This is a genomic window from Synechocystis sp. FACHB-383 (assembly GCF_014698605.1).
GTDB lineage: Bacteria > Cyanobacteriota > Cyanobacteriia > Cyanobacteriales > Microcystaceae > Synechocystis > Synechocystis salina.
The window spans coordinates 57,672-115,342 of the sequence record NZ_JACJTJ010000013.1 but is presented as its reverse complement, the minus strand read 5'-3'; the positions used below and the strand labels follow the sequence as shown (position 1 = coordinate 115,342).

The window sequence follows — 57,671 nt, the reverse complement described above, 5'->3', positions numbered from 1 at the left end:
AATACTTCTAGGACCACTCCAGAGCCCCTTTGCGCCAAGCGTAGACCAGGGCAACCACCAAAATGGCAATGAAGATCAATGCTTCTACAAAGGCTAACAGGCCCAACTGATTAAAGGCAACGGCCCAGGGATAAAGAAACACCGTCTCCACATCGAAGACCACAAACACCAGGGCGAACATGTAGTAGCGGATGTTGAACTGAATCCAGGCTCCCCCAATGGGCTCCATACCGGATTCGTAGGTGGTTTGCCGTTCCGGGCCACCACTCCTGGGGCGGAGGAGTTTAGATGCAGTCAGGGCCAACACTGGCACCAGGGAGCAAATAAAGAGAAAGCCAAGAAAATATTCGTAACCGGTTAAAACAAACACAGGGCCAATGGTCTCCTCACGGCTAATGGTGGTCAGGGGGGTGTTCCAGCGGTGTTGCCCCACAAAGGGTTATACCTGGGTCAAGCTTACCGGACTTGTGGGCGATCGCCTGGGGGCATTTTGCCAATTTTCCTGATTATAGGACTCCAACCAGGACAGACCAAGGCCTGAACTATATGTTTAACCTATGTTTATTAATCGTTTGGGCAATAATCCAATTCTGAGGCGATCGACATTTCGGTGCCCGCTGTTTTGTAGAATGGAACCCTGGGCCATGGCCCGCCATGATTTTTTGTCATTCTTTCACTATGCCTCCATCCGCCCCAAATTCGACAGTGTTGCCCAGTGCTACCCCCGTCTGTCCCCAGAGTTCGGCCTGTCGTTGGCGTGGATTGATTGAAACCTATCGTCCCTATTTGCCAGTATCGGACCAAACTCCGGTGGTGACTCTGTTGGAGGGCAATACTCCCCTCATTCCCGCCCCGGCGATCGCCAAGCGTATTGGCAAAGATGTGCGGGTATTTGTCAAGTACGACGGTCTGAACCCCACTGGCAGTTTCAAAGACCGGGGCATGACCATGGCCATTTCCAAGGCCAAGGAAGCAGGGGCCAAAGCGGTAATTTGTGCTAGCACGGGTAACACTTCAGCGGCGGCGGCGGCCTATGCCAGGCGGGCAGGCTTGCGAGCTTTTGTGATCATTCCCGATGGCTATGTTGCCCTAGGAAAACTAGGTCAGGCTTTAATTTACGGGGCGGAAGTAATTGCCATTGACGGCAACTTTGATGATGCGTTGACTACGGTGCGGCAGTTGTCGGAACATTACCCCGTCACCCTGGTGAATTCCGTCAATCCCTACCGCTTGGAGGGTCAAAAAACCGCCGCTTTTGAAATTGTGGATGTACTGGGGCAGGCCCCCGATTGGCTCTGCATCCCCGTGGGCAATGCCGGTAACATCACCGCCTATTGGATGGGTTTTTGTCAATACAAAGAGCTGGGCAAAGGCGATCGCCTCCCCCGCATGATGGGCTTCCAAGCCGCCGGATCGGCCCCGTTCATTCAAGGCCAACCCGTTAGCCACCCCGAAACCCTAGCCACCGCCATTCGCATTGGTAATCCTGCCAACTGGGACAAAGCCTGGGCCGCGTCCAAAGCCAGCAATGGGGAATTTCACCCCGTCACCGATGGGGAAATTTTGGAAGCCTATCGCATCCTAGCCGCCGAGGAAGGGGTTTTCTGTGAGCCCGCCAGTGCCGCTTCCGTAGCTGGTTTGTTGAAACGTAAGGATCAAGTCCCCGCTGGGGCCACGGTGGTTTGTGTGCTGACGGGTAATGGTTTAAAAGATCCAGATTGTGCGGTCAATAACAGTGGCAATGAGGTTAAGGCTGGACTGAAGCCAGATTTAGATGTGGTTGCTAAGGCCATGGGCTTTTGAAAGGGAACTCTTGGGGAATTACCTCCCTTTCTAAGAGGGATTAATCAACAGTTAAATACCTTAAAAAATTCCCGTCCACCCTCACTATTCCCTGCTTTGGTAGAGAGGAAGTTTGGGAACGGTTGGGGGCATTAATTAAATTCACCACCTGTTCGATCTGGGCAAAATTGGCAGTCTTAGATTGGCAGTTTTGTAAAAACTGGCGAATAATGCGTCGTTGCAAAGCTAACGGTTGTTGACTGAGCCGACGGCGATCTAGACTTTTTTGATCCGATTGGATGAGGGTTTGATAAATTTCCTCACTAATTTGCTCCAAATAGGCAACTTCTGCCGTTAACAGTTCCACCGTTTGGGCTAAGTTTTGTTCCACTTGGGGATTAAAGTGTTTCTGGAGGTAGGGAATAAGTTCTCCCCGGATGCGATTACGGCGATAGGTTAATTTTTCATTCAGCACATCTTCCCACACCGATAATTTTTCTTGGCGGCAAAAATCCCCCGTTTCCTGACGGCTAATTTCCAATAGGGGACGAATTAACTTGATCTGAGTTTTTCCTGAGTGGAACTCGGCCAAATCCCTCACCCAGTTCATTGCCTGCAAACCGTCACTACCACTGCCCCGCACTAAGTTGAATAGCAACGTTTCTGCCCGATCACTCTGGGTGTGGCCCGTCACCAGCACTGGAAAATGTTCTTCAATGGCGATCGCCGTGAGGGCCTGGTAACGCCAATGGCGGGCCGCCGCTTCAGTCTGGGGTAAATTTTGGGCATCCCGTTGGAAATAGGGTAATTTATAACCTTGGGCGAGGCGCTGTACGTGATCCGCAATACCCCCATCAGTGGGCCAGCGGTGGTCACAGTGGGCTACGGCCAAATGCCACTGCCATTGTTTGGTTAAATCGTTAAGGAGATGCAGTAAACAGAGGGAGTCTTGTCCCCCCGATACCGCTATGAGGATGCGACTTGCTCTTAATTGGGGAAATCGCTGTTGCAAGCATTGATGGAGCCGACTATGCAGTAATGTCCAAACCATCTATTTTGTCTTTTATTTCAACTTTCCCAGGGTAATGCCAAATAATAACCCCAGAGCCAATAAGCTACTGAGTAGTCCCTTTTTTCGTCGTTGTAGTGATAATTTTTTTAATTTTGTAGGCAATTTACTGACCCCCAGTTGGGACAGTCGCCTGCTGGGAATTACACAGTTAGATATCCAAACCATTATCGACATTGGGGCTAACAAGGGACAATTTGCTGCAAAAATGCGCCGTTACTTCCCCCAAGCCCAAATTTTTGCTTTTGAGCCTCTGCCCCTGCCCTATCAACAACTCCGACAATGGGGCGATCGCCAGCAAAACCGGGTTCGTACTTTCAACTTGGCCCTCGGCGATCGGGTGGATCAACTAGAAATTAATAGTCATTTGCTTTTTACCGCTTCTTCGTCCCTCTTACCAACCACGGAGCTTTGCGAAAGTTTGTATCCCATGGTGCGGGAACAGGAAAAAATTATCGTCCGCCAATCAACCCTCGATGGGGAAATGGCACAATTTGAAAGAAAATTACTACAGGAATTATTGGTAAAAATCGACGTACAGGGTTACGAAGACCGAGTAATTCGGGGCGGAGAAAAAATATTGGGCCAAGCTAAGGCTTGTATTTTAGAAATTTCCCTGGATGGTTTGTATGAGGGGCAATGTCAATTTCGAGATATTTTCCCACTGTTGGACAATCTCGGACTACGGTATGCTGGCAATTTGGATCAAGTGGTCGCTGCGGATGGCCATGTACGCTATCTCAATGCCCTCTTTTTACGTCCTGATTAATAACTTTTAAACCCCACTTATGCGTGTTGAACCCTGTTGCCAAGCCCTATTAGCCCAACTTTTACCGGAAGTTGACCCCCAGCGCCAGGGAGTATGCATTGATGTCGGGGTAGGAACCTTTGCTTTTTATTGCCAAATTTTCGCTGAATTAGGCTTTACCAGTCTGGCGATCGAGCCTTTACCAGTGAAAGCGTTAAAAAAATTAGCGGAACATCCCAAGTTAACTCTTTTATCTGTTTGTTTGTCCGATCAAAATGGAGAACAAACTCTTTATGTTGGTAAATTTGCGGGCATTTTCAATAGCAATTTTAGTTCCCTTTCCCCCCAATGGTTTGGAGCTTCCAGGCAGGCTCGCCAGGTGAAAACCATCACCCTGCAAACTTTAATAAATCAACAACAAATTGAGCAAATAACTTGTCTAAAACTTGACATTGAAGGTTGGGAATGGACAGTTATGCAACAGCTAGAAGATTTAGCCGAAAAACTGCTACCTGCTGTGGTTATGTTTGAGTATGGCGGGGGAGTAAATCGTGGACAAAATCAAAAAGGCTGGGCCCCAGAATTTTTCCAAAATACATTAAACATTATGAAATTATTAAAAAACCTCGGTTACAGCCAGGGAATTTTGTTGGATTTCGCCCCAGACTGCAAAGAAATAGTTTTTGATCTTCATCAACTAGAAGTAACCGAGCTAGAAAAGCTTTTTCCTCCCGAAAGTGTTTACGGCAACGTGATTGTTTTCAAAGATTATCAAGCCAAAGAAAACCAGCTATCCCAGATCTGTCAACCCTTTTATCGAGTTAATTTGCTGGAACGGCTGGTAAATATCTTAGTTTCCCGATAGTAATTAGGGCTGAGCCTGAACAGGGAATCCTTTTTGCCTGAGGAATTCCGCCGTCGCCGCATCGGGGTTATAACGGAAGCCAAATTGAGCCTCCGTACTATCATGAATGATTTTGGGAGTCATAAGAATAATAACTTCCGAACGGTCTGTGGTGTCTGTGGACTGCCTAAACAATGCCCCAATCACCGGTAAATCTCCCAGAATTGGAACTTTACTTGTGGTAGAACGTTGGAGTTCCGAAATAATGCCAGACAGAATGAATGTCTGATCATCCCTCAGCCGAACTACACCGGAAGTAAGTTCCCTTTTGTTTATCAGTGTTATTTCGTTAACGGCACCAGCACCGCTGTCAAACCTTTCTGTGCCAGCAGGAGATGCGACGATTGGATTAACCCGCAACGTAATAAAGCCATTGTCATCAATTCGATCAACGATGACATTTAGGGTCAACCCAACATCTTCCAGAACTGGTGTGATAGTTCTGACTGCTGTATTTCCTTGGGTATCAACTTGAGTATCAACACTAGCAATAACAGACTCAGTTAACTTAACTTGAGCTGCTTCACCTTCTTGAACAATCAAAGTTGGGTCGGTGAGAATTTTGGCATTGCCACTACGTATTTGAGCGTCAATCTGTGCCTGGAATTTCTTCGGATACTGATAGAAAGAAGGCAAACCAAACTCGGGATAAGTAACTGTTAAAATTCCCTCTTCATCAACTTCTGCGATTGGAAAGTCGGTAACCCCGTTAAATAGTGGATTATTAGAAATAGCTCCCGATCCTGATGTAAAGAAATTAAGGGGAATTGTTCCTGTCCCAAGGGGAGTTTCAATATTGGTTATTCTATTAAGGTCAAAGAAAACATCTTCACCGGGACCGTTAAAAAATGGATTGACGATGGCAGGGGGGTTAGTAACTCGCCCTAAACTATTGTTAATGTCAATTTCCTGGACCGGAGCCGTATCACCAAAACGCATTATCCCCCTACCACTGTCTTGCACAAAGAAACTATCTCCTATACCAAAGGAAAAACTGCTGTCATAATCCTGAATATTATTAAGATTGATATCAATAATTTTGACGTTCACTGCAACTTGACGACGGCGAGCATCCATTTGCGTGATCATGGAGCTAGCCAATTCCACATTACGGGGTTCGCCCACCAAAGTTACAGTGTTCAGTCGTGGATCGGTACTAACTACCAACCCTTCCAGGATTAAAACTGAAGAGTCGTTGGCTGGTTTTTGAACAGTTAATGGAACTAGGGTAGGAGGCTGCTTAATTACCCTTGGCGGAGCGTTCTCGGCGAGTTGGACATCTTCTTGGCCCTCGAAGAGAATATTCACTTCAGCCCCTTGGGAAGCCAATGTACTGGCTACAGACTCAGCGCTGGCTTGATTCAACCGGATGGTGCGGGTAATAATATTTCGCGCAGAAGGCAACAGACTAGCCCCCGCAAAAATGGTGTTACCCCGACGACTAGCTTTGAGCCCTGATGCCATCAGAACGTAGTTAAAGACATCCTGAACACTTTCATTTTGAATATCCAGAGTGATAGTGGATTGAGCTTGGGGAGGAGCATCTTGTCCACCCGGAGGAGTACCAGGGGTGGGGGTACCTTCATTGTTCTGATTGTCTGTGAAAATCAGGTTCATACCGGCATAACGAGTCAACACCGCCAAAACTTCCCGGGCTGGGGCTTCTCGTAATACTAAACTCGGTACGTTAACCTGACCCCTTTGCCCAAGATCAATCATGTCGAAGGACGCATTGATATTGGAAATAGCCAAATCCCCCACCGGTGGGGGCACTGCCCTAGAACGGACAGGAGCCACGGGCACAGCGGGGGATAAAATACTGGGATTACCTACTCTCGCTCCTCCCTGGGGAGCACCACCCTGTTGTTGAATAATAATTTCCGGATTGGGAAACATGACTTGTCCACTGCCCGCTGGGGGAGGAGGCATAGGACGGCTGGGGGGCGCCATTTGAGCAACACTGGTCTGGTTCGGTTCTGGAAAGTTTAAGGCTAAGGGATCGGATAGGGCTTCCAACTCCTGCACTAGCAACTCAATATTCGTTAACTTTTGCCCTGGCTTGATAAGAGATTTGGTCTGGGTCAACTCCAATGATGGTGACCAAGAATCAATATCCCCTTTTTGCTTGAGGGACTGCTCCAAATTTCTTTCAAACTTTAGCCAATCTCGACTCGAGTCACTGGCGATCGCCGTTTCTAGATTTGCGCCAAATGTATCCGACTGGGGCAGGGTTTCCGCCTGGGCGGGGGCCATAGTCAGTAAACAGCAGGCTACCATTTCCGTCGTTAACCAAAACCGAAAATTTTTCACAGAATTGCTCCTCACACACCAATTAAAATCAATTATTGAATAATTATTCAAAAACCGTAAGACCGTTAGCGATAATTTATCAGTAAAATTGCCCACTAGGGAGCCGGAGGCGTTTCTCCTTCCGCTGGGGGTTGTCCCTCCTGGCCAGGTGGCGGCGGTGGGGGAGTCAGGGCCGCAATCTCCTCAGGGGTTAATGGCATAAACACCTCCAAAGTTAAATCTGTAGTTAGAGTATCCGACGCATCGGTCTGTACTTGCACGGTGTCCCCATCCCTGACCACATTGACTGGAAATTCTGGGTTGACCAAGCTAGTCCGCAAATTTTTCATTAAAATCAGCGGCTGAAGCCGTTCAATGTCCCTAATTAAGGCCAAGGTTTGGCTAAAGCCACCGGCCATGGAAATGGTATAGGTTTGCCGCTTCAGCCGATTATTGACGTTGGCCCCCAGACTATCATCAGCAATCACCACCGGCTCTCCCTGGGGCAAAAAACTCAATAACTTCATGTCCCTATCGACGAACAAAGTGTTGAAGTTATAGAGGATTGTGTTCAGATCTTCGCTATTGGCATAGAGTTCTAGCACCGTTGCTTTTCTCTGCTGGGCTTCTTGTAACTGTACCTCCGCATTAGCCAAACGACGCATCAAAATTTCCGGGGATTGCTGATCAACCTCGGCCTGCTTTGCCTGTTCATCTTGCTTAAGTTGTTGATACTCCCCCAAAGCTGGCATGAAAAAATTGAGCAACACATAGCCCATGGCCAGCAAGCCAAGAATCCCTAGGCTGATTCCACTTACCTGGGGAGTAAAAGTTATCCCAAATGCCGTCGGATAATTGCCCCCGGCGTCAAATTCTTCATCAATAATTGTCGTTGTTGACGAATACTCTTCACTGTAGCTAGTCATGACACCCCTCTAAAAACAAATTCAGTCGCAATTGTTGGTAATAAATTAAGGTTGCTAGTTTGACGGCTCCGGTGGAGGAGCATCCCCTGTCGGTTCCACAATCGGGGGAGGGGGGACATCCGGCACATCTGCTGGCCGATCCAATACCCCCTTGAGCTCTAAAAACTTAAACCGGGCCACTAAACCCGCCGCCCCATTTTTAATTAATGCTGTTATCAGGTCTTTGTCTGGGGTGTTAGTGATTTCCGTCTGGATGGTGTAGCTCACCCCCGCTGGAATCAAAACCGTAGAAGTGCCCTGGTCAACTTCTGGTTCCTCTGTGCCGCCCGTTTGGGCTGTTGTGCCTTCCCCGGTAATGGGTAAAGCTGCTGCATTGGCCGTCATTAACTGAGTTTTATTAGCCTGTAAAAACTTTGAACTCTGTAAAGTGAGGAGAAAATCATTTAGGGCGCCGTAGTTCCCGGCAAACCCGGACAGAGTCAAAACGTTTCCTTCCTGTTGGATACTTTGTAACTGTACTTCTTGGGGTAACTGATTAGTAATCTCCTGCAACAAAGCCGACCAAGGTTTAATTTGATTAAACACAGCGATTAAGCCGTCCGCATCCTGGTGGGCCGCCGCTGTTTTTGCTTGCACTTCCTGGATTTTCTGCTGTTCCCCCTGTAGTTGGGTCAACTCTGTTTCTAACTGTTGAATATTGGTCTGGGCGACACCCTTTTGCCAATTTATCAGCAGCACTCCCAACCCAGCTAAAGCAGGTAGTAATACCATCACCCCTGCCCCAATGTAAAGCGGCATTTGTTTCTGTAGATCGTCCCCCGCTAGGGTAATGCTGGTGGTTTGGGTGGATCGAACAACGTCAGAGTTGCGGTCCTTGAGAAAGTTGACGTCTAGGCTATACATGGGAGGGTTTCAGTGGAGTATGGCATCGAATAAAGAAGAGGAGTGAAGTAACTAACAAGTATGGGCAAGGCGAACAAGTCTAAGGAGCTAGGCTTCTCGGATACCCAATCCCAAAACCGTGGCCAGACTGGGACGTTCTACGTCAGAAAAGTTCTGATCAGTGTCGATCGCCAGGGCTTCAAAGGGGTCTACCTTGACAGTGGGAATACTTAAGCGTTGGGTGAAATACTCATCCAATTGGATCAAACCCCCACCGGGACCGGCCAAGAGCAACTGCACCAGTTCCAATTCCTCACTCTGGTTGAGGTAGAAGTTGATGGACCGCCGCAGCTCGTCGGTTAGTTCCCCCATGACCCGCATTAGGGCGTTCATACCGGGATTAACCGCTGTGCCTTGGGTGCTCATGGTGTCGAACTGGGTGACGGGAATGGTCATACCCTGCAAAATTTCTGGGTTGCGGGAAGGCGGCAAATTCATCGCCCGGGAAAGGGCATTCTGCATCTGGTAGGTGCCAATGGGAACTGTGCGGGAAAATTGGGGCACTCCATCCACAATGATGGCAATTTCCGTGCTGTCGAACTCAATATCCACCAGCACCGCCGCTTCCCGGGAACCAAACTGCCGCAACTGTTCCCGAATGGTTCTAATCAGGGCAAAACTATTGATTTCCAGCACATCTACCTGGAGCCCCGCCTGCTGAAAAGTATCTAGATAGGAATCGGTTACCTCCCGACGGGTGGCCACCAACAACACCTGCACCTTTTCAATGCCGTCTTCATCCTCGAACAAGCCTAGTTTTTGGTAATCCAAATCCACTTCTTCCCTGGGATAGGGCAAATACAGGGCCGCTTCGTGGTTCAGCACCATGTCGCGCAATTCATTTTCGTCCAACTCCGCCGGCACCGGCAGCATACGAATAATGGCCTCCCGCATGGGCACCGCCGTCGCCACCTGCTTGGTGTTAATGCTATGCTCGCCCAGCAGTTCCTGAATAATTTCCGCCAGGGCCGGAGAATCAACGATCTTCCCCTCCTCAAAAATTCCCTCCGGAATGGAAGCGTGGCCAAATTTCCTCAGTTTATAATTCTGACCCTGGGAAGTAAGTTGGGCAACATTAACCCTTTCGGGGGTAATTTCTAGCCCTACCCCGGAGGATTTACGGCTAAATAAGCTAGTGAGACGGCTAAACATGGGGGTTGCGGTAACCGCTGGCGATGATAAAACAAAATTATTAAGGAGTAAGGGTGGGAGGTGGAAAAAATCTATCAGTCTATGGTAATGTCCTGGCCAACACTGTCAATAACAAGCAACAAAGTGTTAACTCAGTCTCAACCAAAACTCCGCTGAGATCTGACCGGAGGCCAGTCAACAAAGTTTACAGTGCCTGGCCACGGATTTTAGCGGAAAAACCCGAGGCTTTGAACTGTTCTAACTGCAAAGGTAGGGGTTGTTGAGCGGGCACGTTGATACGCACCTCAAAGTTGCTTTTTCCTGGGGGAATTTCGGCAATGTTACCCAAGCGGGTGCGATTTTGCATGGCCGGTTCGTGGTTGGCATCGTAGATACGGCCAAAAACGTCGGCATCATACACTGTTTTCCCCGTCCGATTATTGGCAATGCCGGTTACTAAAAAGCAGTTGGCCGGATTGCTCGAACCACTGCCCACATTGCCTTCCGCTAGGTCTGCCGGACAGGGTTTGTAGTCAATTTCCGTCAGGGGTACTTCAGTCAAGGCCCAAGCGGGCATGGCGATCGCCAAGGAGAGACAGGCTATGGCCAGGATGACAAGAAAAGACCGCAGAGCAGTTAGAAACATAGATTCAGAGAAAAACGAGCGTTAATGCCTTAAAAGCCGGGGGCGGTGGGGGGCAGGGGAGGATTCCCAAAGCGGGTGTATTGAGACCAATCTTCCAACAGGGACTGGTTAAAGGGGTCTGGTAAATCCCTGGTATGGATCACGGTGCCCCTGGTTTGTTGCTCCAACGCATCTTGGTAAACAGCTTCCACCACTGCCGCGTCTTCAGCAATCATGTTGTCAAAGTAGGAGCCGGGCCAACTGCGCCAACCGAAAATTTTGTTAGCTTGTCCAGAAATACTGGTGAGGTCGTAAAAACGCCCTGTGGCATTGTAGGAAGCTCGGGTGAAAACATTCTCCAGGGTGTCCCCAGCAGCGATGGATGTTTCTTTTTCTTCCATAAACTGCCCCAACTGTTGCCGGGAGGCCAACATCCTGGCCTCCAACTGAGTTAGGCAAGCGCTCAAACCGGCGGCAAACTCGTTGCGGGTCAAAGCCCGATCGCCACGGAAAGTTCTATCAGGGTAACCAACAATACAACCGTAGTTATCGACTAAATTCCGCAGTGCTTCGTAGGCCCAATTGTTGGGGGACACGTCCCGAAACTGGTTAATGCTGGTGACCTGCCCCAAAAGCTCTGTATAGGCTTGGTAACTCTGGTCATAGTTGGCTTGGGCCGTTTCTTTGTCCGGGGCTGGGGCCGCCATACCAGGGACAATACTAACGGGGTTGGCGATCGCCGGAGCGGCCATTCCCCCCAGTAGCAATCCCCCCAGGGCCGCTAATAAACAAGATTTCATCGATCGGTTAATCATCACAGAACACTCCTCAACCAAAATGACCAACGGACTGGAAAATAAGCCGCAAAAGTTAATAAAATTTAATATTTCGTCAGCGTAACCGGAGGTGTGGGCGATCGCCTGCCAGTCAACACCAATCTAGACGGCGATACCTAATAAATGTAACCCAATTTCCCCCAGGCGTAACCTTTATCCACAATTTCTCCCCCTTTTCGTCCCCGGAGCAAAATTTATGGTTAAAACATCACCGATGGATGAGGGTGCGGAAGAAAAATTTAGGCAGGGCCAACATCCGCCGCCAGCGCCAGGGTTCTTGGTAGAGCCGATAAAACCACTCCAGGTTATAGCGACAGAAAAATTCCGGTGCCCTTTCCTTAGTACCAGACCACACATCAAAACTTCCCCCTACCCCAATCCAAATACCCTGGGGACAAAGGTGGCGGTGGTCCCGAATCCAATACTCCTGCCGAGGAACTCCCAAACCGACCAAAATTAGACAGGGCTGCTCCTGGGCCAGGGTTTGTTGCCAAGCTTTCTGCTCCGCTTCAGTTAAAAAGCCATGGTTTGCCAAAATTTTCAACCCTGGATATTCCCCTTGCCAACGTTGGGCCGCTAGCTCAGCAATGCCCGGTGCCCCTCCATAAAAGGCGATCGCCTGATTCCTCTTACTCCGGCCAATGTGACGCACCATCGCTTCCGCCAGTTCAATGCCAGGGCAACGGTTTTGCTCGATGCCTTCCAGTTTCAAATAAATGGTTACCCCAGCCCCGTCGGGAATAACCAGTTCCGCCCGCTGGATAACTTGCTGCACCGCCGCTTCTTTTTCGGCCAGCATCACCATTTCCGAGTTGAGGGTAACCACGTGGGCCCCTTGACCAAAGGCAAGGCAATTTTCCAGCCAATGGCCATAGTCATCGCACAGATGTACCGGTACGCCAAAAACAAACGCTTGTTGCAGTGTTAGCTCAGCAAAGTCGGTGGCCATAGGGAAAATTAGGTTGGGAAAAAGGGCCGGTTTAGATGATGCCCCTGGACTGTCACATGGGAAAAATCTGCCACCATTGGGGAGTTTGGCTGTGCAGAATTAGGAGGCAAATTGAGATTTCGTAGATGCCCGATACCCTCTAGGGTTGAATATCAAAGAGATGGTTGTTGGGCAAATTACTAATGGAACGCTGGAGTTGGTTCAAGGACTGGTTATAGCCAATAATTGCCTGCAAGAACCGTCCCCGGGCGTTGGCCAAATCCCGTTGGGCATTAATAACATCGGTTTGGGTCCCCACCCCAGCCTGGAAACGCAATCGGGCTAAACGGAGAGCTTCTTCAAAACGAATGACGTTGGTGCGGGTACTGCCAATATTTTCTTTATTGGAGATTAGGGTGTAGTAGGATTCCTCTACCTCCAAGCGAATTTGATTTCTCTGTTCAGCAAAGGTGGTTTTGGCAATGTCCATTTGGCGATCGGCCCGGCGGGCTTCAGCCAGTGCTCTTCCACCGTCAAAAAAGTTCCAGCGTACCCGGGCGGCAAAGGAATAACCATCCACTAACCCGGCACTGCTATCGAAATTGTTTTGGTAGGTGTAATTAGCCAGAAAATCCACCCTGGGTTTCATGGCCGCCAGAGCAATGTACCGGTCCTGTTCACTCACCTCAATTTGCACTAATTGCTGTTCTAATTCAGCTCGATTTTTGTAAGCTTGCACAATGCTTTCATCGAGGGGTAAGTTCCAATCCCCCGCTTCCACAATTTCATCAGCAGCGGTTAATTCCACCCGTTGCCCCACACTCAGTAGTTGGGCCAGGCGGCGGCGGGCATTGCGTTGATCGGCGATCGATCTGGTTAAAGCCTCATTAGCAGTGGCCAAATCCCCTTCCGCCCGTAACACATCAAAACGAGTCCCTAAACCAGCCTGTTCCAGAAGGCGGGCATCCCGTAAACTCTGGGAAGCATCCTCCACGGAAGCCTGGGCGATCGCCACCTGAGCATCGGCCCCTTGGAGAGCATAGTAACGATCCGTAGCTTCAAAGCGGGTTTGTTCCGCCACCACTTCCACTTGAAGGCGACTGTTTTGCACCAACTGCTCCGCCTTAGCAATTTGGGCACTCCTTTCCCCACCGGCATAGATACTGTAGGTCAAGTTAATATTACCCACCGCATTGGTGCTGGTTTCCGGGCGTAATTCTGGGGTGATGGTGGTGGTTTGATCCTGGTTGGCAATGAGGGCATTGTTGGCTTCGGCCGCCGCACTACTATCCCGACTAAAGGTGAAATCTGTATCTAAATTGGGGTAGAGGGCCGCCCGGGCAGCCATTAAACCAGCCTCTTGTTGCTCCAGGGATAGCTTGGCCTCCTGTAGCTGTTCATTGTTCCTAAGGGCCAAAGCAATAGCTTCGTCCAAGGTAATGGCCTGCCGTACCGTGGTATCCACCTCGTCGGGTTTGGTGGGAAACATGAGGGGATTACCAGAAGGATTCAAACGCTCATCGGGCATGGCGGGGGGCAACTCAGGCAAAGCGAACCCATTGGCGCTACTCTCCGTTCCTGTTTCCACAGATGGGAGGGGGGTCTCAGCGGGAGTAATAGTAGGACTTTGGGCCACGACGATCGTCCCCTGGCCGCCACTGAAGCCGGGCAAAAAGACACCGACGCTGGTGCTGAGTAGCAACAACAGAGTGGAAGAAGACCAAAATTTGAGCGGATGGATTGATTTCATTGGGAATGTGACCAGACAACTCAGCCGTAATCGCAAAAAGGGGAAACGCTGTTCGCTAAATAACTTACCGCATTGCCCTAAGAATTGTAACCAATGTTATTCGACACTGTAGGCTACGGCCCCCGATCGCCGGGGATCTCCAACCCCTTCCAGGGTCCCAGCGCTGGTGATGGCAACCCCATGGACTCCCCCAAAAAACATATTTTGTTCTGTCCAGAGGGTACTCTCGGTACCGTCGTCAAATTGCAGTTGGGCCAGAATGTCAGCCACAGGGGTTGGCTCCAAATCCAATTTGTGGGCCTCCCAATGGATACGTCCCTGCCCCACCGCTTCAGTTAACGGTAATTGGTAATCCAGGTGATGGCAGACCACCTGCAAAATGGCACTGCGAATGCGATTTGATCCCCCTGACCCCAAAACTAACTGGGGTTGTTCCTGATCCAAAAGCATAGTGGGGGCCATCATCGATGATAAACGTTGCCCCGGTTGCCATTGGTAAAATCCCTGGGGATTGAGGTCTTCTTCCCCCAACATATTGTTCAGCATAATGCCTGTGCCGGGAATAAAATGCCCCGAGCCCTCCCCATTGGAACTGGTTAAACTGGCGGCATTGCCTTCCCCGTCCAAAACACTAATGTGGGTGGTGCTACCCAATCTGTTTGAGAAGTTCGATTGCTCCAATTTGTAAACTAGGCGATCGCCGTCGAGAAATTTGGCCTCAATGTCCTGACAGTGGAGATTGCCATCCAGGTATTGCCGGCGAGCCCTGTTGCTCAGGGCCATTACCTGGCTAAAAAGTTGGATTTGTGCCGCACTACCCAACGGATATTGGCTTAGGTCGTACTTTTCGAGCAACTGCAAGGCAAAGGCAATCAGAATGCCCCCAGCACTGGGGGGAGGATTTGTTAACAATTGCCGTTGGCGATATTGGGTCCGCAGGGGGGGACGAATTGCCACTTGATAGTCAGCCCAGTCCTTGGCAGTTAAGGCACTGGCCTCCCCCAAAGATGCCAACACCCACTCGGTTAATTCTCCCCGGTAAAACCAATCCGGGCCGTAGCGGGCCAATTGTTCCAACACGTTCGCAAACTGGGGCAGATAGGCCTTTGCCCCTTGACGGAGAATTTTTCCTTGGGGGGCGTAAAATTGTCTGCCTTCCTCCTGTTGGGTCAGAATCGGCTCCAACAGATGATTGGTAAAATCATTGAAACGGTTGAGGGTAAACCCTTGGCGAGCATATTGCACCGCTGGTTCAATCAAGGCCTTGAAAGGTAAGCGCCCCAGTTTCCTGTGTACCGTAAACAGCCCCGTCACCATCCCCGGCACGGCAATCGCCCCTTTGCCAATGTGGAAAGTTTGCCAAGCTCCCCCAAAGTTGAGGGCTACGGGGTAGAAGTCCACTGCTTTTTCCCCCGGATTGACTAGGGGTGTTTGGCAAAAGAAGTCGAACAGGTAACTTTTCTTAGCCGCGGTCTGGGCCAACAAAAAACCCCCTCCCCCCAGGGAAGTTAAACCCGATTCCACCACACAGGCCGCCAACACCGAGGCGATCGCCGCATCGAAGGCATTGCCCCCCTCTTCCAGCATGCGTTTGCCCGCTTCCGCTGTTTGGGCATGGCCCGCCGCCACCACCCCAATGGTTTTATCCGCCATAGCAGTTTGAATAAAAATCGAAAATTAAACCTAAACCGCCGGGGCAGTTTTGGTTGTCAGGGGAATCACTTCCGCTTCATTACTTTCCCTGGCCACCCGTACCAGCAACCCCGCCAGCACCAAGCTTGATAGACAGGAGCTACCACCATAGCTAAAAAATGGCAGAGGCAAACCGGTGGTGGGTAGAGCGCCGCTGGCCACGCCAATATTGAGCAAAGACTGGCCCACTAGAAAAATTACCACCCCTAGTCCAATTAACCGCTTGACCCGATGGCGACAACGCATGGCTACCCGCAGTCCCATGGTGGCAAATAAGCCGAGAAAAAGCAGAAAAGCAACGCAACCCACCAGCCCAAATTCCTCCGCAAAGACCGCAAAAATGAAATCTGTGGTTTGTATGGGCAAATAAAATAATTTTTGCTGGGACATGCCAAATCCTCGACCTAAAATCCCCCCAGAGGCGATCGCGTATAAACTTTGTACCAGTTGATAGCCATCGCCCCTTGGATCGGCAAAGGGGTCCAGAAAAGAAGTCACCCGAGCCCGTTGATAATCCCGAATGGAGATACTGGTGACAGCGGTAGTTATCCCCAATAGAGCAGTGGAAATTAGATAACCCCAGGGAAGACCGGAGGCCAGGGCAATCAGCCATAACCCCATGCCACAAAGAGCGGTGGTGCTCAAGTTGGGCTGGAGCAAAATACTGCCCAGGGTCAGCCCGAAAATGCCCAACCAGATGAGTCGAGTTCGCCAGGGAAAACGATGCCAATTACCAAACAAATTAGCCGCCTGGAGCACTAAACAGGGCTTCATAAACTCCGACGGTTGGATCAAGATTGGCCCTAAACTAATCCAGCGACGGGCCCCATTCACTTCCACCCCTAAGCCGCTTTTAGTTAGAAAAATCAACAGTAAAACTACAACTAGAAACCAGGGCACTAGCTTGAGACAGACCTGTAGAGGCAGACGCACCAGAAAATTAAAAATATTTAGCCCCAGCCAGAGGTAGGCAATTTGCTTGAGGATAATGCTCAGACCCGTGCCACTGTTATCCAGACTTTCCGCATAGGAAGCAGAGAATAGCACCACCACCCCGATCGCCATCCAGGCGAAAAACAAAGTCCGCATCAAACGGGCTTCCCCCGACCATCGCAGTACTTCAGGGTCATAGAAGGGAAAAATGATTCGGATTAGATTGGCGGCGGTGATCATTGGGCTAGCGATTTTCGTAAAATTGTAACCGCCCCACCCCTAAATCCAAACCAACGGGGGCCGGCCCTGGGGGAAAAGCTTGCACCCGAAATTGATAAACCCCCTCCACCTGTGGGTTTTGCTCCGCCAGCAAAGCGATAGTGACGGTATTGCCGGGGGCAATGGGAGGATCAAATTGCACCACAATGGTTTGGGAGTCGCCACTGGTGGAAACGGCAGAACTTGACAAGTCGTTGCCCCGCTGGGAGGGCATGCCCAAAAATACTTCCGTTTGGCTTAAATCCAGGCTAATGGGAGAAGGATTGGGTTGTTGATGCAGTACCACTTTGCCGAGGGGCTCAATTTCCCCTGCAGGTAGACTAATACTAAAGAAATACCTGCTGTTGGGAATATTAACGCCGTTGAAGCTGGCATCCACATCGGCCAAACTGGGGGGAGTGCCGGTGAAAAAGGTGGCATTGGCGGGGAACGGATCCGTTTGTGCTTGGACAACGATCGCCGGGGAAAGAACTAACCCCATCCCCACTAGGGTGCCCAACAGCGAGTAGAAATTTTTCAGCATGGCCTATGGTCCTGACTCCTGATCAAAGATAAACGAATTGGCGATCGGTCTAGTTCCCAACCCAAGTTATTATACGAGGCAACGAATTGACAGTGACATTAGTGTTCCCTTTGGTCAGGATAGTTTAACGTGACTCACATTCTTGGCATTTCTGCTTACTACCACGACAGTGCGGCAGCTTTAGTAAAAGATGGCGTTATTGTGGCGGCGGTGCAGGAAGAACGATTTACCCGCAAAAAACACGATGCTGCTTTTCCTACCCAGGGCATCAACTACTGCCTTGCCGAAGGAGGAATTAGCCTCCAGGAAGTGGATTACATTGTTTTTTACGAAAAACCCTTGGTAACCTTTGAACGGTTATTGGAAACTTACTTGGCTTTTGCTCCTAGGGGACTCCGGTCTTTCATTGCGGCCATGTCCGCTTGGTTGCAGGAAAAACTTTATCTCAAGACTGTGTTGAAAAAAGCTCTGGCGGAACTGGGCGACTGCCAGACTAAAGATCTGCCGCCCTTGCTGTTTAACGAGCATCACCAATCCCACGCCGCCTCTGCCTTTTTTCCCAGCCCTTTCACCGAAGCCGCCGTGTTGTGTATGGATGGGGTAGGGGAATGGGCCACCACTTCCCTTTGGTCTGGCCACGGTAACCAGTTAACACCCCATTGGGAGATTCACTTTCCCCATTCCCTCGGTCTGCTTTACTCTGCTTTTACCTACTACACGGGCTTTAAGGTTAATTCCGGCGAGTATAAGCTCATGGGTTTGGCTCCCTACGGTGAACCCAAATATGTGGACCTAATTTTAGACAACTTATTAGATCTCAAGGCAGACGGAACCTTTCGTCTCAACATGGCCTATTTCAACTATGCCACCGGTCTAACCATGACCAATAAAAAGTTTGCCGACCTGTTTGGTGCGTCCCGGCGATCGCCAGAGAGTCCTTTAACCCAGCGGGAAATGGACATTGCCGCCTCCATTCAGGTGGTGACGGAGGAAGTGGTGCTGCGCCTCGGTAATACGGTGTACGAAGAACTCGGTTTAGAAAATCTTTGTTTAGCTGGGGGGGTCGCCCTCAACTGTGTGGCCAATGGTCGTTTACTGCGGGAAGGCAAATTTAAAAATATTTGGATTCAACCCGCCGCCGGGGATGCAGGGGGGGCAATCGGTTCTGCCCTTTCGGTGTGGTACCAATATTTGCAAAACGACAGGACGGCGCAACAGCCCGATGCCATGGCCGGTTCCTACCTAGGACCCCGTTTCAGTAACGAAGACATTGAAGCCTATCTCAATGACCTTGCCGTGGAAGCCGTATACGACTACTATCCCGATGGGGATTTATTCGACAAAGTGGCCCATATCCTCGCCGGAGGCAATGTGGTGGGGTGGTTCCAAGGGCGCATGGAATTTGGTCCCAGGGCTTTGGGGGGACGGTCGATCCTGGGGGATCCCCGCAATACCACCATGCAATCGGTGATGAATTTGAAAATTAAATACCGGGAATCTTTTCGACCCTTTGCCCCCTCGGTGTTGGCGGAAAAAGTAGGGGATTATTTTGTCTTGGACCAGCCCAGTCCCTACATGTTGATTGTGGCCGATGTGCAGGAAGAACTGCGTTTGCCGTTGACCCCAGAACAGGAGCAATTATTTGGCATCGAAAAGTTAAACATTCCCCGCTCCCAGCTCCCCGCCATTACCCACGTGGATAATTCTGCCCGTATTCAAACCGTCCACCTGGACATTAATCCCCGTTATTATCAGTTGCTGCAGGCATTTGAAGCGTTAACTGGCTGTGGGGTTCTGGTCAACACTTCTTTCAATGTGCGGGGAGAACCCATTGTTTGCACCCCAGAGGATGCCTACCGTTGCTTTATGCGGACGGAAATGGATTACTTAGTGTTGGAAAATTTCGTTTTAGCTAAAACGGCCCAGCCCCAACGGCCCCAAGACCAACAGTGGCAACATGAATTTGAGTTGGATTAATCCTTGAGCCTTGCCGTTCCAAAAAAAACAGCCGTAACTCCGAAAAGTTAAACGGCTGGATAAACTAACTAATGATTTTGGCCAACTTTAGAAGACCAACGCTTCGGCGATCGTTTTGTTATAGATGATTCGCCCTGGAGTCGTTTGAATGTACTGGGTGATGATTTCCCCGTCCGCTGCTTCCCGCACCTTCCGTTCCCGATAATATTTCATTACCGTGCCATCTCCCAATTCCTCGGTTTTTAGAACTTCCGTATCTGGTTTTTCCGTCACTACCTCTTCATCCAGGTGACGAATCCAAATTTGCGCGTGGAGGTCCACCTGGCCATGGTCGTAGGCCCGCAGAGCGTCTTCAATACCGGCAAAGTAACGTCCTGCTCCCTTCTGGGCGTTGGGATTTTCCGCTGTGAGGTAATAACAGCCCAGTACCATATCCTGGGAGGGCGCCACAATGGGCTTCCCGGTGGCAGGGGAAAGAACGTTGTGGCAGGCTAGCATTAATAGCCGGGCTTCACACTGGGCTTCCAGAGACAGGGGCACGTGTACCGCCATTTGGTCACCGTCGAAGTCAGCGTTAAAAGCGGGACACACTAGGGGATGGAGTTGGATTGCCCGTCCCTCCACCAAAATTGGTTCAAAGGCCTGAATACCCAAACGGTGTAGGGTGGGGGCCCGGTTGAGCATGACAGGGTGGCCGGTAATCACTTCTTCCAGCACGCTCCAGATTTGGGGGTCTCCCTTGAGAATTAATTTCTTGGCTGCTTTGATATTGTTGACAATGCCCAGTTTGATCAGACGGTGAATCACAAAGGGCTGGAAGAGCTCGATCGCCATTTCCCGGGGCAGCCCACATTGATAAATTTTGAGGTTGGGCCCCACCACAATAACGGAACGACCGGAGTAGTCGACCCGTTTACCCAAGAGGTTCTGACGGAAACGACCCTGCTTACCTTCAATGATGTCGGAGAGGGATTTAAGGGCTCGATTGTTGGCCCCTACCACCGTGCGACCCCGGCGGCCGTTATCAATGAGGGCATCCACCGCTTCCTGGAGCATCCGTTTTTCGTTACGGACAATAATTTCCGGGGCGAGGATTTCCTGCAAACGGGCCAGACGGTTATTACGGTTGATTACCCGCCGATAAAGATCGTTTAGGTCAGAGGTGGCAAACCGTCCCCCATCTAACTGCACCATGGGGCGGAGATCCGGTGGAATAACAGGAATCACATCCAGGGTCATCCATTCCGCTTGGGAGTGGGTAGCGATGAAATTATCAATTACCCGCAGACGTTTAATGAGCTTGGCCCGCTTTTGCCCTTTACTGGCCAGAATTTCTTCCCGTAGCTTTTCCGCCACTTCCTCCAGTTGCAATTCCGCCAATAGCCGTTGCACTGCTTCGGCACCAATGCCCACTTCGATGCCTTCTAGTTCCGAGTCTTCGGCATAAATTTGGTCTTCGATTTCCACCCACTGGTCTTCCGTCAACAGTTGTTTATACTGCAAATTGCTGGCGTTGCCAGGATCCAGTACCACGTAGGCGTTAAAGTAGACGATCTGCTCCACATCCCGCAGGGCCATGTCCAAAAGGATGCTGAGGTAGCTAGGAATGCCTTTGAGATACCAAACGTGGGTGACGGGGGCGGCCAATTTGATATAGCCCATGCGGTGACGCCGGACGCGGGATTCCGTTACTTCTACGCCGCAGCGTTCACAGACAATGCCCCGGTGCCGTACCCGTTTATATTTGCCACACCAGCATTCCCAATCTTTGGAAGGGCCAAAGATTTTTTCACAGAACAGACCGTCCATTTCCGGCTTTAAGGTCCGGTAGTTAATGGTTTCGGGTTTGGTCACTTCCCCCACTACGGTGCCGTTCGGTAGGGTGCGTTCTCCCCACTGACGGATCCTTTCGGGGGAGGCGATCGCAATTTTGACGTAATCAAACCGAGGTTCTGATTGGGCTTTCATGCTGGGCAAGGAACAAAAAATTTCAGACCCTTCATTGTACGATATTTATTGCCCCCTGGAAGGGGAACAGGATCAATCAATGGGGCTAATTTCCTAACTTGGAATAATTTTTCGGTTGGAGGACAGCGTTTTTGCCAAACTTTCTTGGGGGTAAACTAGGAACTCGGTCTGGTGAAAAAAGTCCGATCTGTTGTAATGTCTGGGGGAAGTGGAGGCCTCTAGGGGCACTGCCTGGCTTTTCGTCGGCCCAAGCCTTGGTTGAAAGGTGAAGATGTTTCAATATATCTAAAGCCGTCGCCAATTGTCGCTCAGCTATTTGCCAAACCAAATTTCTCCGTCCTTTTATTTGTTGCTATGAGTCTGACCATTGCCGATTATCAATCCTTTTTGCAGGAAATTGAACCCTTTGCTCAACTCCCTGCTCCGGCGATCGCCGAGATAGCGGCAAAATTGAGGCCGTTAAGGTTTCGCATGGGACAGATAATCCTGGCCCGGGGAAAGTTGGCCAATAATGTCTATTTTTTAGTCAGTGGCCAAGCAAGGTTGCTGGGTTATGACCCCGGCACTGGTTACCCTGCCACCATGGCTTTGCTCCAGAATGGGGCAGTGATCGGCGATAACAATGCCATTAGAAATGTCCCCTGTGAAACGGCGATCGCCTCAACGGAAACTATTTGTGCCAGCCTAACCAGGGACGAATTTTTGGCTTTGGTGGATAAATATCCAGAACTGGCCAGGGTTTATCGCCACCAGTGCGGTCGGGTGGAACTGTTCGATTTATTGGGAGAACAACTGCAGCGCACCGCCCAAGGCAATGTGGATTTGCGCCAGCTGACCCTAGAAATGTTGCCCCACAGCCAGGTGCATCAGTTGGAACCAGGCAGCCATAATCTGCCCAGCAACTTGCCCGATCCGGAGAAGCTCTGGTTGGTGAGTAGTGGGGAGTTGGAACAATGTCCCCGGGGTAGTGCCCTGCCGGCCTCAGATTCTCCCCTTGTGCTCAAGGCTCAAACACCCGTACGTCTAATTGGTATCCCTCCCTTGCCCCGGTTTTACCCTGGGGGTTCTGGACAGAAACACAATGGTGGTGGCAACGGCCATGGAGAAGTGCCCCTAGCGACAGTGACCCCCCTGGCCCCGGAGGATTCCCCCTGGGATGACATTCCCTATGCCGATCCTAACCAGTTGGGGGAGCCATTACCAGAGCCCACCGTGGTCAAATCTGGGCGCAAAAACTATCCCATTGTGCGGGGGCAGAATCCCACCGATGCCGGGGTAGCCTGCTTCCAGATGATTAGTCAATATTTCGGTATGCCTTTCCGCCGGGATATTATCCAACGGATTGTCACCGAAGAAATTAAGCGCAGTGAGGCCCTTTCATTACCTATTTGTGGGGCAATTATTGAATTGATGGGCTTGACTAGTCAGTTGGTGCGGATTCCCACCGGTGTTTTTGGGCAAATGCAGGTTCCTTTTCTGATCCGTTGGCAGGATAGCCTCGCCTTAGTGTACGAAGTTGGCGATCGGGAAGTGAAAATTGCCGTGCCGGAGCTGGGCCTAGTCAAACGCAACACCAGCGAGTTTCTTGAAACTTGGGGAGAAGAGGGACAAGGGGAGGTGCTGATGATGCACCCCTCCAAAGATACCCCGCAACAGAGGTTTGGTCTGAGTTGGTTTTGGCCGGCGTTGGTGAAATATCGCCACATTCTCCTGTTAGTGTTTGTGGCCTCCTTTTTTGTCCAATTATTTGGTCTAGCCAATCCCTTGATGATCCAAATCATCATCGACAAGGTGATTGTGCAAAACAGCAAAGATACTCTGCAGGTGTTGGGCATTGCGTTAGTGTCGATCGCCATTTTTGAGGCGCTTTTGAGCACCCTACGAACCTATTTGTTTGTAGACACCACCAATCGCATTGATATGAGTTTGGGGTCGGAAATCATTGACCACCTATTGCGCTTACCCCTGCGTTACTTTGAGAACCGCCCCGTGGGGGAAATTTCCACCAGGGTCAACGAACTGGAAAATATCCGCCAATTTTTAACCGGCACTGCCCTGACGGTGGTGCTGGACTCAGTGTTTTCTGTGGTCTATATCGTCGTCATGATTATCTATAGTCCCCTGCTGACGGCGGTGGCCCTGGGTATTGTGCCTATTTTTGTTGTTTTGACCCTGGTATTTTCTCCCCTGATCCGGAGGCAATTGCGGCTCAAGGCAGAAAGAAATGCCCAAACCCAGTCCTATCTGGTGGAGGTGATGTCCGGTATTCAGACCGTTAAAGCTCAAAACATTGAGTTGCGTTCCCGCTGGCAATGGCAGGACAAATATTCCCGTTACGTGGGGGCCGGCTTCAACACCGTTATTACCTCCACCTTAGCCAGCTCCTCCAGTCATTTTCTTAACCAGTTATCCGGTTTATTGGTGCTCTGGGTGGGGGCATCCCTAGTGCTGGACGGGGATTTAACCCTGGGTCAATTAATTGCTTTTCGGATCATTGCCGGCTACGTGACCTCCCCCATTCTGCGTTTGACCCAACTGTGGCAAAACTTCCAGGAAACCGCCCTGTCCCTGGAACGGTTGGCGGACATTGTTGATACGCCCCAAGAATCGGAGCGCGATCGCCAAAACATCCCTATGCCAGAAATTGCCGGCGAAGTGAAGTTTGAAAACGTCAGTTTCCGGTTTAAAAAACAGGGACCCCTGCAATTGAGTAATATCAATCTTTCCTTCGCCCCTGGCACCTTTGTGGCCCTAGTGGGGCAGAGTGGTGCTGGCAAAAGTACCCTGACCAAACTGCTCTCCCGATTGTACGAACCGGAAGGGGGGCGAATTTTGGTGGATGGCCTTGATATTGGCAAAGTAGAACTCTATTCCCTCCGTCGCCAGGTGGGGGTAGTGCCCCAGGAAACCTTGCTCTTTGAGGGTACGGTGCAGGAGAATATTGCCCTCACCAACCCCGATGCCAGCACAGAACAAATTATTGCCGCTGCCAAAGTGGCCTCTGCCCACGAGTTCATCATGACCTTACCCAACGGCTATAACACCAGGGTGGGGGAACGAGGCGCTACCCTGTCCGGGGGACAAAGACAACGGATTGCCATCGCCAGATCGGTATTACAACGCCCTCGTATTTTGGTGTTGGACGAAGCCACCAGCGCCCTGGACTACATCACCGAACAACAGGTTTGCATTAACTTGGGTGATGCTTTTAGGGAACACACGGTTTTCTTCATTACCCACCGCCTTAGTTCCGTCCGGAGTGCCGATGTAATCGTTATGATGGACCAAGGTTCCGTTGTGGAACAGGGTAGCCATGAAGAATTAATGGCCCTCAAGGGACGTTACTATTACCTCTACCAACAGCAGGGAGCCGGCAGTGACGATGTTTAATTCCCTGGCCTAAACCGTATGAATTTTTATTAACTAGCCAGACGGCCTTTCCCCATCGGTTTTAAAACTTTGTCTATACAATTAGCGTAAATAATTTCCTCGCCTAATCACTTCTTTGTCCATCATCTTTGGCGATCGCCTCTAGAACTATGAATAGCCCTATCCAAAAAAACGTCCCTCAACGGAACGGCCACAGCCCCAAAACCATGGATGCAGGCACCTTGGCCGACGTCAAGGAGAAAGAACAGGAGAAGGCCGCCAAAACCCCCGTCGCCCTTACGTCCAACTCATCCCTATTCCAACCGGAACAGGCCATTGTCATGCGTCAGTCCCCCATGTGGGCCCGAGGCATTGCCATTGCCATTATGGGGGTGACTGTTGTGGCTGTGACCTGGGCTTCCATTGCCACCATTGAACAGGTGGTGCCCGCCACGGGGCAATTAAAACCTATTGATAAGGTGAAAGATATCAATGCACCACTGAACGGGGTGGTGAAAGAAGTGTTGGTGGAAAATAACCGCAAGGTCAAAAAAGGTGAAGTGCTGGTGATTATGGATTCCAGCAGTACCCAGGCAGAATTGACCGCCGCCCAAAATGTGCGTGCCAAAATCCTCCAGGAAAACGCTTTCTACCGTACCCTCCTGCAAAACGGCTTGGAAGGCAGTGCCCTCCAGAGGGCCGTCACCCAACTTAACCTACCCTGGGAAGTTGTGGCCCTAGCTAATAATCGGGCGGAATTGATTAACGAGAATGAACTTTATCGCCAACAATTGGGGCTAAGAACCGCCAGTGGGGAAGGAAAACTCACTTCTGAACAGCTTTCCCGTCTGGAAATGGCCCGCTTTGAACTGGGCAGTCGCATGACCGCCGCCGAGTTAGAAATTCGCCAAATTCAGAAACAGTTGGAACAAGCCGGTTTGCAGTTGAGGGCAGAAAGAAGCCAATTGCGGGAAGACCAAAAAATCCTAGCTGGTTTATTGGGGCGCAACGAAGCGGCCCTCGCAGAAGCCGAGAAAAGCCTGGCCATTGAGGCGGGCATTGTGGACAGCATGACTCCTTTGCTGGAAGAGGGAGCCCTGGCACGGTTACAGGTGGAAAAACAACAACAGTCCCTCAACGACAGAACCCAACAGTTAATCGAGCAAAAGGTTAACACCGTGGTGGAAGTGGACCGCCAAAAACAACAAATTGAGTCCCGCCAAGCGGAAATTCAGCGGCTGGAAACGGAGCAATTGCGCCTCCAGTCCTTAATTTCCCAGGCCCAAGCCCGCCTAGCCAACACCAGTGCCGTCACTGATAAGGATATTTACGATCGCCTGGCGGATAATGATAAGCGGCTGGCGGAAATTAATACCCAGATCACCAAAATTATTGTTGATAACGACAAACGGCTCACCGAGTTAAACGGGCAGATTGAAAGGAACAAGGTCAACCTGGGCTATCAGGAAATTACCTCCCCGGTGGATGGGATAGTTTTCGATCTCAAAGCAACCCCTGGTTACGTTACCCCCCCCAACCAAACCGAACCTCTGCTGAAAATTATCCCCGCCGATAGTTTGATTGCCGAAGTAGACGTCACCAACAAGGACATTGGCTTCGTTCGTACTGGTATGCCCGCCGACGTGCGCATTGACTCCTTCCCCTACAGCGAATTTGGAGGGGTCGATGGGGTGGTGGAGTCTGTCGGTTCCGATGCTCTGCCCCCAGATCAAACTTATCAATATTATCGTTTCCCCGTCAGAATTAAACTGGATAGCCAGGAATTGGTTAGCCAGGGGCGAGAGATTCCCCTCCAATCGGGGATGTCCGTGACGGCCAACATTAAAGTCAGGGAAAAACGCACAGTGATGAGTATCTTCACCGAACTATTCACCAAGAAAATTGAAAGCCTGGAAACTGTCCGTTAATTTTCCTAGCTTTGTGCTCACCCATGGTCGCTGCCACAGTACCAAGAATTTGGCTACACTGATGGCAGTTCTTTTTCTCTAGCCACTATGGTCAAGCGACGCAAGCTAATTTCTTACACTGCTTTCAGTACGGCGATCGCCGTCATCACGGGTTGCTTTGGCGGTAACAGCAGTAACGGCCAGGGACAAACGGTCAATGTCGGTACCATGGCGGATCTCAAGGCCAAGGGGGAATTAAAAGGGAACACTCCTAAGGGACCGGTGACGGTGGTGCCCAATGGTAGTGGCGGCCAGATCAGTGCGGTCAATCCCACCTGCACCCACAATGGTTGTCAGGTGGAATGGAAGAAAGCTAACGGTAAATTTGTTTGCCCTTGCCACGGGGCGGAATTTGCTGCTACGGGTAAGGTGCTCAAGGGGCCCGCCACCAGGAATCTGCCTACCTACGCTACCCAGGTGAGCGGCAACAACGTTTTGGTCAAAGCTTAGGGTCTAGCCATGGTTTTCAAAGGCTAGGTTGGACAATTGGTGGGAGGAGAAAATTAATTATGGTGAAAATCCTGGGGGCGACGGTATTAGCCCTACTCAGTTGGGGCAACCCTGGGGAACCATTAGTTGGGCAGGAAGTGGCCTGGCAAGAAGCAAAGGTTTTTGCCGTACCAACCCAAGCGGACCCCGCCATCGACAAAATTGTTGATAATTACCTTGATCGCCTGGAATCCTTGGGTTATGACCGCCAGCGCCAGGGTATTTGGTTGCAGTCGGAGTGGGCCTATTTGGGCTATAACCAAGCCAATAATGCTTTTCCCGCCGCTTCTCTAACCAAAATTGCCACCAGCGTCGCCGCTTTAGCTACATGGCCACCGGATCATCGCTTTACCACCCGTTTTTATGCCGATGGCCCCATTACCGCTGGGGTTTTACAGGGTAATTTACTGATCGCCGGGGACCATGATCCTCTCTTCGTCTGGGAAGAGGCGATTGCCGTTGGCAATGCCCTCAACCGAGCAGGGATCCGAGAGGTGACTGGAGATTTGGTAGTGGTGGGCAATTTCGCCATGAACTTTGAAGCTGACCCTGCCGTAGCGGGAGCCTTATTCAAACAGGCAGTGGATGAAAGCCAATGGTCGGCCATAGTCAATAAAGCCTTTGGGGATCTTCCCTCGAATACTCCCCGGCCCCAGGTAAAAGTTGCTGGCACCATCCAGACCCAGGCCGTTTTACCTCCCAACCTAGAACCATTACTAGAGCACCAATCCCTCCCCCTGGCGGCCCTGCTCAAACAGATGAATATTTACAGCAATAACGACATGGCTGAGATGTTGGCCCAGGCCATGGGGGGAGCGGCGATCGTGGCCCAAACTACCTCCCGTTTGGGGGCAATTCCAGCGGCGGAAATTCAGTTGCAAAACGGCTCTGGCCTCGGAGTGGACAATCGGCTTTCCCCCAGGGCAGTGACAAAAATGTACCAAGTTTTAGCAGAGCAGCTCCAACCCCACGGCCTAGGCATTGACGATATTTTTCCTGTTATGGGGCGCGATCGCCAGGGAACATTGGAATGGCGTAGTATGCCCCAGGGATTAACGGTAAAAACCGGTACATTAAATACGGTCAGTGCCCTTGCCGGCATCATTCCCACCCAGGAGCGGGGCACTGTTTGGTTTGCCATTATCAATAATGGCCCCAACTTTGACCGTTTGCGGGTAGAGCAGGACCGACTGTTGCAACAAATCGCTGAGCATTGGCAGATATTGCCAGAGAACTTGAATCCCGGCCCCATGGATAAGGTTTTGCTGGGGGACCCGGCCCGTAACCTAACGCCCCAACCCTCTGAATCTTAGCCGTTGCAACCTAAGGGGATTGCTGCCGTTGTATCCTAGGCGTTGAAAATGCCCGGCTAGCTAATTTTGCTCCCTATGACCCCATCATCCTCCGTTTTCATTCCTGTAATTCTTGCCGGTGGCAAAGGAGAAAGGTTTTGGCCCCTCAGCCGTAAGCAACGGCCTAAACAATTTTTGTCCCTGGATGGTTCCGGGGTCAGTTTGCTACAGGCCACAGCCCAACGATTACTATCCTTGGCCGGGGGCTGGGAGAATTTATGGGTAATTACGGCGGCTCCCATTGCGGAGGGGGTTTTGGCCCAATTGCCTTCATTGCCCAAGGAAAATTGTCTAGTGGAACCGGAAGGAAAAGACACAGCCCCCGCTGTGGCCTGGGCTAGCTTGGCAATTGCCCAACGCTATGGGGAGGATGCCATCATTGGTTTTTTCCCCGCTGACCACTGGATTAAAGACCAAGCCGCCTATGAGCAAACCTTGGCTGCGGCGATCGCCTATGCCCAGGAAGAGGACGCCATTGTCACCCTCGGTATTAAGCCCCATGGCCCGGCCACTGGTTATGGATATATTGAACAAGGCGTATTGCAACGGGAAATGGGCAACCTGCCGGTGTATCAAGTGAACCGTTTTACCGAAAAGCCCGACCGAGCCACAGCCCAGGCCTTTGTGGACAGCGGTAAGTTTAGTTGGAATAGTGGCATGTTCATTTTCCGCGCCGGGGTAGTTCTGCGGGAATTAGCTGACCATGCGCCTCAATTACTTACTGCGTTAAAAGCCCAAGGGGCGGCTGCTTATCCAACATTAGAAAAGAAAAGTATTGACTATGTCTTGATGGAAAAAACCCAATTAGCCTCGGTTCTGCCGGCCAATTTTGGTTGGGACGATTTGGGGGATTGGAATGCGTTGGAGCGACTGTTTCCCGAAGCCGAGGCCAATGTGGACTTGGGCAACCATGTCAACTTGCATAGCCAGGGCTGTATTGTTTACGCCAGTGATGAGGACCAGGTAATTGCCACCATCGGTTTAAAAGATGTGGTGATTGTGCGGGAAGGCAATGTCACCCTGGTGGTGCCCAAAGACCAGACCCAGGACATTAAGGGTTTACTCAAACAACTACAATCCCAACCGCAGTACGAAAATTTATTGTAGGGGAAGAAAGTAATGGCAAGATACAATGGCTGTGATTAAGGCCGCGCAAGTATTGGAACCAATTTTCGATGACCCAGAGTAATAATTTCTCCACTAGTCCTCTTTGGCAACAGGGGGCCGTAGTGGAATTGACCATTACCGGCCTCAATCACCAGGGAGAAGGTATTGGCCGCTTTGATGGCAGGGTGGTATTTGTGCCCGACACTGCCCCCGGCGATCGCCTGGAAGTCAGACTGATGCGGGTCAAGAAAAATTATGCCCTGGCCCAACTGCTCAAAATTTTAGAGCCTTCCCCCCAGCGCACCCGACCGTCTTGCATTGTGGCGGACAAATGTGGCGGCTGCCAATGGCAACATCTGGATTATCAATTCCAAGTAGAAAGTAAACAGCAACAGATTATTGATGCCCTGGAGCGCATTGGTGGTTTCACCGCTTTACCCCTGGAACCCATGTTACAGTCCCCCGCTAGTTTGGGTTACCGCAACAAAGCCACCTATCCCCTGGCTCGCTCCAAAACCGGCCAGGTGCAAGCTGGTTATTACCGCAAAGGCAGCCATCGTTTGGTAAATATTAACCAATGCCCCGTCCAGGACGATCGCCTGAATTTATTGTTGACGGAGGTGAAGAAAGATATTGAAAATCGCGGTTGGTCCATCTACGACGAAGAGAAAAAACAGGGCAAACTACGCCATTTAAGCCTACGCATTGGCCAGCGTACCGGGGAAATGTTGCTGACCCTAATTTCCGCCCATAAAGGTTTACCGGATTTAGAAGAGCAAGCCGGGGAATGGTTGGAGCGCTATCCCGATTTAGGCGGCATTTGTTTAAACATTCAGCCAGAACCCAACAACCGCATTTTTGGCGAAGAAACCATAGTGATTGCGGGGCGGGGCACCTGCCGAGAAAAGTTTGCCGATTTAAGCTTTAGCCTGGGCGCGAATACATTCTTTCAGGTCAATAGTGAGGCGGCGGAGCTATTGTTAACTCGGCTGCAGCAAGCATTAAATTTACAAGGCACAGAATTGTTGGTGGATGCCTATGCCGGTGTGGGCACTTTCACCCTCCCCCTAGCCCGCCAAGTTCGTCAGGCGATCGCCATTGAGGTCAATCAAGACTCGGTGCAGCAAGGACAACGCAATGCTGAGATGAACCAAATTACCAACGTGGACTTTTTAGCTGGCACGGTGGAAACTGTTTTACCCACCCTGTCAGATATTCCAGATATTTTGCTCCTCGACCCTCCCCGTAAGGGGTGTAACCCAGAAGTGCTCAGGGAAATTGTCCAACAGCGCCCAGGGAAAATTGCCTATATCAGTTGTCAGCCCCCCACCCTAGCAAGGGATTTGAAACTCCTCTGTGCTGAGGGCTCCTATGAAATTACCTGGGTTCAAGGTTGCGACTTTTTCCCCCAAACGGCCCATGTGGAGTGTGCAGTGATTCTCCAAGCAGTCAATGGTTAACCAAAGATTTTCTAGGGGTTATGGTAGCGGCAGGCACATTCAGACCACCCAGGCGATCGAGTATAATGGTTAAAGTCAGTACTGTTAGATTGCTACTAGTCCAGTGTGAGGTGGAGCGTTTGCTAAACATTAATTTTCCCCACAGGCAATCCCATTGGCAAAAAATCAGTTTTTCCTCAACCCTCTATCTTTATCCCATCCTTGATTTATTGCTCAATTCTGTGCCCAAGCCTCTGCACAACGAGGTCAGGCTGGGGTTACAGGAGGCTTTAGTCAATGCTGCCACCCATGGCAACGCCCTCAACCCAAGCAAGTCCATCACAGTGGAATACCGCCAATCCGCCCGGGGTTATTGTTGGATCATCACCGACCAGGGCATGGGGTTTGATCGTCCCTGTCCTTGCCCCCAGGTAGTGCTTGATTGCCCCAATTGTGTGAGCCCCTGGTTTCCCCCCGATGAGTCGGAGAATGGCCGGGGGTTAGGCATTTTGATGCAAATTTTTGACCAAGTCCATTGGAATGAAGATGGCACCCGTTTGCGCCTGAGCAAGAAAATTAAACGGCGGCCCCAGGGAACTAGTCAAAATGTAATTAAACGCTTCTTCAGCGAAAGCTACCGTTTTCTGAGTTTGTAGAACCTAGTGGTAGCAGAAGTCCCAGACCGTCATCCCGTTGTTTTAGTCCATGGTATCTACGACACTAGGGCCAAGTTCGCAACGATGGTGGACTTTTTGACCCAGGGAGGTTGGTCGGTCCATTGCCTAGATTTAGAGCCCAACGATGGCAGCGCTTCCCTTACCGTGCTAGCAACCCAAGTACAGCAATATATCGATCAAAAATTTGCGCCCCAGCAACCAGTGGATTTAATTGGCTTTAGCATGGGGGGATTAGTAACCCGTTATTACTTACAGCGTCTCGGGGGCGTAGAACGAGTCAGGCGCTACATCACTATTTCCGCCCCCAACCAAGGCACCCTCCTGGGCTATAGTTTGCCCTACCAAGGAGTGAGGGAAATGGCCTGGCAGAGTGATTTTTTGCGGGATTTAAACCGAGATTGTTGCGAGTTACTAGCGGGACTCCAGGTGACGGTGATTTGGACTCCCTTTGACCTGATGATTTTGCCCCCCAGCAGTTCCCATTTAGAAATTGGCCGAGAAATTATTTTGCCCGTGCTAGTCCATGCCTGGATGGTATCGGATACCCGTTGTTTAGCAGAGGTGGCCCTGGCTTTGGCTAAACCTTTGACCTGAGTGAAGCGGGAATTATTGGAATTTCCCCTAGGTTCCCCGTTATTCGTACAAGCATTCTTCCCCTACTTCCGCCAATTGTCTGGCGATCGCCTTATTAGTTTCGGACTGTTGCACAAGCTTGGTAAATTCCGTTAGGGAATACTTTTGCTTGAACTTATTAATTGTGCAATTACACATTTCCTGGGCCGCCGCCCCCTTGATACCGGCCTGTTCCACCCGACGGAGGCATTGCTGGCGGTAATTTTCAAAACTATTTTGTCCCTGGGCTTCCACTGGAACGGCGATCGCCAAGGAGGTAAATAGGCCAAACAGAGCAGTTAAGCCCAAAGGTGTAGCATAACCACGGACAAGTAACTTGAACATTTTGGTAAACACTCCCATCAATTAACAGAAAACTTCTCTCCCATTACCCATAGAAAGCGATAAATCCGAAGAAAAACATCCCCATAAGCCACAAATTGGCCCTATACACTCTCCATATTAACCAGAGAAAATTTGTGCATTGACCGCGGTCTAAAAGTCCATTTCCAGCCCCTAGCTGGCCCTCAACACCGGATAGTGATCATGGCGAGTAAATTGGGTCATATCACTGAAATAACGCAGTTCAATGCTATGAATATCCAGAATTTGAGGGTCACGGCCAATCCAGCGGTCATTAACGGCGGCCAGCTGCTCACTAACCCCAATTGGGTCTGCTAATTTCTCGATCGCCGGGTCGAAGTAACCAAGGGTGATGTGGGCGGTGTAACGGTATTGCTGCTCAATACCCAAACCGATCAGGGTGGGATTTTGGAAAATGGCCCTTCGTACTTTGAGCATCGGTTCATAATCCGCCTCCCGTTGGGGCACCAAAACCACCCCCAGGGAACGGGGCAACACTAACAATCCCAGCACCTGCCAATGACAGCCGGTGTATTGCCCTGACTGATGTTGATGATCGGCAAAGGAATGTTGTAAACAGCTACAGAGTTGTTTTTCAAAATCTGGGTTATGGCGACGGAGGGCCTGGTAGGGGCCGTCCCAAATTAAATCCGCCACTGTGAGATGCAAACTAGGCGGGGGCACCGCCACCAAACTCTCCTCCAAAATTTCCCCCACCTGGCTCTGCACAGTGGTTAGATGGCCATAAAAGCTTTGATTGATTTGATCATCGGCGGCGATCGGCGTTACCACACTGAAGCCAGGAAAAGGTACCGGTTGCCCTTGGTCAAACTTAGGTGAACCCTGGGCATTGACCAATTGTTGCTCGTAGGCGATCGCCAAGGTCTGGGGCGCCACCCGATTAATATAGCCTTGGTAAGTATCGTCCACACTCGCCTCCCTGACACAGATTGAAAAAGTTCCTATGGCAAGTTTACTGGCTGGGTGGAATCTCTGGACATTTAGTGTCGATCTTTCCAGGTTTTCAGCGGTTAGGCAGGAACTAAAAAGCCCATTGCAGTGGCCAAAATCCATGATTTCATTATCCCTAGGGGAAAATTCGGCAGTATGACCACGCCAAGATTGCGCATAATGTTTTAGAGTGCCCACGACACCAATGGCCCCGATCGCCGTCTTCCCCTCCATGCACTCACAAAAATTTGTCACAGCCATGAAAATTCTGGTGCTAGCTTGGGAATTCCCCCCCCGCATTGTCGGTGGCATTGCTCGCCATGTGGCAGAACTCTACCCGGAATTGGTTCAGCAGGGCTATGAAATCCACCTAATCACGGTGGCCACAGAGGAAAGCTTACCCCAGGAAATAGTGGATGGCATTCACGTCTATCGGGTACCGGTGCCCCCCAGCAACGACTTTTTCCATTGGGTGGATAACATGAACCATGCCATGGAACACCAAGGGCAAGAACTACTCCGGCAAAAAGAAGAATTTGACGTCATCCACGCCCATGATTGGTTAGTGGGAGATGCGGCCATTAACCTCAAGCACCATGGCAAAATTCCCCTGGTGGTAACTATCCATGCCACCGAATACGGACGCTATAACGGACTGTACAACGACACCCAACGCTACATTGCCGGCAAAGAAGGGATCCTGATCTACAACGGTTGGCGAGTCATCGTTTGCAGTAACTACATGCGCCACGAGCTAGAAAGGGCCTTTGGTACCCCCTGGGACAAAATTGACGTAATTTACAACGGCATCCGCCCCGAAAAAAAGCACCGCCGCCCAGGTTTTGATTACCCAAACTTTCGCCGTAAATTTGCCAGAGACGGGGAAAAAATTGTTTACTACGTCGGCCGCATGACCTACGAAAAAGGCATTTCTGTACTATTAACCGCCGCTCCTCAAGTCTTAGAATCCCTGGACAATCAGGTAAAATTCGTCATCATCGGTGGGGGCAATACCGATCGCCTCAAGCAGTTAGCCTGGAACTTAGGCATTTGGGAACATTGCTTTTTCACCGGCTTCATGTCCGACGAAGATTTAGATAAATTCCAAACCATTGCCGACTGTGCCGTTTTTCCCAGTTTGTACGAGCCCTTTGGCATTGTGGCCCTAGAAAGCTTTGCCGCCCGGGTGCCAGTGGTGGTATCCAATACCGGCGGGTTGGCAGAAGTGGTGCGTCACCATAGCACCGGCATAGTTACCCAAACCAACAATCCCGACTCCCTCGCCTATGGCATCCTGGAAATTCTCTCCAATCCTTCCCTAGCCAAACAATTGGTGGAAGCGGCCTATGAGGATTTGGGCATACGATTCAATTGGTCTAAGCTAGCCGGAGAAACCGCCGCTATTTACGAACGGGTGGTGCAGGAGAGGCAAACAGTCCATTGGTAAGCACCAGACCCTAAATTCCCAACAAAGAGCGGGCAATGAGCAGGTAAATAGCCACCCCCAACACATCCACCGCCGTAGTGATAAAAGGAGCCGACATCAAAGCCGGATCTAGCTTCATTGACTTAAACAAAAAGGGTAAGCCGCCCCCCGCAAAGGCCGCCAACAGAGAAATAATGAATAAACTACTGCCCACTGTAATGGCCACCAACCAATCCCCTTGGAGAAAATAGGCCCACACCGTTACCACAATACCCAGCATCAAGCCCAACAAAGCGCCGGCTCCCCCTTCCCTGACAATTACCGGTAAAACTTGGGTCAGTCGTACATCCTCCGTATTTAAGCCCCGGATGACCACCGTGGAAGATTGGGCCCCCACATTGCCCCCCGCATCAATGAGCAAGGGAATAAAGGCCGCCAACGTGATAGTTTTTTGCAACACATCCTCTTGGGAATGAATCACCTGACTGGTAAGGGTATTGGTGATTAAAAGAATAAATAACCACACCACCCGCTTCCGGGCCACAGTCATTAAACTGCTTTTAAAATAGTCATCCCCCTGGGATTGCACCCCCCCAGCGGTATAGATATCCTCCGTTGCTTCCTCCTCCAAAATATCAATCACATCGTCCACGGTGACAATGCCCACTAGTCTTTGCTCCGAGTCCACCACGGGCACCGCCAAAAAGTCGTAGTGCTGGATGGTGCGGGCCACCTCCTCCTGGTCCGTGTTGGTGTGGACGGAAACCACGTCAGGTACCATAATTTGGGCGATATACTCCTCCGGCCTAGCCATGACCAAATTACGCAGGGAAAGGGTGCCGGTGAGACGACGGGAATCATCGGTGACGTAGAGGACGTAAATGGTTTCAAAGCTAGTGGCAATGTGGCGGATGCGGTCTAGGGCTTGGCTGGCGGTGTAATCTTCCTTGAGGGAAACATATTCCGTGGTCATGATCCGACCAGCGGTTTCCGGTTTATAGCCTAATAGCAGGGAGGTGGCTTTGCGTTCTTCGTTGCTGAGGTGCTTAAACAGTTGCCTTACCACCTTGGCCGGAAGCTCATCCAATAATCTCACCCGGTCGTCGGGGGACATTTGGTTAAAAATTTCCAGTACTTCAGGATGTTTAAAATCCTCCAGGAGGGATTCCTGCACCGGGGGGGCTAAATGTTCATAAACATCGATCGCCTCATTTTTGGAGAGTAAGCGAAAGGCAAGTACCTGGAGCCGACTGGGGAGAGACTCGATGACATCGGCAATATCCGCCGGTTGCACAGGGGTAAGAATGGTTTTAGCCGCATCGAATTGGGAAGTTTCGAGGAGAGTTTCAATCTGGGCCCGCACTAATCCTTGTAATTCTTCTCGGTCAGGATTGAGTCGAACAGTCGTAGTGACCTCTGTCATGGCAACTCCCGGGGCGAAACGACACCCCCCAATATACGTTATCCCCATGCGGTTCCAACCATTTTGGACTGGCAAAAAATCGCCGGTCAATGGTTAAGATTGGCTAAAAACTGATGGATCTCTGTCCGAAAAAATTGTGTTAGGCTGTTCCCATGGGCTAAAAATAAATTTCCCTAGCCCCCTCATACATTCTGAGCCTTGGCCAAATATGGTCTGACCCGGGATCACTGCCTAGGGTTTTGCCCCAGGTTTGTGGCTAGCACCTTAAGCTGTGACTTTATTAAACAGATTTGGTGGTGCTTATTCCGTCGGGGTTCAGTTAGACATCATCACAGGAGTCGTCCTTGGTAATGGACTATTTAGAAAGACTGCTCGATAAACTTAGAGAACTGGCCCAGAAGTTGATCGAAGGCTTGCTCGGCCCCCAGGGGGAACCGGAGCCGGAACTAATTCCCATTCCCGTCAACGATCGCCGTTCCCGCCGTTAAAGGGAAGTTAACTGGCTAGTAGAAATATGTCGACTGTGTGGAAAGTATTGGTGCTCCATGGCCCCAATTTGAATTTGTTGGGCCAACGGGAACCGGGGATTTATGGCTCCCTCACCTTAGGGGAAATTAATCATTATCTCCAAAAAGACGGGGTGGATTTAGGGATAGAAGTGGCCACTTTTCAGTCTAATGGGGAAGGGGAATTAGTTAGTGCCATCCATAATGCCCTGGGTAATTACCACGGCATTGTTTTTAATGCGGCGGCCTATACCCACACCAGCATTGCTCTCCGGGATGCCTTAGCGGCGGTACAACTCCCCTGTGTGGAAGTGCATCTGAGTAATATTCATCAGCGGGAATCATTTCGCCATATTTCCCACATTGCCCCAGTGGCGATCGGGCAAATTTGTGGCTTTGGGCTGAATAGTTATCGTTTGGGGTTGAGGGCTTTGGTGGACTATCTCAATGCCAAGGCCGATGGTTAAAAATTCTGCTCTGTAACTTTGTAGTCTCGGCGCACACTCAAATAAGCTAAAGCACCAAACAAGGGCACCATGGCCATAAGAGAGACTGGTAGGGAGCGGACTCCTTGCCCACGGTGGAGATACTGGGCTAGTAACAGGGGAAAGGCCAGGGTCAAACAGAGAAAATCACTGCTCATCACGGCAATGAATTGGTTTGTTTGTAGTTGTTGCCAATAATCGCCCCAATCCCCCAGAAGCACTGCCCCAATCGCACAGGCGATCGCCAACAGGAATAAAATTCGCCCCAACCAGGGAGAGCGCCAGAATTTAGCCACTTTTGATGGTGCCGAGTTCGATGTCTGGGAATCGGTTTGTGTCGGGGGCGGCCAGATAACTAAATAGGGCAGTAGGGCAAAAGCCCCCAAAAAGAATGACCCTGCCACAAAGGGCCAAGCCGGAAATTTTCTCCCCTGGCGATCGCCGATTAACATGGCAGCATAGGCCATGGGCCAGATTCCCATCAGGTTGAACAGAGCAATAATAACCGGATTAATGTCCTGCCATCGACCAAGGGAAAGGGCCTTGATTAAAGCTAAGGTTTGGGGATCACTGGGGGGAGCAAAACCAAAGGCAAAAATCACCAATGCCAACCATAGGCCAGCCAACGCTAAACGGTTTAAAACCACAGCAACAAACCCCAGACAAATTGGAAATCACTCCATAATAGGGAAATGTATCACAAACTCAGAAACTTTTCCTAGGGGCAAAGAGCTGGGGCAGAATCCAAATAGTCTTTCCTAACCTGCAGCAACTCTTGGGATAAAAACTGTTTATTGATCTGTCCAGAAGCCTTAGCTATACGTCCTTGAATTTGCTCCATTACCCCATCATTTTGATTGAGTAGAATAATGGGAGTTTCCTTCACCGCGGAAGATTTTCGCAGCAAACGACAGAGTTCATAGCCACTGATCCCCGGCATGTCCGCATCAATTAGAATTAACTGGGGATTATGACTAATGGCGGCCGCTAAAGCGTGGCAGGGGTCGTCAATGCAAACGACTTTAAAACCCCGCTGGCCCAATGTTTCTCGCACAACTTGCTGCACAGAGGGTCGATTATTAACGGAAATTACCACCGGTAGGTTGGTATCATCAACTGAAATTTCTTGATAGGGCAACATTTTGATTTCCCCTGACTTAATCCGCGGATAAAATAACAAGGCTAACTCTAAAACACTGCTGTTTGTTTTGCGGGCTAGCTCATATAAACAAGAGAGATTTTTAAATCCCTCCAAGAGATGCTCACACCACTGTTCACTGCGGCGATAGCTCAAATTCAGCATGGTTTTTACTTCTTGCCAATTTTCCACCAAGGGGCGCTGAAAAGGCGAATTGATCTGAGGATATAGTTCTCCCCAGTATCTAATCTTATGTTCCACAGATTGGGTGGTTTTTGCCAATTCTAAATTAAGAAATAGGTCCTTAATGCTATCGTCTTGATCAAAATAACATTGGGTAACGGGAATGGCCAAAAAATGAACCAATGCTTCCTGGGCAAACTGAGTTAGAATCGAGCGGATTTGCTGAAAGGAAATTACTTCCTGTTTCCAAAGGTCACAGATATATTTATAGTCGTCTGTAATTTTGGGAGGTAGGCTAATTTTATTCTCATTCAGATAATTACCCAGAAGATACCTGACCCTTTGCATCCCCCCCACGCCACTGTTAGCAAAATTAATTTTCCCTTTGCCAAGATAAACCTGCCAGGTGACCAACTCATCAAGGGGATTCTGCACCGTCAGTCTCCCGGTGGCCTTTTCCTTAATTAAGGTTTGCAGGAATTCGCTAGGAATTTGGCGGGTGATTACGGCGGTCATGGGAAACTCCTTTGCAAGCTTTGGAGGATAAATAAGGACAGTGCTCAGTCGATACCATTGCCGGGGGAAGAACTAAGGGCGAGAAGTTCCCCCATTTCAACTGTTGACTGGGGTTGACATAGGAGAAAATTCTCGGCTCCCTAGGTGTTGCACCAAATGGTGACCATTAGGACTGACCACAGAAGGATTCAAGGAAAACGGCTGGTGTTCGTTGCTAGTCAAGGCACCAAAACATGGATCTCGCTCGCCAAGGCCCTGGGGTCGAAGGAAATCGATATCTAAGACCCAGACCTAAAAATGTGAGTTAGGATTCAAACTTGCAAAAGCTTGCCTAAAAAATAAGCGGGTAGGAATGGGTCTAATCCTTGGCAACGCCGGGAGTTGAGCCGATGGCATCTACAGCCCGCCGATCACCAGCACAAATCTATCCTAGGAAAATTCCCAGATCTGTCTTGGTCAATTTTTGACAAACTAGTTGATTTTTGACATCAATTTTATTTTTTTGCGTGGGTTTTACCTAGGAAACGCTAACGACTGCGATATTCCTTCGGGGTAATGCCCAACAGGTTACGAAAATGGTAGTTAAGCTGACTGTGGGAGCTGAAGCCACATCTCAACGCGACTTCGCTAATGGGCAATTCCCTTTCCAGTAATATTATTTTGGCTCGCTCAACCCGTTGTTGAATAATGAATTGGTAGGGTGAACACCCCATTTCCTTTTGGAAAAAGCGACAAAAGTAGGCTGTGCTCATGCCGATCGCCCCGGCCAGAAACTCAACGGTAATGCCTTGGTCGAGGTGTTCTTGGATATAGTCCAAGGTCGGTTGCAGGCGATAATGCCCCGTTGATACGGAGAGATTGTCTTCCTCTGGTTTTTCTTGCTGTTGATGGTTAGCCATGGCGATCGCCAGTGTAGAGATCAGTTGTTGTCGCCTAAAGGGCTTGATCACATAGCCCTGGGGATTGGTTTTCTGGGCCCGCTCCAGGGTTTCGCCGTCGGAAAAAGCTGTGAGATAAACAATGGGAATGGAATAGAGAGATTTAATCCGCTCAGCCACCTCTACTCCGTCAATCTCCCCTTTAATGCGAATATCTAGCAAAATTAAATCTGGGTAAAATTCAGCAATTTTTTTCAGCGCCGTTGCTCCATCACTGGCGATCGCACAAACTTCATAACCATCGCTCTTTAACAACTGCGCAATGTGCTGGGCCACCAGTCGTTCATCCTCCACAATTAACACCTTACTTCTCATAATACCAACCAAATAATTTTGATTTCTGGTAGCTTTTTTGGTGATTAAGCAAGCCAACTAAATTGAAAATTGCAAGGCAAATTTAGCGCCGTCGGCATATTGATAATGCAATTCTCCCTGCAGTTGCTCGGTAAGACTGTAAATAAGTTGCATACCCAAGCTATCAGTATTTTCCAAGTCAATCTCCTTGGATACCCCCACTCCGTTGTCTTGTACTTGGAGACTATAATGATTTTCCACTGAGGTAAACTGAATTGAAATTTCTCCAACTGCGGTGGGAAAAGCATGTTTTAAAGCATTAGACACTAATTCTTGAATAATCAACCCCAAAGGAATAGATTGTTCTAGGGGCACTTTAACTTGCTCAACCAAAAGTTTTATACTAATATCTCCCTGGTGAAAACCATAGCTTTGGCAAATGTTATGGATTAAATTTTTGAGATATTCATTGAAATCAATATTGGCCAAGTCTTCACTGCGATATAGTTGCTCATGGATAAGGGCCATGGACTGAATACGATTTTGATATTCTTCACTTAACTTTTGCACCATTGGAGATGCTTTACTAAATTGCAGATAAAGCAAACTAGACATGATTTGTAAATTATTTTTAACCCGATGATGAATTTCTTTGAGTAAAACTTTTTTCTGTTGCAACTCATTGGTTAACTGAACAAAAAGATGATTTTTTGAAGCTAGTTCCTGTTGGGCCTGCTCATATAAAATGGCCTGCTGAATTGCGATTTCAAACTGGTTAGTTATCTGCTTAAGCAAGTCGATTTCCGTTGGTTCCCAAAGTCGAGTCTGATCACACTGATGGATGCAGAGTAAGCCCCATAAAACTGCGTCATTGACCAATGGTAAAACCAAGTTAGCCCTCACTTGTAAACCGGCTAAAAAATCAATATGACATGGCTGTAAAGTAGATTGATAAATATCCTCAATGGCTTGGATTCTACCCTGTTGATATTTGTGGGCGTAATTGCTACTAAAGCAAGTTTCTTCAATAGTTTGATTGAGGAGAGATTGAAAAGGGGGTAATACTGATTCTGCCACAATATCCCCAATGGCAAAATTTGTAGCTGATGCAAACTGAAAAATTACCACTCGATCCGCCTCTAAAAATTGACGAATTTCCTGCACCACCGTTTCAAAAATAGTTGGTAAATCTAAAGATTGGCGAATGCGTTGGGTAATCTGCCTTAGTAGTAACTCCCGGCGCCCCTGTTCATAAAGTTTTTGCTCCTGCTTTTTACTGTCACTGATATCCTGGGCTGTACCCAAAACCTTGGTAACTTGGCCATAGTCATCTCGAGCAAAAACCACTTCCCTGGAACGTAACCATCGCCAAGACCCATTTTTGTGCCGCATACGATATTCGGTGGTTAAAATCTGACCTTCCTGGGCAGTTTGCCAAAAGTTTTGATTTTCATAGAGGGTGGATAAATCATCGCCATGGATAATATCTAATAACAACTCGGTGCCACCATTTTTAAATTCCTCTGGGGTGTAGCCTAGGATTTCTAAAGACTGATAATTAACATAAATATTTTTCCAGGCAATGGGATCTAAAATGTATAGAATTTGGGGAGAATAATTGGCTAATTTTTCAATGAAATGTTGACTTTCCCGTAGGGCATTTTCCACCTCCAATCTGGCGGTAATATCCCGCGCGATTTTAGACGCTCCCACCACCTTTCCGTGTTCATCTCGAATGGGAGAAATGGTCAGGGCAACATCAATTTTACTGCCATCCTTGCGCTGTCTTTGAGTTTCGTAGGTATTAATCCTCTGACCCTGGCGAATACATTCAGAAATGAGATCCTCTTCTATGATTAAATCTTCAGGAATCAGCTTGGTGATATGGGTGCCAATCATTTCTTCAGCCGTATAGCCAAATAATCTTTCGGCGGATTCGTTCCAGCTAGTGATTATTCCATCTAGAGTTTTGCTAATAATGGCATCCTGGGAAGATTCCACAATGGCGGCTAATTGCGCTAGTTGGTCTTTGTTTTTTTCTAGGGCTTCTTTTGCTTGGGTTTTATCCTGAATTTCCTGTTCTAACTGTTGATTGATTTTTGCTAATTGAGTAGTCCGGTCCTCTACCCTTTTTTCAAGATGATTGTTTAATTCTTGTAGCGCTATTTCGGCTGTTTGTCTTTCTTTAATTTCTTGATTAAGGGCAAGATTAAGGCTGGCCAATTCTGTGGGAGATTTTAAGTTCAGAGCATTGGGTACAATTTTAATTAATTCAGAGACGGTGATGACGGAAGCGATCGCCATGGAAGCTTTAATTGCACCGGATACCCAATAGATGGGATACCAGAGGGTAACAATGTCAAAAAAATGACTGGTGCCACAACACAGAATAAAGGCCCCAAATAAAAAAATAATGTTGGGAAAGGGAATATCCTGTCGCTTACGCAGGAAGTACAGCAGAATGACGGGGATAGAATAGTAGGCGATCGCCGTGAAGAAATCGGCGGTGACATGGAGCCAAACCAGGGGAGTTTGCCAAAGGTAGCAATGGCCATGGGGCATATAGCCATTGGCTTGGAAAAAGTCTCCCAGGGTAAATGCGGTGATTGCCATGGACATACCTTTGGTTAAACTGTTTGAACAGGCTAGGCTAATCGAATACTAAACAATGGTGACTATTTACACCATTCAATATCTACCTAATTTATTTCAGCTTTTCTTGCCTAGGGTAGATTTGACTATTTTCCAAAATTTCTTCCGCACCATGGGCGATCGCCCGTAGTTGGTCTAGTAATTCGCTGTCAACATTGCCCCAGAGTTGTCGTTGGTGAGCTTCCAATAGCCTTTCCGCCATGTCCCTTAAGGACCAAGGATTATGCTGTTGGATAAATTGCTGCACCTTGTCATCGAGCAGATATGCTTGGGCCACCCCCGCATACATAAAATCCTCTACACAATGGGTAGTGGCATCGTAGGCAAAGAGGTAATCTAAAGTGGCTGCCATTTCAAACGCTCCCTTATAGCCATGGCGCATCACCCCGGTGATCCATTTGGGATTGACTACTCGGGAACGGTAAACCTTGGCAATTTCTTGGCTTAATAACTTAACTTTGGGCTGGGCAGGGTTGGCATTATCTCCAAAATAAACGGTGGGATTTTGCCCTGTTAATGACCGCACCGCCGCCGTTAATCCCCCTTGGAATTGATAATAATCATCGGAGTCCAGTAAGTCGTGTTCTCGATTGTCTTGGTTATGCAAAACAATTTGGAGATTTTTTAGCCGCTGCTCAAATACTTCCGGTTGATTGTGGCCAACGCCCTGGCGATCGTAGGCATAGCAACTCCAATTGAGATAGGCCCTGGCTAAATCACTATCATCTTGCCAATTTTGCGCCTCAATTAATCCTTGTAAACCCGCTCCGTAGGCCCCTGGCTTAGAGCCAAAAATACGATAGGTTGCTTTAGTGACGGCTTCCTCCATCGGTAAACCTAATTGTTGCCATTGCTTTGTTTCTTGCTTAACTTTTGCTGCTAAAGGATTCATCGCTTCCGGTTCATCCAATTGACTCACAGCGGCGATCGCCTGGTGGAGAAACTCCACTAAGTTGGGGAAACTATCCCGAAAGAATCCAGAAATTCTGACAGTCACATCCACCCGGGGTCGTTTTAGTACGGTAAGGGGCAAAATTTCAAAATCAATAATGCGACGGGAAGGGCCGTCCCACACTGGCTGTACTCCCAACAGGGCCAGAACCTGGGCAATGTCATCCCCGCCTGTGCGCATGGTGGAAGTGCCCCAAATGGAAATGGCTAGGGTTTGGGGATATTCTCCCTGGTCTTGGGTGTACTTTTCAATCAAGGTTTCGGCGGCCCGACGGCCAATATCCCAGGCCGTTTCTGTGGGAATGGCCCGAATATCCACTGAATAAAAATTCCGTCCCGTCGGTAATACATCAGGTCGACCCCGACTAGGTGCTCCCGCTGGGCCACTGGCAATATATTCACCATTTAAACCCCGGATTAAATTGGTGATTTCTTGGGGAGTTTGGTGGAGCAGTGGTAGAAGAACTTCTCTAATATAATCAAGATTAAACTTGGTTTTACTATGGGGATTTTGGGAAAATAAATTGACTGTTTTATCTGCAGTTATTCCTTCAAGTAAATTTCCCACTAATTCCTTTGCAATTTCTTCTAAAATTTCAATCACCTGTCCCCCTATACGACAGGATTTAAATGGTTCAATCAGTTTACCCAATCCCCATTGTTCCAACTGCATCGCCATAGTGGTGGATAACTGCCATGGCTCTTTGGGGTCATCTAAAACTGGATCAAACTCTACTCCTAAATCAAGGGCGATCGCCTGGGTTAAACCAAGTCTTTGATAGGACGGCGATCGGGCAATGCTAATTACTAAATCCCGCAACTGTTCCCCCTGGGGAGTTTGACCAAGAATATGTAAACCATCCCGAATTTGGGCTTCCTTTAGTTCACACAGATAACTATCTGCCGAAGTTAATAGGGGATTTAAATCTTTTAGCTCTGGTGGTTGTAATCCTAAATCTTTCTGGAGGTGACTTTCCTCAAATAGTTTCCTGAGGCGATCGCCAATGGTCTTAACACGAGTTGGATCCAAGGCTTGGGCTTCATAATATTCATCAATTAAAGCCTCTAATTTCTCCAAATCACCATATAATTCTGCCCTAGTTAAAGGAGGAGTTAAATGATCAATAATACAGGCTTGACTACGGCGTTTAGCTTGGGTTCCTTCCCCTGGATCGTTGACAATAAAGGGATAAAAATTAGGCAAGGTTCCTAGGGCAATTTCTGGATAACAATGGTCAGATAAAACAACACTTTTACCCGGTAGCCATTCCAAATTGCCGTGTTTACCTAAATGAGTTACTGCCTGAGCTTGAAATTCTTGGCGCAACCAAAGATAAAAAGCCAGATAATGGAGAGTAGGTTCTAAATCCGGTGCATGGTAATTCAAACTAGGATCAAAGTCATAGCCCCGGGCCGGTTGAATACCGACAAAAACATTACCCAATTGGATGCCACTAATGGCAAATTGATCCGGTAAGTTATCCCAACTTTCCCTATCCTGCCAACGCTCTGTCATGGTCTGTTGTACAGGCTGGGGTAAATTTTGAAAAAACTGCCATACTTTTTCTGTGGCAATGGTTTGATGAACAGCTCGATATGGGCCTAATTCCTGGTCATTAGTTACCCCTTGGGTTAATTGTTTAATTAAAGTGTTAGTATCCTGGGGAATTAGGTCAAGAGTATAACCAGCATTTTTTAAAGCTTCTAAAATCTGCAAACAACTAGCAGGAGTATCTAGCCCCACCCCATTAGCTAAACGACCATCTTTGTTGGGATAATTCGCTAAAATTAGGGCGACTTTCCGTTGGGAAATTTTAGTTTGGGCACAATTAATAATATTTTTAGTTAGCTCTGCTACCCACTCAATCCGATCTGGCACAGGCTCATAAATTACCACTTCCGTTTCCAGTTGGGGATGACGAGTTGCCATCGCTTTAAAAGAAATTGCCCTGGTGATAATTCTGCCGTCCACCTCCGGCAAAGCCACATTCATAGCTAAGTCCCGTGGGTTCAGTCCCCGCGTCCCTTCCTGCCATTGTTGGCGATCGCCACCGCTAAGAATTACCTGGAGCACCGGGACATTCAGTTTTTGCCAGAGGGGAATGGTTTCGAGATTACCAACCTGTCTTTGTAACTTAGCCAGGGAAAAACTAGTGGTATTTAAAATAGCGCCTAAAGGCTGACTCAAATTGTCTAAAACAGCTAAGACTTCTGCTTGTACGTCCGGCTCCCGTAGGGAAGAAACATAGATAGCAAGGGGATTTAAATTATATTTTTCTAAAGCTTGGTAAATAGCATCAATGGGAGTAGTGTTACCTGATAAGTAGTGGGAGCGGTAAAAAATAATCGCAACTGTTGCAATGGTTTTAAATTGAGACATCAGATGTATTTTTAACTATGATAATATTCTCTAACCGTAAATTGTGGTTGCTTCAATCCCGGTTGATTTTGTTCTAATATTCTGATTAAGCGATTATTTAAAGTTTTTTGATCAGTTAAGAAATCGTGAATTATTGCTGCTTGCCCAATCTGGTCTCGATCTTCTTTACAAATTATTATACCTCTGTGTTCTATGCCACTCAAATGTAATTTAATAAAATCATCCCGATTAAACGTGATTACACAACGTCCATTAGCGGTTGCGTCCTTTAAAACAGATAAATCAGTAATTCTTTGGTTGGCCCTCCCTGCATCATAGGAAGTCAAAACATTGTAACCTAGTTGACGCAGTTGATTAACTAAACCTAGGGATAAGTTTTCGTTGCTATAGAGTCTAATCATTAGAGTTTTCTTGACTCTGGAAATAAATAAGATTATCAATTTCCTGCTGATGAGATTGGTAGTATTCTTTGATGGTCAATAAATCAAAGACTGTTAATCCAGGAAAATCAGCTATTAGCTCACCATCTGTACTTCCCTGATTTATTAGAGAGATAATTGTCCAGACTGCAATGCGGGTATCTCGAATACAGGCATGACCACCGCATACCCCTGGTGTTTTTTTGATCATCTTTGCCATTAGGGTATTTTGAAATAAACTATAATCCTCCACTGGTAATGCAATAATTGCCTCTGCCAAAGATTCTACTAATCTTCTATTCATAATTCTTGCCTAAATAACTCGATCATTGCCGCCATCTAAAGGTAACTGAGCACCAGTGATTTTACTAAATAAGGGACTAGCCATGGCTGTGACTAATGCCGCCACATCTTCACTGGTAACTTCTACTTTCAGTAAATTATTAGCTTTGTATTCTTCCACTGTTAAACCGTAATGTTGTGCCCTGGCTTCTAGCACTTCCTCTGTCCAAAAACCTGTATCAAATACCCCATTAGGATGAATAGTATTCAAACGAATATTGTCCTTAGCCCATTCTAAACTTGCCACCCGCATTAACTGATTTAAGGCCGCTTTTGACGCTGAATAAGCCGCTAAACCTGGCCCCGGTGCAGCCACATTTTTAGAACCAATTACCACCACCCGGCCTCCCCTGGGAGCTAACTTTAACAGGGGATAACACTCCCGCAACAGAGTTAAATTGGCGTCTAAATTAATGTTTAAAACCTTTTGCCATTCCAGCGTAGATAATTCGGCGATCGCCCGGGCCACGGGAAAAATACCCGCATTCAGCACCAGCATATCCAGACCGCCAAATTGGGCTATGCCCTGCTCCAGAGCTTGTTTAAAAGCATTGGTATCCGTGAGGTCGCATTCAATGCCAATAAAGTCGGGACGATGATAAATATCTTTGATACTGGGTTGAATATCTAACGCAATCACCGCCGCCCCTTGTTTCAGTAATTGGGCAACGGAAGCTTTACCAATGCCGGAGGCTCCCCCCGTCACTAGGGCCACTTCCCCTGCAAACATGGGAGGATTGCCAGCTTGTTTTAATTTGGCCTGCTCCAAATCCCAATATTCCACCGCAAAAATGTCCAACTCTGGCAAAGCTTGGTAACCGCCTAATCCTGTGGCCCGCTGGATAATTGCTATGGTGTGCTGATAAATATCCCCGGCGATCGCCGCACTTTTAGCAGAAGTACCTAGGGTAAGCATGCCCAGTTCTGGATCAAGGATAATGCGGGGGGCTGGGTCGAGCATGGTTTTAGTTTCCCCACCTTTGCCGTCGTTGCGCTGAAAATACTGTCGATATTGCTGGGCATAATCCCCTACGTCCCGACCTAATTGGGGTAGGCGTTTGGTGCGAATAACGTGATCTGGGGTAGCGGGGCCTTGCTGGCTAATGGTGGCTAAATCGGGTCTTTGTGCAAAGCTTAAACTAGCTTCGTCTTGATATTGCCGCATTACCAGGGGAAATCCAGCTATTTTGCTGGCGTCACAGCGTAATTGGGCCAGAACCTGTCGTTGTTCCTGGGCAGATTTTTGGGGTTGACCATAGTCAATCTGCCAGACTCCTTGATTTTTGAGATATTCTTCCGCTTCATTCACTAAACTGATCATGCCTTCATAAGCTTCCCTCGCGGTGGCCCCAAAGGAAAAAATGCCATGATTCATTAACACCATGCCCACTGTTCCCCCGTGGGCTTCGGCGGCAAATCTTTGGGCGCACACCCGAGCTAAATCAAACCCCGGCATCACATAGGGAATAATTACCAGGCGATCGCCGTAGATTTCTCGAATTCTTTCTTCTCCATTGGCCGTATTGGTAATGGTTACCACCGCATCAGCGTGGGTATGGTCCACATATTTAAACGGTAAAATGGCGTGGAGAATGGTTTCCACCGAAGGGCTAGGGGCAGTGGCCAGGGTCATCTGGGTCTTTAATTCATTGACCATCTGGCGATCGGATAATGCCGTCAACTTAGATAGTTTGAGCAAATGGGGCATTCTCACCGGGGCAAACCCCGCTTCCTCAATGGTGGCCAAATCCCAACCACTACCCTTGACATAGAGAATGTCTTCCTTTTCCCCCACCAAATTAGTTACTTGACATTTCACCGAGGTATTGCCGCCGCCATGGAGCACCAGGGACGACTCCCGACCCAGCAAACGGGATGTATAAACCCGTTGGGGTAAATCCCCCTGATATTGGTTTGCTTCCTGGTCATCCCATAAACTCTTCATAACGCCTCCGGTCAATTGCTGCGGTTGCCACCAAGGGTATTATCCCTGCTTTCGGCCTGGGAAGATTGTGACTGTTTTCTCCGCAAGTCAGAGGTGTTCCATATCCACACAAAGCAATCCCCCCATGGACGTAGAGAGTTAGGGGGGGATTTCTAGGAAAGTTATGGGGGAGAGCCGGATCAGTGAATGTCAATCTCAAAAGACCTGGACCGACTCAGTTTGGTAATAACGGTCAGCAATAAAGACTTAGGCCAATAAACCCAGGGTTTTGCCGTTGGATTTAGCCAAACGGATTAAATTTTGACGCTTTTTGGCATCGATGCCCACCCAGTTACAGAAATTGGTGATGGTCTGGCAATGGAGGGCGATCGCCTTGCCACGGACCTGATTGAACTTAGCTTTGCCCAACTGTTGACGAACCAAAATAACGATGGGGGCGAACATGGCAGTGACTCCTAAATTCCTACAGATAATCAAGAAAAATAATCATTCCTGGGGCATTGGCTTGCTCCCTAGGGAGACTTCCTTTGCCTTATGTAAATAAATGTAACAGCTTTGTAAATTTTTGTAAACTAAAGTTGACAAGAAGTTTTTTTGTCGTTAGACGTCGCCATGAAAAAAGGAGCCGACTTGGGGCTCCCTTGACGTTTGAGGGTGTTTGGCTTGGTTAATTGCCGGATTCACTGGAGTCTTCCGGCGGCTTGAGGGCATCCTCGCTCCCCTCTGGCAAATCAATAAACACCCGTTCCCTGGGCCCTAGTCCTCTGAGAATTTGGGTTTTGTCGTCCAACACGAGGCCAATGGTGACAGGCTTAAACTGGGGCTTATCCTCTGCATCGGGCACCATGACCCCGGTTCTCCCCCCCACAGTCACAATGGCCACGGTGGGCACAGTTAAAGCATCGGTCAACCTATCCCCCTTGAAGACCACGTCCACGTTCATCTTGGAGCGCAATTGTCCCTGGCCCGTGGTTAAACCAATGGTGACCTCAAAGGAAGTGACATTATTTTCCACAATGGCTTCGGGGGCAACCCGGATTACCCGGCCCGTAAAAACTTCGTTAGGAAAGGCGTCGGCCACAATGTCCACCATTTGCCCCGGACGGAGAGCGGAAATGTCAACTTCAGGTACCCTGGCCACCACTTCTAAACCCTGGGCTAAAGCCACAATGGAAGTGGAGGTAGCGGAAGCTGTACTGGAAGCCGAGGTGGTGGGAGTAACAAAGGAACCCACTGTGGCAAATTTTTGGGTGATGATGCCGTCAAAGGGGGCCAAAATGAAGGTATCTTCATAGGCAATTTTGCTCCGCAGTAATTGGGCTTCTGCCTGGGAAGCGGCGGCTTGGAGAGTGGCCAATTCCGTTTCGGCGGTGGCCTGTCGTTGTTGCAGTTGGGACATTTGGTCCACTAGCCCCTGTTCTGCTTCGGCGATCGCCCCTTGGAGTTGGATAATTTCTTGCTCAATCTGCCCCACTTCTGGGGAGGCGATGGTTTTGGCATTATTGAGGCGACTTTGGGCTTCAAATAAATTGGCCTGGGCGTTTAAAAATTCATTGGAAAGTTCATCATACTGATCCTGGGTAATGGCCCCTTCCTGGAGGAGGCTTTGATTACGATTGCGACGGTTTTCCGCCAGCTTGAGGCGGGACTGGGCCGAAGCCACCTGGGCTTGGAGTTGGTCAATGTTACTGGGAATGCGGGATTGGGCTTGTTCCAAACGAGCCTGGGCACTGGCCAATTGGGAGCGGGCCTGGGCAATGCGGGTACGACCCTGATTCACTTGGGCCCGCAGTTGGTCAATTTCAGCCGGAATTCTGATGCGAGCTTGTTCATACCTGGCGATCGCCTCCTGTAAACGGGCTTCTGATTGCTTACCGTCGGCAAAAAACTCTTGATTTTCCATCACCGCAATGCGATCGCCTTTTTTAACCACATCCCCCTGTTCCACAAAAAGTCGCAGTAAACGGCCGGGGGCTTTGGGGCTAATGTTGACGGTTTGTTGGGGTTGAACGGTCCCACTGGCCTTAATTTCCACCTCCAGGGGAGACTCCGTCGCCATGACCGTGTATTTATCCAATTCTGACTGGCGGGAAGGGCCATAGGCCGAACGGTAGGCAAAAATTCCCACCACCAAGATCCCTAGCCCCAATAAACCGAGCAGAATAGGTAGGGGTTTTTTCATTGATTGGACAAGGGGCATGGCCATTGGCACTAAAAAATTGGTCTGTTGATCTTTAAGATAATTTAGTAATCCCCCCTAACCGTTTGGTCAGGACAGATTAAGATTCGACTTCCGTTTCCATCTCTGGTTCAAATTGATCCTCCCCCGCTGGTTTGACTCGCTGGAAATAACGACCGCTTTTGGGCGGTAGGGGCAAACCCTTTTCCTGGTGAAAATCCTGCTGTACTTTGTAGGTTAAACGGGGGGACACTTGACGGATAATTTCCGTTAAGAGGCGATCGCCAGTGGATTGGATTAACTTCATAGGCAGCTTGTAGATATAGCCAGGGAACTGCACCGCCACATCCATTTTCAAGTCCCATTCCACCTGGGTAATGGTTTCCGGCCAGGGAATTTCCGCTTGGGCAAATTGTTTTAAACTTTTCTCCGTCAGGCGATCGCCATTGACCTGATGCAGAGTCATGTTGGACAGAAAGTCTACCTCGTAACCCAGATCAGGGCCGTCAGGTAAAGGAACCGTATGCATCAGATAATTGCCATCCTGGGGGGGTTCCAGCATCACAGCAATTTTGGGCTCCACATCAAAACCCAAAGCGCCAAATTTACCAATAGTCAAGACATAGCCATGGTCCCCCAAAGGATCTGCTTGCATAGGTTGAGCACAGCGGCGGAACCAACCTTGGTGGGCTTGTAGATAATCTTCTACCTCTTGGCCTGGGGCAAACATTTCCATTCTGCCTTGGAAATGGGTTTGGAAACGGACTGGGGGAAAGCCATTGTCCTGGGGGTCAACGGGTAGGGGTTGGGAATTATGGGTCAAAACAGATTTAAATCCTAGTTAACTGAATTAGCTCACATTCTTAAAGTCTGCTGTAAATCGTTGGGGCTGTGGAATGATCATTTTTCGGTAGAGTATTCTCACCAAGGAAGATAATGTATTTGTCCTTCTAGATCTCCAGCTTGACCACACTCCACCAACAAAAGAAAATCGTCAATGACTCTACCAATTACGGCAAAGGTATTGACTTCAATTACCCCCGGCATGGGCCGATCATTTCTGATTCACTCATAGGCGTATTTGGTGATTGTAGCGACATCGTAGGTTAACAAAATACGATCCTCCCGGGCTGCCCACTCCAAAATGACCGGATCTGCTTGGCCCGAAAGTCCAACATCCTGTACCCGGAGAATATCAAGAGTTACATTTCGGCGAAATAGACCCCGCAGAATTGTATTGTCAAAGTTTTCGTCAGCGAGAAACCTTAACATATTTACCGTTCTGTTTTACGAGCCAGCAATTGATCCCGCAAAATTTTTGAATCAAATCCGGTCTGATTCATTGCCCGAATCTCTTGCGATCGCCGTCTGCGCTCCTGTAAATAGACTTCCACTTCTCTTTGATGGTTTAGGTAAAAGGAGATGACGCCATAAACGTCGGCCAGATTCAGTGATGGATAGCGAGAAACAATTTCCTCCGCTGTCATCCCCTGATTAAAAACGGTAATCACCGTATCCAATGGGACACGGGTGTTGCCAACCAACATTACGCCGTCATTCTCCCTTAGAGGAGCAGTTTCAGCCACAATTGTTAAGGTCATACTCGTTTTCGTTTTACTGATTTAACCGGGGATAAGCACTAGCTTTTATCTTTAAGCACCCAAATCGACCTGTACTTCTCCGTTTTCCACCCGCACAGGGAACACCGGCAGGGGCTTTTCTGCAGACATTTTGCCCATTAAGCTCCCCACCACGGGAGGAAAGGGGCTCCATTCCTTCACAGCGCCGGAACAAAGGTCGAAGGCACTGCGGTGGAAAGGACAAACAATGGCTCCGTCCTTAATTTTGCCGCTTTTCATCGGTAATTTGAGATGGGGGCACTGGTTACTAACTGCGTGGATAGTGCCCGCTTCATTCAGCAACAGAATGGCCTGTTGGTTTATCTTAACCACTTGACGACTACCGGGGGGAAGCTCACTTTGGGCGAGGGCTTTGGTCCAAACCATAATTTTAGTTAAATCTAAAAAATCAAAGTTAAAAGGGATTGGGAACCGGTTTAAACCTGCAAACTCCCCAGGTTGGCCAGAGCTTCCTTGGGGAGGGTGAGGGGCAACTTAAATTTTTGCCGACGGGCCTTGATCCAACATCCTAAAAGTTTAGGAGAAAAGCCCCCGTTTGTCCTAGCAATAGTCATTTAGTTGGGCGGGGTAATCGGCAAAGCACCAATGGTAACCTTCAAGTTCTCTTTTTGGCCGTTGCGGAGAATGCCTAGTTCCACTTCGTCTCCCACCGCTAGTTTGCCCACTAGAGATTGTACCTGTTCAGCATTTTCTACCGGTTGTCCCTGGAGCGATTGGAGCACGTCTCCCTGTTGCAGTTTGGCGATCGCCGCCGGAGAGTTGGGCATGACCTGCATAATCACTACGCCCTTATCCACAGGAATGTCCATACCCGTTTCTTGGCGAATTTGACTTTGCAGTTCCGGGGTCATGGTCACCATTTGAATGCCGAGGTAGGCGTGTTCCACTTTGCCAGTGGCAATTAACTGTTCAGCAATTTCCTGGGCTTTATTAATGGGGATGGCAAAACCAATGCCCTGGGCGTTTTGAATAATGGCGGTGTTCATCCCAATCACCTGGCCATCGGCATTGAGGAGGGGGCCGCCAGAGTTACCAGGGTTAATGGCCGCATCGGTTTGGATAAATTCCACTCGTTTGTCGGGCACACCAATGTCCGCACTACGGCGGCCCGTAGCACTCAAAATCCCCGTGGTGACAGTATTATCTAAGCCCAACGGGTTACCAATGGCGATCGCCCATTCCCCTACCTGCAGGCGATCGGAATCCCCCAGGGCCACGGTAGGCAGATCACCAGCGTCAATTTTGACCACCGCCACATCCGTAGAAGGGTCAGAGCCCATCACCCGACCGGGGAAGGAACGACCATCTTTGAGGGTTACTGTCACTTCATCGGCCCCATCCACCACATGGGCATTGGTGAAAATCTTGCCATCATTGCTAACGATGAAACCGGAGCCCGTTCCCCGTTGCACCCGCTCATTGGGCATGGGGGGCATCTGGGAGCCAAAAAATCTTTGGAAGAAGGGATCGTTAAACGCCTGGGGTACCTGGGATTTAACCGTTTTTTGAGCGTTGATGCGCACCACTGCGGGGCCAGTGGATTCCACCACGTCCACCACAAAATTACTGGGTTCCCTAGGGGTTAAACGACTTTGTAGGTTGTTTGCTAAGCCCTCTTTAATGGGAGCACTGGATTGGCTGGTTACCAAAGGGGAAATAACGGAGTGATCTGCTAAGTGTTCTGCCCATTGGGGATTGGTTAAAACAAAAGTCCCCCCAGCGCCAATGCCCATACCCACCAGGACTAGCCCCAGGTAGGCCAAGGAAATTTTAGAAGGGGTCTGTTTGGCAGAATGGAGGGAAACGTCTTTCATGGCTTGGTGGCACTTATTTGCTGGATTATTGCTTAAAACAAATCTAGGGAAAAAAGTCAGCCCGGTGAGGAGCAATTGGGAAAACGGCTTGGGCTGACATTTATTAATGTAGGGGAGGGGTATGGCAGGGCTGTGACAAACAGATGAAATTTTTGTGTCAGTTTTTCAGGACAAGGTCATTGTTTTAGAGGGCTTTTTTGTATTTATTCTGATTTTGGGAAAAAGTCGGGGTCTAGGATCTGAGCTTGGGTGTAGGGGGATTCTTTGGGGAAGTTGTCGGGGGTTAGTTTGGTTTCCTGGGGTGCATCCCTTCGAGCATCTTGGTAACAATCGTCTAAAACCTGTTGCAAAAAGGGCTTCAGGCTGGGGCTGTCTTGCAGGATTAGCTTGAGTTGTAAGCGTTGCTCTTTGATAGTGTAGATCCAGTTGCTCTGTTTTTCGGGTTGGTATTGCCATTTCAGTAGGTGAGCCATGAGGACAATTAACCGGCTTCGTACTTCCCTTTTGTTATTCCGTCCCATGGATTCTATTTCTTCAATGAGGTTGTCCAGGTCTAACCCCTTGATGTCACCGCTTTTGAGTTGGTTGACGGTCTGCTCTATCCACAGGTTGAAGTCGGTTTCATACAGTGTTTTCATACTTTTTGCACTTCCTTTTCTTCCACTACGACATCGGGGAATTCCATCATACTGTCCTCCTGGATTTGTCCATTTTTTTCAGTCAGGGTCAATTATGTCTCCTAAGAGCTTTAACGGGACGGCAGGTTACCGCCGGAAAGTTTGAGGTTAATCACCGAAAAAATGAAAATAACCAAAAACAGGACTAGCCCGATCGCCGAAGCGTAATTCATTTCCAAGTCCTGAAAAGCCCGTTCGTAAACGTAGTAAACCACCGTTTTGGAAGCGTTGAGGGGGCCCCCCTGGGTCATGATATACACTTCTTCAAAAACTTTGAGGGCGGAAATGGAAGATAGCACTCCTACCAATAAACAATAGGGCCGCATGAGGGGAATGGTGATGTCCCAATGTTGCCGCCAACCGTCAGCCCCGTCGATCGCCCCTGCTTCATAGAGTTCCTGGGGAATGGCCTGCAGGCCCGCCAAATAAATAACCATGTAATAACCCAATCCCTTCCACACCGTCACCACCATCACACTCCAGAGGGCTAAATGGGGGCTAGTGAGCCAGGGGATGCCATCACTAAATCCCAGTAAGGCAAGGATTTGGTTGAGGATGCCGTTGGAAGCGTAGAGAGCTTTCCAGGCAATGCCTGCCACCACAATGGAAATAATCACCGGGGTGTAATAGGCCATGCGGAACCAAGTAATGCCCCGCAGTTTTTGGTTAACTAGAATGGCTAACCCCAGGGGCAACATGATTAACAGAGGCACTACCCCCACTAGATAAAGAAGAGTGTGGCGAAAGGTCAGCCAAAAAACTTTATCCCGCCAAAGCCGTTCAAAGTTAGCTAACCCTACCCAGGTGGGAGCCTTGGTCAAGTCCAGTTCGTATTGGGTAAAACTGAGGGAAAAAGCCTGTAATGCTGGATAGAAAACCGTTGCAGCCATCATAATCAAAGCGGGCAACAAAAATAAATAGGGAGTCGCCCCCCTAGGCCAACGGCGATCGGACCCAGAGAATGTCATAGGAAAATGCCATAAAACTAGACCAGGTTAACATACCCATTGCTATCCCTTGACCCATTCCTTATAGGAGAAATTGCAGTGGTAATGGTTATGGATTAGTAATGTTTTTCGGCAGGAGAAAATTTTCCTTGGTTAAGGTCGGCCCAAGCTTAAAAAGCTTACGGTTCTTCCGGTTCCCCTTCGAATTGTTGACGCTCTTCCTGCACCAGGGGATCTTCTTCTAGGCTGGGAAAGGTAGCCAACTGGGGTTTACCCCGGAATAAATTGCGCAGTTGGACAATGCCCTGTTCTTGCCACCAGCCCACAATACCGTTGGGGAGCACTGTCACCACAATCAGGAACAAAGCCCCTTGGAAAAAGAGCCAAACTTCGGGAAATTGTTCACTCAAACTACTCTGGGCGAGGCGTACCAACAGGGTTCCCAACACTGCCCCCACTAAGGTAGCCCGGCCCCCGACCGCTACCCAAATGACCATTTCAATGGAAAAGGCCACGTCCATAATGCTGGGGGTAATAATACCCGTTTGCACCGTGTATAACCCCCCCGATAAACCGGCGATCGCCCCGGAGATGCCAAACACCAACACCTTAAAGCCCGTGGGGTCGTAGCCCGTAAACCTGACCCTAGTTTCATCGTCCCGGATGGCCACCAAAATGCGCCCAAAGCGTCCGCTGGTAAGCCAGCGACAGAGAATATAAACCAACAACAAAGCCACCACGGTCAGCTCATAAAATACCAGTTGGGCTCCGTCGGAACTGGCCAGGTAACCAAAAATTCTTTCCGTATCGGTTTTTAAGCCATTGGTTCCGTTAATTAATTTCTGTTGCCCGTTGAAAAAGTTGTAGAACACCAACAGGGCCGCCTGGGTCAAAATCGAAAAATATACCCCTTTAATCCGGTTACGAAAAATCAGATAACCCAACAGCGCGGCGATCGCCCCCGGCACCAATACCATGGCCAGCAGCGTGATCGGTAGGGAATGGAAAGGTTGCCAAATCAAAGGCAGTTTGTCCACCCCGTAGAGACCAAAAAATTCCGGTAATTGACCATCCGGCAACTGGAGATTGAGGTACATAGCAAAGGCGTAGCCCCCCAAGGCAAAAAAGATGCCATGGCCCAGGCTCAGCAATCCTGTGTAGCCCCAAATTAAGTCAATGCCCAAAGCA

50 protein-coding genes (1 of these 50 only partly in view) are annotated in these 57,671 nt (G+C 49.1%); 15 read left to right on the top strand and 35 right to left on the bottom strand.

Features of this window, described 5'->3' with window-relative positions; genetic code table 11:
* Positions 1-7: 7 nt before the first annotated feature.
* Positions 8-370: a photosynthetic/respiratory NAD(P)H-quinone oxidoreductase subunit C gene (ndhC, locus tag H6G45_RS02760; protein WP_190596439.1), complete on the bottom strand. Its 363-nt coding sequence runs from the start codon at positions 368-370 to the stop codon at positions 8-10.
* A gap of 284 nt (positions 371-654) precedes the next feature.
* Between ndhC and thrC the strand changes: the two genes are divergently transcribed.
* Positions 655-1,803: a threonine synthase gene (thrC, locus tag H6G45_RS02755; protein ID WP_190596373.1), complete on the top strand. Its 1,149-nt coding sequence runs from the start codon at positions 655-657 to the stop codon at positions 1,801-1,803.
* 40 nt (positions 1,804-1,843) lie between these two features.
* Here thrC and tilS read toward each other — a convergent pair whose 3' ends face one another.
* Complete coding sequence (gene tilS, locus H6G45_RS02750) at positions 1,844-2,833, bottom strand: tRNA lysidine(34) synthetase TilS (RefSeq protein WP_190596371.1); 990 nt, start codon at positions 2,831-2,833, stop codon at positions 1,844-1,846.
* 34 nt (positions 2,834-2,867) lie between these two features.
* Here tilS and H6G45_RS02745 point away from each other — a divergent pair, with 34 nt between their 5' ends.
* Together H6G45_RS02745 and H6G45_RS02740 are read left to right on the top strand one after the other, a co-directional pair.
* Entirely contained in the window at positions 2,868-3,620 is a 753-nt protein-coding gene (locus H6G45_RS02745) for an FkbM family methyltransferase (RefSeq protein WP_190596369.1), read from the top strand.
* Positions 3,621-3,639: 19 nt separating this feature from the next.
* Positions 3,640-4,464, top strand: a complete 825-nt coding sequence (locus H6G45_RS02740) for an FkbM family methyltransferase (RefSeq protein ID WP_190596368.1) — start codon at positions 3,640-3,642, stop codon at positions 4,462-4,464.
* A gap of 3 nt (positions 4,465-4,467) precedes the next feature.
* On the opposite strand, the gene H6G45_RS02735 is transcribed toward H6G45_RS02740, so the two are convergent.
* The 11 genes from H6G45_RS02735 to H6G45_RS02685 all read right to left on the bottom strand — a co-directional run bounded on the left by H6G45_RS02735 (position 4,468) and on the right by H6G45_RS02685 (position 17,357).
* Positions 4,468-6,813, bottom strand: a complete 2,346-nt coding sequence (locus tag H6G45_RS02735) for a type IV pilus secretin PilQ (RefSeq protein ID WP_347338237.1) — start codon at positions 6,811-6,813, stop codon at positions 4,468-4,470.
* A 95-nt stretch (positions 6,814-6,908) separates the two neighbouring features.
* The gene (locus H6G45_RS02730; protein WP_190596364.1) at positions 6,909-7,718 is read right to left on the bottom strand and encodes a pilus assembly protein; all 810 of its coding nucleotides are present in this window, start codon (positions 7,716-7,718) and stop codon (positions 6,909-6,911) included.
* A gap of 54 nt (positions 7,719-7,772) precedes the next feature.
* The gene (locus H6G45_RS02725) at positions 7,773-8,621 is read right to left on the bottom strand and encodes a PilN domain-containing protein (protein WP_190596362.1); all 849 of its coding nucleotides are present in this window, start codon (positions 8,619-8,621) and stop codon (positions 7,773-7,775) included.
* An 87-nt stretch (positions 8,622-8,708) separates the two neighbouring features.
* Positions 8,709-9,812 (bottom strand): type IV pilus biogenesis protein PilM, encoded by a 1,104-nt coding sequence (locus H6G45_RS02720; RefSeq protein WP_190596361.1) that lies wholly within the window; start codon positions 9,810-9,812, stop codon positions 8,709-8,711.
* A gap of 184 nt (positions 9,813-9,996) precedes the next feature.
* Positions 9,997-10,437 (bottom strand): hypothetical protein, encoded by a 441-nt coding sequence (locus H6G45_RS02715; protein WP_190596359.1) that lies wholly within the window; start codon positions 10,435-10,437, stop codon positions 9,997-9,999.
* Between the two features lie 29 nt (positions 10,438-10,466).
* Entirely contained in the window at positions 10,467-11,231 is a 765-nt protein-coding gene (locus H6G45_RS02710; protein WP_190596358.1) for an iron uptake porin, read from the bottom strand.
* A gap of 229 nt (positions 11,232-11,460) precedes the next feature.
* A complete protein-coding gene (locus H6G45_RS02705) occupies positions 11,461-12,201 on the bottom strand; it encodes a WecB/TagA/CpsF family glycosyltransferase (RefSeq protein ID WP_190596356.1) in 741 nt (246 codons plus the stop codon).
* Between the two features lie 139 nt (positions 12,202-12,340).
* Positions 12,341-13,930 carry a TolC family protein gene (locus tag H6G45_RS02700; RefSeq protein WP_190596354.1) on the bottom strand — a complete coding sequence of 530 codons (1,590 nt, stop codon included), beginning with the start codon at positions 13,928-13,930 and terminating at the stop codon, positions 12,341-12,343.
* Positions 13,931-14,026: 96 nt separating this feature from the next.
* A complete protein-coding gene (ggt, locus tag H6G45_RS02695) occupies positions 14,027-15,583 on the bottom strand; it encodes a gamma-glutamyltransferase (protein ID WP_190596352.1) in 1,557 nt (518 codons plus the stop codon).
* A gap of 30 nt (positions 15,584-15,613) precedes the next feature.
* On the bottom strand, positions 15,614-16,795 hold the full coding sequence (locus H6G45_RS02690) for an FtsW/RodA/SpoVE family cell cycle protein (RefSeq protein ID WP_190596350.1): 1,182 nt from the start codon (positions 16,793-16,795) through the stop codon (positions 15,614-15,616).
* 4 nt (positions 16,796-16,799) lie between these two features.
* The gene (locus tag H6G45_RS02685; RefSeq protein WP_190596348.1) at positions 16,800-17,357 is read right to left on the bottom strand and encodes a DUF2808 domain-containing protein; all 558 of its coding nucleotides are present in this window, start codon (positions 17,355-17,357) and stop codon (positions 16,800-16,802) included.
* A gap of 129 nt (positions 17,358-17,486) precedes the next feature.
* Here H6G45_RS02685 and H6G45_RS02680 point away from each other — a divergent pair, with 129 nt between their 5' ends.
* Positions 17,487-19,334: a carbamoyltransferase gene (locus H6G45_RS02680; protein ID WP_190596346.1), complete on the top strand. Its 1,848-nt coding sequence runs from the start codon at positions 17,487-17,489 to the stop codon at positions 19,332-19,334.
* An 87-nt stretch (positions 19,335-19,421) separates the two neighbouring features.
* On the opposite strand, the gene rpoC1 is transcribed toward H6G45_RS02680, so the two are convergent.
* Positions 19,422-21,302: a DNA-directed RNA polymerase subunit gamma gene (rpoC1, locus tag H6G45_RS02675; protein ID WP_190596344.1), complete on the bottom strand. Its 1,881-nt coding sequence runs from the start codon at positions 21,300-21,302 to the stop codon at positions 19,422-19,424.
* Between the two features lie 354 nt (positions 21,303-21,656).
* Between rpoC1 and H6G45_RS02670 the strand changes: the two genes are divergently transcribed.
* From H6G45_RS02670 to H6G45_RS02635, 8 genes are all read left to right on the top strand, one after another.
* Positions 21,657-24,692, top strand: a complete 3,036-nt coding sequence (locus tag H6G45_RS02670; RefSeq protein ID WP_190596342.1) for a peptidase domain-containing ABC transporter — start codon at positions 21,657-21,659, stop codon at positions 24,690-24,692.
* Positions 24,693-24,841: 149 nt separating this feature from the next.
* Positions 24,842-26,599 (top strand): HlyD family efflux transporter periplasmic adaptor subunit, encoded by a 1,758-nt coding sequence (locus H6G45_RS02665; protein WP_190596340.1) that lies wholly within the window; start codon positions 24,842-24,844, stop codon positions 26,597-26,599.
* An 87-nt stretch (positions 26,600-26,686) separates the two neighbouring features.
* Complete coding sequence (locus H6G45_RS02660) at positions 26,687-27,088, top strand: ubiquinol-cytochrome c reductase iron-sulfur subunit (protein ID WP_190596337.1); 402 nt, start codon at positions 26,687-26,689, stop codon at positions 27,086-27,088.
* 59 nt (positions 27,089-27,147) lie between these two features.
* On the top strand, positions 27,148-28,440 hold the full coding sequence (locus tag H6G45_RS02655; protein WP_190596335.1) for a D-alanyl-D-alanine carboxypeptidase/D-alanyl-D-alanine-endopeptidase: 1,293 nt from the start codon (positions 27,148-27,150) through the stop codon (positions 28,438-28,440).
* Positions 28,441-28,515: 75 nt separating this feature from the next.
* The gene (locus H6G45_RS02650) at positions 28,516-29,586 is read left to right on the top strand and encodes a mannose-1-phosphate guanylyltransferase (protein ID WP_190596333.1); all 1,071 of its coding nucleotides are present in this window, start codon (positions 28,516-28,518) and stop codon (positions 29,584-29,586) included.
* A gap of 68 nt (positions 29,587-29,654) precedes the next feature.
* Positions 29,655-31,046 carry a 23S rRNA (uracil(1939)-C(5))-methyltransferase RlmD gene (gene rlmD, locus H6G45_RS02645; protein ID WP_190596331.1) on the top strand — a complete coding sequence of 464 codons (1,392 nt, stop codon included), beginning with the start codon at positions 29,655-29,657 and terminating at the stop codon, positions 31,044-31,046.
* A 119-nt stretch (positions 31,047-31,165) separates the two neighbouring features.
* On the top strand, positions 31,166-31,681 hold the full coding sequence (locus H6G45_RS02640; RefSeq protein WP_190596437.1) for an anti-sigma regulatory factor: 516 nt from the start codon (positions 31,166-31,168) through the stop codon (positions 31,679-31,681).
* Positions 31,682-31,687: 6 nt separating this feature from the next.
* Positions 31,688-32,296, top strand: coding sequence for an alpha/beta fold hydrolase (locus tag H6G45_RS02635; protein ID WP_190596329.1), 609 nt, complete (start codon positions 31,688-31,690; stop codon positions 32,294-32,296).
* Between the two features lie 39 nt (positions 32,297-32,335).
* Here the strand turns inward: H6G45_RS02635 and H6G45_RS02630 are convergent, their stop codons facing one another.
* Both H6G45_RS02630 and H6G45_RS02625 read right to left on the bottom strand, forming a co-directional pair.
* Positions 32,336-32,659: a hypothetical protein gene (locus tag H6G45_RS02630; protein WP_190596327.1), complete on the bottom strand. Its 324-nt coding sequence runs from the start codon at positions 32,657-32,659 to the stop codon at positions 32,336-32,338.
* Positions 32,660-32,830: 171 nt separating this feature from the next.
* A complete protein-coding gene (locus H6G45_RS02625; RefSeq protein ID WP_347338236.1) occupies positions 32,831-33,607 on the bottom strand; it encodes a DUF1868 domain-containing protein in 777 nt (258 codons plus the stop codon).
* A gap of 226 nt (positions 33,608-33,833) precedes the next feature.
* Between H6G45_RS02625 and H6G45_RS02620 the strand changes: the two genes are divergently transcribed.
* A complete protein-coding gene (locus H6G45_RS02620; protein ID WP_242018015.1) occupies positions 33,834-35,075 on the top strand; it encodes a glycosyltransferase family 4 protein in 1,242 nt (413 codons plus the stop codon).
* 10 nt (positions 35,076-35,085) lie between these two features.
* Here H6G45_RS02620 and mgtE read toward each other — a convergent pair whose 3' ends face one another.
* Positions 35,086-36,477: a magnesium transporter gene (mgtE, locus tag H6G45_RS02615; protein ID WP_190596325.1), complete on the bottom strand. Its 1,392-nt coding sequence runs from the start codon at positions 36,475-36,477 to the stop codon at positions 35,086-35,088.
* Between the two features lie 350 nt (positions 36,478-36,827).
* Between mgtE and H6G45_RS02610 the strand changes: the two genes are divergently transcribed.
* Both H6G45_RS02610 and aroQ read left to right on the top strand, forming a co-directional pair.
* A complete protein-coding gene (locus tag H6G45_RS02610; RefSeq protein ID WP_190596324.1) occupies positions 36,828-36,965 on the top strand; it encodes a hypothetical protein in 138 nt (45 codons plus the stop codon).
* 26 nt (positions 36,966-36,991) lie between these two features.
* Complete coding sequence (gene aroQ / locus H6G45_RS02605; RefSeq protein WP_190596322.1) at positions 36,992-37,450, top strand: type II 3-dehydroquinate dehydratase; 459 nt, start codon at positions 36,992-36,994, stop codon at positions 37,448-37,450.
* Here the strand turns inward: aroQ and H6G45_RS02600 are convergent.
* The 18 genes from H6G45_RS02600 to urtC form a co-directional block, all read right to left on the bottom strand.
* On the bottom strand, positions 37,447-38,115 hold the full coding sequence (locus H6G45_RS02600; protein WP_190596320.1) for a hypothetical protein: 669 nt from the start codon (positions 38,113-38,115) through the stop codon (positions 37,447-37,449). The genes aroQ and H6G45_RS02600 overlap by 4 nt on opposite strands.
* A 71-nt stretch (positions 38,116-38,186) precedes the next feature.
* The gene (locus H6G45_RS02595; RefSeq protein ID WP_190596318.1) at positions 38,187-39,305 is read right to left on the bottom strand and encodes a response regulator; all 1,119 of its coding nucleotides are present in this window, start codon (positions 39,303-39,305) and stop codon (positions 38,187-38,189) included.
* A gap of 527 nt (positions 39,306-39,832) precedes the next feature.
* Positions 39,833-40,558 carry a response regulator transcription factor gene (locus H6G45_RS02590; protein ID WP_190596316.1) on the bottom strand — a complete coding sequence of 242 codons (726 nt, stop codon included), beginning with the start codon at positions 40,556-40,558 and terminating at the stop codon, positions 39,833-39,835.
* A gap of 57 nt (positions 40,559-40,615) precedes the next feature.
* A complete protein-coding gene (locus H6G45_RS02585; protein ID WP_190596314.1) occupies positions 40,616-43,150 on the bottom strand; it encodes a PAS domain S-box protein in 2,535 nt (844 codons plus the stop codon).
* A 91-nt stretch (positions 43,151-43,241) separates the two neighbouring features.
* Complete coding sequence (gene cobN, locus H6G45_RS02580; RefSeq protein WP_190596311.1) at positions 43,242-46,520, bottom strand: cobaltochelatase subunit CobN; 3,279 nt, start codon at positions 46,518-46,520, stop codon at positions 43,242-43,244.
* Positions 46,521-46,531: 11 nt separating this feature from the next.
* Positions 46,532-46,921: a DUF5615 family PIN-like protein gene (locus H6G45_RS02575; RefSeq protein WP_190596309.1), complete on the bottom strand. Its 390-nt coding sequence runs from the start codon at positions 46,919-46,921 to the stop codon at positions 46,532-46,534.
* Positions 46,914-47,243 carry a DUF433 domain-containing protein gene (locus tag H6G45_RS02570; RefSeq protein ID WP_190596307.1) on the bottom strand — a complete coding sequence of 110 codons (330 nt, stop codon included), beginning with the start codon at positions 47,241-47,243 and terminating at the stop codon, positions 46,914-46,916. The genes H6G45_RS02575 and H6G45_RS02570 overlap by 8 nt, the downstream gene beginning before the upstream one ends.
* Positions 47,244-47,252: 9 nt before the next feature.
* Positions 47,253-49,226: a bifunctional aldolase/short-chain dehydrogenase gene (locus H6G45_RS02565; protein ID WP_190596305.1), complete on the bottom strand. Its 1,974-nt coding sequence runs from the start codon at positions 49,224-49,226 to the stop codon at positions 47,253-47,255.
* A gap of 246 nt (positions 49,227-49,472) precedes the next feature.
* Positions 49,473-49,670, bottom strand: a complete 198-nt coding sequence (locus tag H6G45_RS02560; protein WP_190596303.1) for an electron transporter — start codon at positions 49,668-49,670, stop codon at positions 49,473-49,475.
* Positions 49,671-49,893: 223 nt separating this feature from the next.
* A complete protein-coding gene (locus H6G45_RS02555; RefSeq protein ID WP_242018014.1) occupies positions 49,894-51,408 on the bottom strand; it encodes an efflux RND transporter periplasmic adaptor subunit in 1,515 nt (504 codons plus the stop codon).
* A gap of 97 nt (positions 51,409-51,505) precedes the next feature.
* Positions 51,506-52,228: a DUF1997 domain-containing protein gene (locus H6G45_RS02550; protein WP_242018013.1), complete on the bottom strand. Its 723-nt coding sequence runs from the start codon at positions 52,226-52,228 to the stop codon at positions 51,506-51,508.
* 242 nt (positions 52,229-52,470) lie between these two features.
* On the bottom strand, positions 52,471-52,677 hold the full coding sequence (locus H6G45_RS19400; RefSeq protein ID WP_242018012.1) for a DUF5615 family PIN-like protein: 207 nt from the start codon (positions 52,675-52,677) through the stop codon (positions 52,471-52,473).
* Between the two features lie 2 nt (positions 52,678-52,679).
* The gene (locus H6G45_RS02540) at positions 52,680-53,006 is read right to left on the bottom strand and encodes a DUF433 domain-containing protein (RefSeq protein ID WP_190596299.1); all 327 of its coding nucleotides are present in this window, start codon (positions 53,004-53,006) and stop codon (positions 52,680-52,682) included.
* A gap of 51 nt (positions 53,007-53,057) precedes the next feature.
* Positions 53,058-53,411, bottom strand: a complete 354-nt coding sequence (locus tag H6G45_RS02535) for a Rieske (2Fe-2S) protein (protein ID WP_190596297.1) — start codon at positions 53,409-53,411, stop codon at positions 53,058-53,060.
* 188 nt (positions 53,412-53,599) lie between these two features.
* Entirely contained in the window at positions 53,600-54,859 is a 1,260-nt protein-coding gene (locus H6G45_RS02530) for an HhoA/HhoB/HtrA family serine endopeptidase (RefSeq protein ID WP_190596295.1), read from the bottom strand.
* Between the two features lie 203 nt (positions 54,860-55,062).
* Complete coding sequence (locus tag H6G45_RS02525; RefSeq protein WP_190596293.1) at positions 55,063-55,497, bottom strand: DUF29 domain-containing protein; 435 nt, start codon at positions 55,495-55,497, stop codon at positions 55,063-55,065.
* Between the two features lie 110 nt (positions 55,498-55,607).
* On the bottom strand, positions 55,608-56,504 hold the full coding sequence (locus tag H6G45_RS02520) for a sugar ABC transporter permease (protein ID WP_190596291.1): 897 nt from the start codon (positions 56,502-56,504) through the stop codon (positions 55,608-55,610).
* A 158-nt stretch (positions 56,505-56,662) separates the two neighbouring features.
* A protein-coding gene (gene urtC, locus H6G45_RS02515; RefSeq protein ID WP_190596289.1) for an urea ABC transporter permease subunit UrtC crosses the window boundary here: on the bottom strand, positions 56,663-57,671 show its 3' portion. 224 nt of this gene lie beyond the right edge of the window; the window shows 1,009 of its 1,233 coding nt (coding positions 225-1,233); its start codon lies beyond the right edge, outside the window — the gene reads right to left on this strand; its stop codon occupies positions 56,663-56,665.

Bases quoted from the DNA above. Each gene is read 5' to 3' on its own strand.
- thrC (WP_190596373.1), top strand. From the start codon at position 655: ATGATTTTTTGTCATTCTTTCACTATGCCTCCATCCGCCCCAAATTCG.
- tilS (WP_190596371.1), bottom strand. From the start codon at position 2,833: ATGGTTTGGACATTACTGCATAGTCGGCTCCATCAATGCTTGCAACAG.
- H6G45_RS02745 (WP_190596369.1), top strand. From the start codon at position 2,868: ATGCCAAATAATAACCCCAGAGCCAATAAGCTACTGAGTAGTCCCTTT.
- H6G45_RS02740 (WP_190596368.1), top strand. From the start codon at position 3,640: ATGCGTGTTGAACCCTGTTGCCAAGCCCTATTAGCCCAACTTTTACCG.
- H6G45_RS02730 (WP_190596364.1), bottom strand. From the start codon at position 7,718: ATGACTAGCTACAGTGAAGAGTATTCGTCAACAACGACAATTATTGAT.
- H6G45_RS02725 (WP_190596362.1), bottom strand. From the start codon at position 8,621: ATGTATAGCCTAGACGTCAACTTTCTCAAGGACCGCAACTCTGACGTT.
- H6G45_RS02720 (WP_190596361.1), bottom strand. From the start codon at position 9,812: ATGTTTAGCCGTCTCACTAGCTTATTTAGCCGTAAATCCTCCGGGGTA.
- H6G45_RS02715 (WP_190596359.1), bottom strand. From the start codon at position 10,437: ATGTTTCTAACTGCTCTGCGGTCTTTTCTTGTCATCCTGGCCATAGCC.
- H6G45_RS02710 (WP_190596358.1), bottom strand. From the start codon at position 11,231: ATGATTAACCGATCGATGAAATCTTGTTTATTAGCGGCCCTGGGGGGA.
- H6G45_RS02705 (WP_190596356.1), bottom strand. From the start codon at position 12,201: ATGGCCACCGACTTTGCTGAGCTAACACTGCAACAAGCGTTTGTTTTT.
- H6G45_RS02700 (WP_190596354.1), bottom strand. From the start codon at position 13,930: ATGAAATCAATCCATCCGCTCAAATTTTGGTCTTCTTCCACTCTGTTG.
- ggt (WP_190596352.1), bottom strand. From the start codon at position 15,583: ATGGCGGATAAAACCATTGGGGTGGTGGCGGCGGGCCATGCCCAAACA.
- H6G45_RS02690 (WP_190596350.1), bottom strand. From the start codon at position 16,795: ATGATCACCGCCGCCAATCTAATCCGAATCATTTTTCCCTTCTATGAC.
- H6G45_RS02685 (WP_190596348.1), bottom strand. From the start codon at position 17,357: ATGCTGAAAAATTTCTACTCGCTGTTGGGCACCCTAGTGGGGATGGGG.
- rpoC1 (WP_190596344.1), bottom strand. From the start codon at position 21,302: ATGAAAGCCCAATCAGAACCTCGGTTTGATTACGTCAAAATTGCGATC.
- H6G45_RS02670 (WP_190596342.1), top strand. From the start codon at position 21,657: ATGAGTCTGACCATTGCCGATTATCAATCCTTTTTGCAGGAAATTGAA.
- H6G45_RS02665 (WP_190596340.1), top strand. From the start codon at position 24,842: ATGAATAGCCCTATCCAAAAAAACGTCCCTCAACGGAACGGCCACAGC.
- H6G45_RS02660 (WP_190596337.1), top strand. From the start codon at position 26,687: ATGGTCAAGCGACGCAAGCTAATTTCTTACACTGCTTTCAGTACGGCG.
- H6G45_RS02655 (WP_190596335.1), top strand. From the start codon at position 27,148: ATGGTGAAAATCCTGGGGGCGACGGTATTAGCCCTACTCAGTTGGGGC.
- H6G45_RS02650 (WP_190596333.1), top strand. From the start codon at position 28,516: ATGACCCCATCATCCTCCGTTTTCATTCCTGTAATTCTTGCCGGTGGC.
- rlmD (WP_190596331.1), top strand. From the start codon at position 29,655: ATGACCCAGAGTAATAATTTCTCCACTAGTCCTCTTTGGCAACAGGGG.
- H6G45_RS02630 (WP_190596327.1), bottom strand. From the start codon at position 32,659: ATGTTCAAGTTACTTGTCCGTGGTTATGCTACACCTTTGGGCTTAACT.
- H6G45_RS02620 (WP_242018015.1), top strand. From the start codon at position 33,834: ATGGCCCCGATCGCCGTCTTCCCCTCCATGCACTCACAAAAATTTGTC.
- mgtE (WP_190596325.1), bottom strand. From the start codon at position 36,477: ATGACAGAGGTCACTACGACTGTTCGACTCAATCCTGACCGAGAAGAA.
- H6G45_RS02610 (WP_190596324.1), top strand. From the start codon at position 36,828: ATGGACTATTTAGAAAGACTGCTCGATAAACTTAGAGAACTGGCCCAG.
- aroQ (WP_190596322.1), top strand. From the start codon at position 36,992: ATGTCGACTGTGTGGAAAGTATTGGTGCTCCATGGCCCCAATTTGAAT.
- H6G45_RS02595 (WP_190596318.1), bottom strand. From the start codon at position 39,305: ATGACCGCCGTAATCACCCGCCAAATTCCTAGCGAATTCCTGCAAACC.
- H6G45_RS02590 (WP_190596316.1), bottom strand. From the start codon at position 40,558: ATGAGAAGTAAGGTGTTAATTGTGGAGGATGAACGACTGGTGGCCCAG.
- H6G45_RS02585 (WP_190596314.1), bottom strand. From the start codon at position 43,150: ATGGCAATCACCGCATTTACCCTGGGAGACTTTTTCCAAGCCAATGGC.
- cobN (WP_190596311.1), bottom strand. From the start codon at position 46,520: ATGTCTCAATTTAAAACCATTGCAACAGTTGCGATTATTTTTTACCGC.
- H6G45_RS02575 (WP_190596309.1), bottom strand. From the start codon at position 46,921: ATGATTAGACTCTATAGCAACGAAAACTTATCCCTAGGTTTAGTTAAT.
- H6G45_RS02570 (WP_190596307.1), bottom strand. From the start codon at position 47,243: ATGAATAGAAGATTAGTAGAATCTTTGGCAGAGGCAATTATTGCATTA.
- H6G45_RS02565 (WP_190596305.1), bottom strand. From the start codon at position 49,226: ATGAAGAGTTTATGGGATGACCAGGAAGCAAACCAATATCAGGGGGAT.
- H6G45_RS02560 (WP_190596303.1), bottom strand. From the start codon at position 49,670: ATGTTCGCCCCCATCGTTATTTTGGTTCGTCAACAGTTGGGCAAAGCT.
- H6G45_RS02555 (WP_242018014.1), bottom strand. From the start codon at position 51,408: ATGAAAAAACCCCTACCTATTCTGCTCGGTTTATTGGGGCTAGGGATC.
- H6G45_RS19400 (WP_242018012.1), bottom strand. From the start codon at position 52,677: ATGTTAAGGTTTCTCGCTGACGAAAACTTTGACAATACAATTCTGCGG.
- H6G45_RS02540 (WP_190596299.1), bottom strand. From the start codon at position 53,006: ATGACCTTAACAATTGTGGCTGAAACTGCTCCTCTAAGGGAGAATGAC.
- H6G45_RS02535 (WP_190596297.1), bottom strand. From the start codon at position 53,411: ATGGTTTGGACCAAAGCCCTCGCCCAAAGTGAGCTTCCCCCCGGTAGT.
- H6G45_RS02530 (WP_190596295.1), bottom strand. From the start codon at position 54,859: ATGAAAGACGTTTCCCTCCATTCTGCCAAACAGACCCCTTCTAAAATT.
- H6G45_RS02525 (WP_190596293.1), bottom strand. From the start codon at position 55,497: ATGAAAACACTGTATGAAACCGACTTCAACCTGTGGATAGAGCAGACC.
- H6G45_RS02520 (WP_190596291.1), bottom strand. From the start codon at position 56,504: ATGACATTCTCTGGGTCCGATCGCCGTTGGCCTAGGGGGGCGACTCCC.